Origin of the sequence: Microvirga sesbaniae, from assembly GCF_025460805.1 — a bacterium.
Lineage (GTDB): Bacteria > Pseudomonadota > Alphaproteobacteria > Rhizobiales > Beijerinckiaceae > Microvirga > Microvirga sesbaniae.
In genome coordinates, this window is record NZ_JAMXFJ010000006.1 from 113624 (window position 1) to 169221 (window position 55598).

A 55598-nucleotide genomic window follows, 5' to 3' on the forward strand; every position below is an offset into this window, starting at 1 on the left:
CACTCGTTCCCGCCAGGGCGCCGAGGGCCGCCGCACCCAGGAGCAGTCCGCGTCCAAACGAAAGGTTCACCATTCCTGAAGTCCTCCAGCAAGCATCACGGGCGAGCCGTCTCGCCCAGTTCCGTTGACGCTGGAGGAACCATGATCGCGCTATCGCGTCAATCGAAAATCAAGTGATTTCAATACCTTATAAGCTTTCTAAACTGCCTTCAATTTATAAGCTTTCTAAGCTGACGCGGCTTTCTGCACCGGCTCGATATCCGGCAGCGCGGCGCGGAGGCGGGCAATTTCCTCCTCCATCTTCTCCATGTTCGCGAACAGGCGCTCGCTGGTGAGACGGAGGAAGTAGAAGCCGAATTCCGGGTTCTGGAAATAGAGCTGGCGGACCTCGTCATAGGAGATGCTCAGCACCTCTCCGGCTTCCAGGCACTCGAGGGTCTGCGTGCGGGTGTTGCTCGGAGACATGAAGCCCATCTCGCCGACCACCTGACCCTGAAGGAGTTCGATGTCGATCTCCTTCAGGCGGTAGCGGCCCGAGATCGTGAAGAACATGCAGTTGGCGACGTCGCCCTTGGCGAAGAGGACTTCGCCGGTCTGTGTCCTGCGGCGGGTCATGAAGGGCTTGAGCCATTCCATGGACAGGTCGCTCTTCGAGGCGTGCTTCACGCGCTTGATCAGGCCGAGCATCTGGTAAAGCCGGGTGCCGTTGAGCGGCAGCAGGATGAGATTGACGACGAGGCTGGGATAGTTGCCCGTGAACGAGGAGAAGATCAGGGAGCAGATATTCGCTCCAATCCCGATGCAGCGCAGCGGGATGATGGTCTTCATCGCGCTGCCCGTGACGGCCAGGACTGCCCCGAACCACCCGATGGCCTCGTACCACGTCATCATGTCTTCCCCGCATTTTGATCTATCGTTACGGCATATAGCACCAACCTAGGAATCCGCGCCAGCTGCGCATTGGCGCAGGGCACCAGACTCTTCGGGAGAGGGTTCCGGGCCGTTAACGATCTCCGCAGCCCGGGCGCCCGTGCCGCGGTTCAGGGCGGCCCGACGTTACGGCCTGGCTTGCCCGGGAACGCTCAGGGTCCGTCGTTGGGCCGTCGCGCCGGATTGCGGTGCGGCGGAGGAGCGCCGTGGCGCTTCCGGCGAGAGGGAAGGCGGCGGAGGAACGGGATCGCGCGGCAAGACGCCGACGGGAGCCGTGGAGGCGACGCAGCCGCTCAGGGCGAGTCCAGCAAGCAAAGCAGCGGGAAACGTTACGGAAAGACGCATGATGTTACTCCACGGGAATCGATCCAGAAGCTAGACCATTAGATGTGGAAGTCGAGTCTGCTGTCGACAGCCAGGCGTTCGACCTGAACATCGCTCGCACCATGAGCCCGTCCGATCCACCACCACGTCATCACCGGGCTCGTCCCGGTGATCTCGATTGTCTGAAGCGCGGCGCTTCACCTTATCGGGATGGCCGGCACAAGGCCGGCCATGACGTGCGGAGGGTGTCATCGACCGCTCACACCAATCCTCCACGTCATCACCGGGCTTGTCCCGGTGATCCCGATACGGTGAAGCAGCGCGCTTTTCCGATCGGGATGGCCGGCGAGAGGAGGGTGATGACCGCCCGGCCATGACGTGCGGAGGGTGGCAGGAAGGGCGCAGGCCGGCCATCACGTAAGAGCGTTTCGATCCTGTCCGGGAGTGGCGCGGCCCTTCGGGTCACGAGCGTGGCCCGCTGGGTCCGCCTCTTCCGATGCGCCGGTCAAGAGACGGAGCCTCGGATGAATCCCAGAAGTGGTGTCCACTTTTCACGTCCGATGCTCTAGTTATTGGAAGAGAAGCACGAGAGGTTTTCCGAGGGGACTTCATGGAGGGTCGTTTCAGCGTGAGGGTTGCAGGAGCCTTGATCGTCGCCTTGATCGTCGCCTTGTTCGGTGCAGGGCCTGCCAGGGCCAAGTGTCAGGACGGCCCGGGCCCCGGGGTCGATTGGTCCGGATGCTCCAAGGCGCGGCTCATGCTCACAAACGAGGACCTCACCGGCATCAACTTCCGGCGCTCGCTCCTGACGTTGAGCGATTTCGCATCCTCAAAGATGGCCGGCGCGAACCTGAGCGAGACGGAGGTCAGCCGTGCCCGCTTCGAGGGCACCGATCTGTCCAAGGCGGATTTCACGAAGGCGCTCGGCTGGCGGGCCAATTTCGGGCAGGCCAACCTGACCGGCGCCATCTTCAGCGCGGCGGACATGAACCGGTCGAACTTCGCGCAGGTCAAAGGGACCGGGGCGAATTTCAGCAAGGCTGAACTGAACCGGTCCGACTTCAGCGGTGCCGACCTCGCGGGCGCCAACCTGTCGAAGGCCGAGCTCGCGCGAGTGCTGTTTCAGAGCGCGCGCGTGACCGGGGTCGATTTCAGCTATTCCAATCTTTCCCGTGCCCGGCTCGACGGCCTGGATCTGCAGGGCGTGAACCTCACGGGCTCCTATCTGTACCTGACCCAGCTCGGCGGCGCGAACCTCAGCGGCGTGACCGGCCTGATCCAGGCGCAGATCGACATCGCCTGCGGAACCGCGCAGACCAAGCTCCCCGCCGGTCTCACGGCGCCGAAAACCTGGCCCTGCAAGGACGAGGAGGAGTGAGCGCGACGCTCCGTGCAACCAAGCCGCAGCGTGGCCGTTGAAAAGATGCACAGACGTTACCCGAGAGGTCTCCCATTTCCGTTTCTTCGAAGGAGTGAGTCCGGTTGACCACGCTCAAGGAATTCGAGGACGCCCTGCGCGAGCAGGGAATGCACATGGCTCTCGCCATCCTGGAGAAGCTTCGGGAGCGGGATCGGACCAAACGTTCGGTGGCTCCTGCCCGTCGGATCGCCGGCCGCAAGATGACTCCGGAACTCGCCCGGCGGATTCTGGAGCTCCATGGAACGACCGAGATGACGCAGCAGGAAATCGCCTTTCAGCTCGGCGTCAATCAGGGACGGGTCAACGAGGTCATCAAGAGGGGCAAGTGGCTCCATGACGATCCGGCTTCGCCCGAGGCCGTCGCACGGGACAAGGCCAAGGCCCGCATGGCCGTCGACGCCGCCGGCAAGCGCCCGGAGCGCCGGGTGATCAAACCCGTCTCGGCCTCCGACAAGAAGGCATCGAAGACGAAGCCGGGCCATCAGGCGCAATTGCTGCTGGGTGATCTTTAGGACGCTCGAGCGTCGGATGGGAAAAGTGGGTCCGATGCCTTGGCGCAGAAAAAACCCCGCCCAGGGGGCAGGGTTGAGTGATCTCCTCGCCTTCGGTTGTCAAGCCGAAAACGCGATTATTAGGGCACGTCTCAAAAGTAATGTCAAACGACTTTAAAGGTCTTGTTAAGATACTTGTTTTCTGAGCTATTGGACAAAATTCTTTATATCGAAAGTAGTACTCCTTCTGCGACCATTGAATATTGATCGAACCTGTAGGTGTTGCGCCTTTGCCATAGCTTTCCCAAGCGGAACAGGCGTAAGTTTTCACCGTGAGTCCTCACACCAAGGGGTTACGGTTATGAGAAAGTGCGTACTTAGCCTCCTAGCAGGGGTTGCAGGCGTGACGCTTGCTGCAGCCGCTGCCTCTGCCGCCGACCTGCCCAGTCAAGCACCGCCCCCGGCTCCGATCCTGGCGGCGCCGATTTTCACCTGGACGGGTTTCTACGCCGGTGTGAACGCCGGCTGGGGCTGGCGCGACAGCAATCGGGAAACCGTCATTCTCGGCGGGGCCGTCCCCGGTACGCTGTTCTTCCCCAACAACGACGACGGTGGATTCACCGGCGGTGGCCAGATCGGCTACAACTACCAGATCGGCTCCTTCGTGATCGGTGTCGAGACCGACATCCAGTGGGCGGATACCGATCAGAGTGAAACAGTCGCGTTCATTCCGGCGGGGCTGCCGGGCACCTTCGTGCCGGGCACCTTCGACAACAACCTGTCGGATTGGTTCGGCACCGTTCGTGCCCGCGCGGGTGTCGCGTTCGACCGCGTGCTGATCTACGCCACCGGCGGTCTCGCCTATTCCGACGACAACACCGGCTGGGTGGCCGGCGGCGGCGTCGAGTGGGCGCTCCCCGTGAACTGGTTCGGCTCCTCGGCGGTCACCTTCGGCGTCGAAGGCCTCTGGATCGGCTTCGATGACGACGACGACAACCTCGGCCGCTTTGCCGGCACCTTCACGCCGGCGGGCGGAACCCCGGTCGATCTGTTCGTGCCGAACAACAACAACGACGACAACGACTTCTTCGTGGCTCGCGCCAAGCTGAACTTCAAGTTCGGCACCTACTGAGCCTCCGCGGTCAAAGACGAAAGGCCCGGGAACCTCCCGGGCCTTTTTTGCGCCCTGCTCGCGACGTCGGATCGGGCTCGTCGGCCTGGAGTTGCTTCCACGCGAGTGAAACAACCCCAGCTCGATCCGGCTGCCAAGGACGCCGAGGGAACAAGTGCTCACGCCCGCACCTCACCCTCACTCCCACCCTCCACGTCATGGCCGGGCTTGTCCCGGCCATCCCGACCCGAAAAGCGCTGCGCCTCACCGGATCGGGATCACCGGCACGAAGCCGGTGATGACGTGGTGTGCATGTGGTCCGGCACTGCCACCCTCCACACGTCATGGCCGGCCTTGTGCCGGCCATCCCGATTGTGTTGAGCGCGGCGCCGTACGGAAGCGGGATCACCGGCACGAGACCGGTGATGACGTGGAGGGTGTATGAGCCGGCGGTGACCTGGGGCGAACGCCCTGTCCGCACGATGCTCACAAAGAAAGAAATAGGCCGCGACCCTGTCCTTGACGGATCTGCGGTCGCGGCCCCGGCCCGTGTTTGCCCCCACGGGAAGCTCAGCCCTAAAGCCCTCGATCGTGACCTCAATGAGGCCGGGCCCGAGCTGTCGATTCTCGAAAAAATTTTGGAACCAACGGCGGCGAAGGGCGTTTATTGGCATCGCCGGTCATTTTTGCCCCTACGGCCGGACACCTTGAGAGCACCCCAGCGGGTGCTCTTTCTTTTTGTGTTTCCTCGCTTTTTCCGATCGAATCAGATGCAAGCTAGAGCTTATGGACCGGGACTCGGGCGTTCAAGACATCTTGGCTCTCGGCGTTTTGCATCCTCGCAAAATGCGATTGCTTATCTGAAAGGTGCCGCTCATTCGTAGCGACGCTCGTCCGCGATGATCTTGCCGTCGTTCGGGAGATCGCCGGGCGCCGCCAAGGTGACGGAGCCCTTGAGCTTTGCGATGGCCTGAAGCGTAGCGCCGACCGCGGCCGAGAGAGCCTCGCTCGGCGCGGCGGTTTCGGCCATGAGCGTCATCATGTCCGTCTCGCCGTCCCGGGTGACGACGAGGCGCAGACGCCCCAGCTCGGGATGGCGCCGGCCGATCTCGGCGACCTGCTCGGGCCGAACGAACATCCCTTTGATTTTCGTGGCCTGGTCGGCCCGTCCCATCCAGCCTCTGATGCGCATGTTGGTGCGCCCGCAGGGGCTGAGACCGGCCATGGCAGCGGTCAGGTCGCCGAGAGCCAGGCGGATGACCGGCCGGTGGGCGTCCAGGGTCGTGACGACGATTTCACCCACGTCACCTGGAGGCACCGGGTCTCCCGTGCCTGGCCGCACGATCTCCACGATGATGTCTTCGTTGACCACGAGACCCTCGCGGGCCGGGGTTTCGTACGCGATGAAGCCGAGATCCGCCGTGGCATAGGCCTGATAGGCCTCGATCCCCTTCGCCGAGAACTCGTCCTGGAGGGATTTCGGAAAGGCCGCTCCCGAAACGAGGGCGCGCCTGATCGATGAAACGTCCCGGTTCGAGGCCGCCGCGCCGTCGAGCAGCACCTTCAGGAAGTCCGGGGTTCCGCAATAGGCGACGGGACGATAGGCCTCGATCAGCTCGAATTGCTGCTCGGTGTTGCCGGGGCCTGCCGGGATCACCGCGCAGCCGAGCGCCCGCGCGCCCGAGTCCATGATGAAGCCGCCGGGCGTCAGATGATAGCTGAAGGTGTTGAGCACCACGTCTCCGCGCCGGAAGCCGGCGGCGAAGAGCCCGCGGGCCGCTCGCCAAGGGTCCTCGGCCGCGGGCTCGGGCTCGAAGATCGGGCCGGGCGACGTGAACAGCCGCCCGAAGGAGCCGGACGGATCGGCCAAGAAGCCCCCGAAGGGCGGGGCGGCTTTCTGCCGTGCCGGCAGGCCGGACTTGCGCAGCACGGGAAGCCGGGCCAGCGCCTCGCGGCTTCGGACGCCGTGCAGGTCGATCCCGGCGAGATGCTCCGCATAGGCGGGGGCCGCGGCGGCTCGTTTCAGGATCGCCGGCAATCGCGCGAAGAGCGCCTCTTCGCGCTCGGCGGGATCGCGGGTCTCGGAGGTGTCGAAGGAATCGGACAAGGCGATGTTCCCGGGTTTGCAATCCATCACGCCAGCCAGCGCTTGCGGCGCTTGTAGCTTTTCACGGCCCGGAAGGACTTTCGGTCACCTTCCGAGACCCCGAGATAGAACTCCTTCACGTCCTCGTTCTCGCGCAGCATCGGCGCGGGCCCGTCCATCACGACCCGGCCCGTTTCGAGGATGTAGCCGTAAGTGGCGTATTTGAGCGCCATGTTGGTGTTCTGCTCGGCGAGCAGGAAGGAGACGCCTTCCGTGGCATTGAGCTTGCGCACGATCTCGAAGATCTCTTCCACGATCTGCGGCGCCAGCCCCATGGACGGTTCGTCGAGCAGGATCATGGACGGCCGCGACATCATCGCGCGTCCGATGGCGCACATCTGCTGCTCTCCGCCGGAGGTATAGCCCGCCATCGACGTCCGCCGCTGCTTCAGCCGTGGGAAATACGCGTAGATCGCTTCGAGATCGTGCTTGATGGCGGCGTTGCCGTCCCGGCGCGTGAAGGCTCCGGTGAGCAGGTTCTCCTCGATCGTGAGATGGCCGAAGCAGTGCCGTCCTTCGAGAACCTGGATGCAGCCCCGCCGCACAAGCTCGTTGGGGGACAGCCGATCGACCCGCTCGCCGTTGAACTCGATCGACCCTTTCGTCACCTCGCCGCGCTCGGCGTGGAGCAGGTTGGAGATCGCCTTCAGGGTCGTGGTCTTGCCGGCGCCGTTCGCTCCGAGCAGGGCCACGATGCCGCCTTTGGGCACATGAAGCGACACGCCCTTGAGCACGAGGATCACGTGGTCGTAGACGACCTCGATATTGTTGACGGTCAGGACCGTCTCGGCGCGTTGCGGCTCGTTCCGCTCGGGATTCTGGACGGCGCTTGTCATGGGCACTTCTCTCGAAAATCCTCTCCCGGGGAAAATCCTCTCCTCTGGCCGGAGAGGCGGCGTGGAGGGCGGAAGCGCCTTCCCACGTCATGGCCGGGCCGGTCCCGGCCGATCCGGTTGTCTGAAGCCTGCCGCTTCCCGGATCGGGATCACCGGCCCGAGGCCGGTGATGACGTGTGAGGCCGTTTCCGCCCCTGCGACCGGATCGGCCGGGTCAGCTCGCCTTGTCGCAAGCCTCGGTGCGCTTGGGCCAGCCGGCGTTCTTCTCGGCATAGTCCTTGGCGGCCGCGTCGAGCTGGCCCTTCACGCGATCCGTCATCGGCTCGATGGGGTTCGAGATCTTCACCCATTTCGTGCCGTCCCATTCCTGCATGAAGGCGGCGCGATGACCGTTGTGGTCGTTGCAGGACAGGACGAGTTGATCGGTGAAGCCCTCGAGGCCCAGTTCCTTCAGCCGGGCCGCATCGAGCTTGATGTTCTCCATGCCGCGGCGCACGTCCTCGCCGGTCACCACCTTCTTGCCGGTGAGTTTCTGGGCCTGGGCGATGCCCTCGGCGATCAGGAGCGAGTTGTAGATCCCGCGATTGTAGAGAACCTCGCCGACCTTGTCCTTGGAGGCCTTCGACAGACCCTTGTCGATCACGTGCTTCTGGATGTCCTGAATGGCAGGGAAGTTCGCTCCGACAGCGTGCCAGTTCAGTTCCTTGAAGCCCTTGGCGCCCGCGCCGCCGCTGCGCGCATCGTCCTCGCTCGGCCACCACACGGCGTAGAACTTGTCCATGGGATAGCCGGAGCGCACGGCCTCCTTCACGGCGGCCCCGTTCATGGAGCCCCAGCCCCACATGATCATATAGTCCGGCCGGTCCCGGCGGGCGCTGAGCCATTGCGAGGACTGGTTCTGCATGTCCTGGGCGGCGACCGGATAGAGCGCCACCTCGAACCCGATATCCTTCGCGAGCTCCTGCAGGAGCGGGATGGGCTCCTTGCCGAAGGCGGCATCGAGATGGATGAAGCCGATCTTCTTGCCCTTCAGCTTGTCGAGGCCGCCTTCCTTCTCGCCGATGAACTTGATGATCATCGACAGCCCGTCCCAGTAGGTGGCCGGAGGGTTGAACACCCAGGGGAAGATGTCGCCGCGGGCCGAGGCCGACAGCCCGTACGCCATGGACAGGATCGGAATCTTGTCCACCGAGGCGCGCGGGATCAGCGGCAGGGTGATGCCGGTCGACCACGGATTGACCACGACCGGGTTCTTGCCCTTCACGGCTTCATAGCATTCGACCCCCTTCTTGGTGTCGTAGCCGGTCTCGCATTCCTCCAGGACGAGCTTCACGCCGCCGATGCCGCCGTCGCGCTGGTTCAGCATCTCCAGGTAATCGTGCATGCCGTCGGCGATGAAGGTGCCGGAGCCCGCGAACGGGCCCGTGCGGTAGGTGAACAGGGGGACATAGATCGAATCCTGCGCGAAGGCAGGCAGGGCGGCGCCGGCGAGCATCGTCGCGGCGGCTAATCCTAGGCTCATTGCTCGAAACGACATGGTGGCGTTTCCTCCCGTTATATCGGCCGAAGAGCCGAATTCTTGCTTCGCGTCGTCGTCTCCCTTCGGGCCGTCCGTCAGTAGGGGAACGGCCAGACCAGGAGCTTCTGCTTGCCGATCTGCCAGAGCCGCGCGAGTCCGTGCGGTTCGACGATCAGGAAAAAGATGATGAGCGCGCCCACGATCATGAAGCGCAGATGCTCGATCACGTCGGCCCCCACCGAGAGGCCGAAGGGCGACAGCGCGGCCGGCAGCACGATGCCGAGCACGATCGGCAGGATGAAGATCAACGCCGCGCCGAAGAAGGACCCGATGAGGCTGCCCAATCCGCCGATGATCACCATGAACAGGATGAAGAACGACTGGTTGATGTTGAACACGTCGTATTCCGCGCCTCCATACCAGAGGAAGACGAGAAGCGCGCCCGCGACCCCGCAATAGTAGGAGGAGACCGCGAAGGCGAGGAGCTTGGTCTGGAGGGGCCTGATCCCCATGAGCTCGGCCGCCAGATCCATGTCGCGGATGGCGATCCACATGCGCCCGATCCGGCCGTGAACGAGGTTCGACGCGAGCCAGGTGAGCAGGATCACGATGGTGAGCACCAGAAGATAACGCGTCTGGGGCGTCGCGTTCGGCCCCATGATCGGAATGCCGAACAGGGTGCGCAGCGGCGCATCGAGCGCTCCGGACACGTTGTAGTTCACGAGCCACGGGATGCGGATGAAGCACCATTGCAGGAAGAACTGGGCGGCGAGCGTCGCGACCGCGAGGTAGAAACCCTTGATGCGCAGGGAGGGCAGGCCGAACAATGCGCCGACCGCGGCCGAGAAAAAGCCCGAGACGAAGATCCAGACGATCACGTTCACGCCGGGAAAAGCCGTCATCAGCTTGTAGCAGGCATAGGCGCCGACGCCCATGAAGGCGCCGGTGCCGAGCGACAGGAGGCCCGTATAGCCCGTGAGGATGTTGAGCCCGATCGCCGCGAGGGAGAAGACCAGGAAGGGAATCATCACGGCCTGGAGCAGGAAGCTGTTCCCGAGGAACGCCAGGGCATAGGCGGCCAGGACGATGAGGCCAAGCCCGATGCGGTCTTCCCGCAGGGGGAAGATCGCGCTGTCCGCCACGTAGTTGGTCTTGAACTGGCCGGCCTCGCGGTAGAGCACGGAAGCGCCTCCCTAAATCCGTTCGATGATCTTTTCGCCGAACAGGCCCTGCGGCCTGTAGAGCAGGAACAGGAGGGCGATGACATAGGCGAGCCAGGTCTCAACGCCGCCGCCGACGAGCGGCCCCCAGTAGAACTCGCCGAGCTTCTCGCCGACCCCGATGATGAGCCCGCCGATGATGGCCCCCGGGATCGACGTGAACCCGCCCAGGATGAGCACCGGAAGAGCCTTCAGGGCGATGATCTGGAGCGAGAACGACACGCCCGAGCGCGCCCCCCACATGATTCCCGCGACAAGAGCCACCAAGCCGGCCGCGAACCAGACGATCACCCAGATCTGGTTGAGCGAGATGCCCACGGAGAGCGCCGCCTTGTGGCTGTCGGCCACGGCCCGCAGGGCACGTCCGATGCGGGTCTTCGAGAAGAAAACGGCAAGCAGACCGATCATGATCGACGCGATGACGGCGGCCGCGATGTCGAGATGCTGGAGACGGATGGAGCCGCCGAGGGCATCGATCTCCGTCGTGCCCTGCGGCAGGAAGAGCTGCTCGGTGATCATCTCCCGCGGGTTGCCGCCGAAGATGAGTTCTCCGAACCCGATCAGGAAGTAGGTGAGCCCGAAGGTCGCCATGAACAGGATGATGTCGGGCTGGTTGACGAGGGGGCGGAGCACGACGCGCTCCACCACCATGGCGAGCACCAGCATGGCGACCGCCGCGAGGATCAGCGCCAGGAAGGCCGGCACCCCCTTCTCGTAGAGGCCGACCAGGATCAGCGCCGCGAACACGACCATGATCCCCTGAGCGAAGTTGAACACACCGGATGCCTTGAAGATGAGCACGAAGCCGAGCGCGATCAGCGCGTAGAGGACTCCCGACACCAGCCCTTCCCAGAGGGTCTGGATCAGGAGATCCGGAGCCTCGCCCATGAAGACGAAGGGTTCGATGAAGACCTTGTACAGCATGTCCATCGCCGGGGCCCTTCAGTGCGCCACGCCGAGATACGCGTCGATCACGCGCCGGTCGCTCTTGACCTCGGCCGGCGTGCCGTCGGCGATCTTGCGCCCGTATTCCAGCACCACGACCCGGTCGGAGAGATCCATCACCACGCCCATGTCGTGCTCGATCAACGCGATCGTGGTGCCGTATTGCTGGTTCACCTCCAGGATGAAGCGGGACATGTCCTCCTTCTCCTCGAGGTTCATGCCCGCCATGGGCTCGTCGAGCAGCAGCAGCTCCGGCTCCATGGCGAGGGCCCGCCCGAGCTCGACCCGCTTCTGAAGACCATAGGGCAGCCGCCCCACCGGAACCTTCCGGATGTGCTGGATCTCGAGGAAGTCGATGATCTCCTCGACGAAGCGGCGATGCTCGACCTCCTCCTTCATGGCCGGGCCATGGCGCAAGAGCTGCCAGAAGAAGCTCGCATGCATCTTGATGGAGCGGCCCGCCATGATGTTGTCCAGGGTCGACATGCTCTTGAAGAGAGCGACGTTCTGGAACGTGCGCGCGATGCCGCCGCGCGCCGCCACGTAGGGGCGCATCTTCGGGCGCTTCACGCCCTTGAAGGTGATGCGGCCCTCGGTGGGGTAATAGAAGCCGTTGATGCAGTTGAGCATCGAGGTCTTGCCCGCGCCGTTCGGCCCGATGATGGCGCGGATCTCGCTCTTGCGGATGTCGAAGGACACGTCCGTGAGGGCCTTGACGCCGCCGAACCCCAGGGACACGTTCTCGACCGCAAGCAGCACGTCGCCCTTCGCCTGCACGGGATGGTCCGGCGCTCTCATTCTGCGGCCTCCAGCACGGATCCCGGTTCCGCCGACGGATAGACGGGCATGTCCCTGATCCTGACCCGTGCGGAGATCACGCCCTTGCGGCCGTCTTCGAACGTGACCTCGGTCGAGATGTCGGCCTCCGGGGAGCCGTCGTAGAGCGCGTCGATCAGCGGAGCGTAACGCTCGGCGATGAACCCGCGACGCACCTTCTGGGTCCGGGTCAGCTCGCCGTCATCCGCGTCGAGCTCCTTGTGGAGGATGAGGAAGCGCTTGATCTGCGCGCCTCCCATGCGCGGTTCCGCGGCCAGCGAGCGATTGACCTCGTCCACGTGCTTCTCGATCATGTCGTAGACGAGCGGATGCCCGGCGAGCTCCTGATAGGAGGCATAGGTCACGCCGTTCCGCTCGGCCCAGTTGCTCACGGCCACGAGGTCGATGTTGATGAAGGCCGCCACATGGTCGCGCCCGTCGCCGAAGCAGACCGCCTCCTTGATGTTGGGATAGAACTTGAGCTTGTTCTCGACGTATTTCGGCGGGAAGAGCGCCCCGTCGCGCATCCGGCCCACATCCTTCGCCCGGTCGATGATCTTGAGGTGGCCGTTCGGGTCGAAGAAGCCGGCATCGCCGGAATGAACGAAGCCGTCCGGGGTCTTGGTCTCGGCGGTCTTCTGGTCGTCCTTGTAATAGCCCACGAACACGCCGGGCGAGCGGTAGAGGACCTCCCCGTTGTCGGCAATCCGGATCTCGACCTGCGGGGCGGGCCGCCCGACCGTGTCGGCGCGGATCTCGCCGTTCGGCTGCATGGTGATGTAGACGGATGCCTCGGTCTGTCCGTAGAGCTGCTTCAGGTTCACCCCGATGGAGCGGTAGAAGCGGAAGATCTCGGGCCCGATGGCCTCGCCGGCCGTATAGCCGACCTTGACCCGCGTCATGCCGTAGCGGTTGCGGAGGGGCGCGTAGACGAGCACGTTGCCGATGCTCCAGAGCAGGCGGTCCCAGGCGCCGACGCCGGGTTCCCGGTTCAGGATCTTCTCGCCGACCTTGTTGGCGTGGCTGATGAAGAAGTGGAACATGCGCCGCTTGAGGGCGCCGGCATCCTCGATGCGCACCATGGTGAGCGTCAGCATGCTCTCGAAGACGCGCGGCGGCGCGAACACGTAGGTGGCGCCGATTTCCCGCCTGTCCTCGGCGACGGTCTCGGGGCTTTCCGGGCAGTTGACGCAGAGCCCGGACAGGATCGCCTGCGCGTAGGAGAAGATGTGGTCGCCCACCCAGGCGATCGGCAGATAGGCGATGATCTCGTCGGTCTCGTCCAGCTTGTCGAAATCGCACCCGATCTCGGCGGCGGCGATCACCGCGTCCGATGTGAGCATCACCCCCTTGGGCCGCCCGGTGGTCCCGGAGGTATAGAGAATGATGGCGAGGTCGGACCCGCGTCCTTCCTGAAGGGCGCGGTCGATCGCGGCGGCTTCCTGGTCATCCGCGAGCCGCGCGCGACCTTCCTCCACCACGGACAGGATGGAGTGGAGGCGGCCGTGGTCGTAATCCCGCAGACCCTTCTGCTCGTCGTAGAGGACATGCTGGAGCTGCGGAATCTGGTCGGACACGGAGAGGATCTTGTCGACCTGCTCCTGGTCCTGCACGGCCGCATGGGTCACTTCCGCATGGCTGAGCACGTAAGCCATCTCGTCGGCCACGGAATCCGCATAGACCGGGATCGGGATCGCACCGAGCCATTGAGCGGCACAGATGCTCCAATAGAGATAGGGGCGGTTATACCCGATGATGGCGATCTTGCCGCCGCGCTTCAGGCCGAGGGATTGCAGGCCGCAGGCATAGGCCCGGACGATCTCGTGGACCTCACCCCAGGTCCAGGATTGCCAGATCCCGAGATCCTTGTGCCGAAACGCCGTGCGGGTCGGGCGCAGGCGGGCGTTGCGCGCCAGCAGTTTCGGGAATGTGTCCGCGCGCGCATCCGCAGCCGTCGTCAACGACGTCAACCTCCCTGGCAGCCGCGCGCTCTGACAACGCGTGGTATGGCTTCGCTTCCTCTGGCGCATGAGGACAGGCCTCGATGCGTCCGCCGATCGGTGCCGGCTTGCCCGTTCGGGCTTGGTTGGAGGGTATTCTGTCGTGCCGGTCAGGGGACGGCAAGGTGCCTGCCACCGCTACCATGGGCTAATACAACCTGACCGCCTCGGTGGCGTCAGGGCCGGTTCGGCACCTGCCCTGCCGCTACGGCACGGCCGTGAGAGCGGCGGGCTCGATGTCTTCGGCCTTCACGACGTGCTCGATGCCGACCGTATTCTTGACGCGGTAGAGAGGGGCATCGTCGTCCGGCACAAGGCAGACGATGCAGTAGATGCGGCGATCCGCATAGCCGGAGGACGGGCTCGTGATCCGGACGAGCTGTCCGATATGGAATGCCTCTTTCATCAGCGCCTCCACCACCCTGGGATGCGATGAACCAGCTTGCCGGAAGGCCGCGCCGCGAGGGACGATTCTTGTCCGACCGTCAAGCTCAGGTGTTCTCCCCGACCCCTTGCAGGTTGACCGGGATCAAGACGGATGCCTGAGGCGAAACGATGGCGTTCCCGGATTTTCGGTCCGGTTCTGCCGCGTCATCCCGTCTCGAGCCTCCTGTTTGGAGGAGGAGAGCCCGAACCGGGATCGGGCGCATTAACATGGGATAAGAAGGACCGTGGCCGGAACTCCGCGTCCTCGCATCTTTGCGAGCCGCTCCCGGCCGACGGTCACTGCGCCGGAGGCGCCGGGTTGGCGCGCGGATTGGCGGGAGCGGAATTGTTGCCGGGCTGGTTGGCGTTGTCCGTGCTCCCGGTCTGGTCCGGTCCGTCTTCGCCGCAGGCGGCCAGGGTGAGCAGGACGGCCAGGGGCAGGATCATTCGAAGGCGCATCGGGATCTCCTCGACAGGGTGCTCTTCAACGCCCCGACCGGCGGGAGGTTCACGGCCCAGCCGGCCGGCAACCGCACCGGGACGGCGTCATGCCGGCCCAATGGCGTGAAAGAAGCTTCCCGTGACCAGCCCCCGGCGATGCCCGGCGGTCCCGAGATCATGGCCTTCCGCGTCCGTGATCGTCGCGAAAGCCGTGTCTCGTGACGCGTCGCTCCTGACGACCGAGGCATAGTGGAACTCATGGCCGACGAGACGCCGGCCGGCCGCGCCCATCGCCCCGTCCTCGACGAGGCAGGCCACCCGATAGCCGAGATGCATCCGGCGTTTGGCGTAGCTCGTCTCCACCGGCAGGAGATCCGCCATGGGATGCGTGCCGCCGTCGCCGTCTTCGAGGGATCGGCCCAGCACCATATAGCCGCCGCACTCGCCGTGGACGGGCCTCGTCTGCGAGAAGCGGCGCAACCCGTCGAGGAAGCGCCCGGCTTGCGCGATGCGGCCTGCGTGAAGCTCGGGATAACCGCCCGGCAGCCAGCAGACGTCGCACCCGTCCGGCGGGGGCTCGTCCGCCAGGGGAGAGAAGGGGACGATTTCCGCTCCCGCCCGGCGCCAGCCCGAGAGCACATGCGGGTAGACGAAGGAGAAGGCCCGGTCCGACGCCAGGGCGATGCGCTGGCCCGGAGGCGGCAGGCTCCTCCCAGGGTTCAGGGACCGAAGGCGGGTCGGGCGGGCCAGGGCCACGAGCCGGTCCAGGTCGAGCCCGCCCTCCACCGCATCGGCGAGACGTTCGAGGCGCTGGTCGAGCTCGTCCGTCTCTCCGGCCTGCACAAGCCCGAGGTGACGCTCCGGAAGAGCCAGGTCGCCGTTGCGCATGAGAGCGCCGAGAACCGGAACACCGATGCGCGCCATGCCGTCCTCGACGAGCCGCCGGTGGCGGTCGCTCGCGACCTTGTTCAGCACCACGCCGGCCACCTCGATCCTCGGGTCGAACCGGGCGCAGCCGAGCGCGACGGCGGCTGCCGATTGCGCGTGGCCCGACACGTCGAGGACGAGGACGACCGGCCAGCCGAAAAGGGCCGCGATGTCGGCGCTGGCGCCGGTGCGGCCGGTCTCCCGGCGGATGCCGTCGAAGAGGCCCATGGAGCCTTCCGCGACGATGAGGTCGGCCCCCTGGCCGGCCTCGGACGCGAGGCTTTCCAGCAAAGGGGTGCCCATGGCGAAGCTGTCGAGGTTGAAGCTCGGCGCCCCGGTGGCGGCGGCGTGGAACGCAGGATCGATGTAATCCGGCCCGCACTTCATGCCGCGCACCCTCGCGCCCCGGCGGGCCAGGGCGCGCTGGAGCCCGAGCACGACGGTCGTCTTGCCCGACCCGGAGCGTGGCGCGGCGATCAGAAGTCCTGGGGCGATGGGAAGTCCTGGGGCGATGGGAAGTCCTGGGCCGACGCTCACTGGGCCGCCTCGCTGGCGAATTCGAGCAGGTGGTTGGCGATCGCCGAGCGGAAAGCCGCGATCGCCCCGATCGCCACGATGGCCGGCGAGCGGATGAGGCCGTTCTCCGCCAGTCTCGGGAGGCTTTCGAGGGTTCCTTCCACCAGGCTCTCTTTCGCGGTCGTCGCGCCGTGCACGGCGAGCGCGGGGGTGTCGCCGGGAAGCCCGCCCTCCAGAAGCCCCTCTACGATCGACGGGAGGTTCGAGACGGCCATGTAGAGAACGATGGGCGCGCCGGTGCGGGCGAGCGCCGTCCACTCGATGCGGGCGTCGGGCGCGGCATGGCCGGTGGCGAGGATCACCGCATGGTTCGTCTTGCGCATGGTGGCCGGGACACCATGGATCGCCAGGGCCGCGAGGCCGCTGGACAGGCCCGGGATGATGCGGAAGGAGATGCCGGCCTCCGAGAGGGCCAGCGCTTCCTCGCCGCCGCGGCCGAAGATGAAGGGATCGCCGCCCTTGAGCCTCAGGACCCGCTTGCCCTCGCGGGCGAGCGTGACGAGCCGCTCGCAGATGTCCCGCTGAACTGCCGAGGGCTTGCCCCCGCGCTTGCCGGCGAACTCGAGCTCCGCTCCCTCCCGGGCAAAGGACAGCACCGCCGGATCGACGAGCGCGTCGTACACGATGACGTCCGCGGCCCCGAGCGCGTTCACGGCATGGATCGTGAGCAGGCCGGGATCGCCCGGGCCGGCCCCGACCAGCCAGACCGTGCCGGGAGCGAAGGGGGGCGAGAGACGGGACAGGGAGGTCATGCGAGCCTCCGGGTCCGGACGGCGTTCACGGGGTGGCTGTTGGAATTCATGGGGACGATGTAAGAGGGCGTATGGACGAGAGTAAACCCGCCGGATCGCTGCGCCGTGGCTGGACCACGGGCGCCTGCGCGACGGCGGCCGCCAAGGCGGCCTATCTGGGCTGGCGGACGGGCGATTGCCCCGATCCGGTCGAGATCGTGCTCCCGGGCGGGGCGCGGGCGGCCTTCTCCCTCGCGACGAGCGAGGTCCGGGAGGACGGCGCGCGGGCCGGCGTCGTGAAGGACGCGGGCGATGATCCGGATGTGACGCACGGGGCCCTGGTGATCGCAACCATCCGTCCCGGCGCGCCGGGCTCGGGCGTCACGTTCCGGGCCGGCGAGGGTGTCGGCACAGTGACCCGGGCCGGCCTGCCCCTGCCGCCGGGCGAGCCCGCCATCAATCCGGTTCCGCGCCAGATGATCCGCGACAACCTGGAGGAAGCCGCGCGCGCTGTCGGCGGGCCGCTGGACGTCGAGGTCGAGATCGCGGTTCCGGGCGGCGAGGAGCTTGCGCAAAAGACCCTCAACCCGCGCCTCGGCATCCTGGGCGGGCTCTCGATTCTCGGGACCACGGGCGTGGTGGTTCCCTATTCCTGCTCGGCCTGGATCCACAGCATCTACCGGGGCATCGACGTCGCCCGCGCCGATGGCCTCGATCATGTGGCGGGCGCGACCGGCTCCACGTCCGAGAAGGCCGTGCAGGTCCTGCACGACCTGCCGGACCATGCCCTGATCGACATGGGCGATTTCGCCGGCGGCATGCTGAAATACCTGCGCCGCAACCCGGTCCCGCGGGTCACGGTCGCGGGCGGCTTCGCCAAGATGACGAAGCTCGGCCAGGGCCTGCTCGACCTCCATTCCCGCGCCGGGGCGGTCGATCTCGCCTGGCTGGCCGAGCGCCTCGCCGAGGCGGGCGCGGAGCCCGACGCCGTCGTGGCCGCGAGGGGAGCCAACACGGCCCTCGAAGTGCTGGAAACCGGGAAGCGCCTCGGCGTCCCGCTCGGCGACGTGGTGGCGCAGCATGCCTGGCGCACGGCCGCCGGGGCTCTGCGCGGGGCCGCCATCGCCCTCGAGATCGTGGTATTCGACCGCGACGGACGGCTCGTCGGCCGCATGCCGTTCCATCCGGTCGCCTGACGCCGCATGCCTCATCGGCCGTCCTCGCGGCCGCCGGGACGGAAGCGGCGGTCGTAACCGGTCGAATAGAGCGCGCTGTCCCGGAAATCCCTCGCGTCCAAGGTCCGGCCGACCAGGATCAGCGCCGTGCGTTCGAGCTTCTCGGCGCGGACCAGGGCGGCGATCGTCTCCAGCGTTCCCTTGATCACCCTCTCGTCGGGCCAGGAGGCGCGCCAGACCACGGCCGCCGGACAATCCGCGCCGTAGGATGGCAGCAGGTCCTCGACCACCTGCTCGATGACGTGGATGGACAGATGAATGGCGAGCGTCGCCTTCGTCTGCGCGAAGGTGGCGAGCCGCTCCGTGTCCGGCATGGCCGAGGCGCGGCCCGAGGTCCGCGTGAGCACCACCGATTGGCCCAGTTCCGGCACGGTCAGCTCGCGCCCCAGCGCGGCCGCCGCGGCCGCGAAGGACGGGACGCCCGGAGTGATCGTGTAGGGAATGCCGAGGGCATCGAGGCGCCGCAGCTGCTCGCCCATGGCGCTCCAGATCGACAGATCGCCGGAATGGAGCCGCGCCACATCCTCCCCGACCTCATGCGCCCGCCCGTATTCGGCCGTAATCGCGTCGAGATCGAGGGGAGCCGTGTCGACGAGCCTGGCGCCGGGCGGGCACCAGGACAGGATCTCGGGCGGAACGATGGACCCCGCATAGAGGCAGACGGGGCAGCGCTCGACGAGCGAGCGCCCGCGCACCGTCATGAGATCGGCGGCGCCGGGGCCCGCTCCGATGAAGTGAACGGTCATGAGCCGGTCTCCAGGCGCGCCAGGGCACAGGTGGCGGAGGGCGACGCGATACGGTCGAGAATGAGCGCGGCGCCGGGCCCGGCCGCCGCGAGAGCCGCTGCTTCCGCGACAGAGCCGACGCCATGGGCGGCGATCGAACGGGCCGAGCGGGTGCGGATGCGCGCCGCCGCGGCGGACAGCCGACTCTTCTCGACCGGGATCGCCGTCACGGCAAGCGTCCGGGCCGCCGCCGCGAAGGCAGGCAGGTCGGCAAGAGCATCGAGGGTCGCGAGCGTGGTCAGGGCCTCGCGGGCGAGCGCGGCCCGTTCCAGCGCCTCCTCGACGAGAGCGACGATTTCCCCGGCTGCGACGCCGCGTCTGAACCCGAGCCCGGCCACGATCATGGCTTCGTCACCACCCATTGCGTGACGGGCATCGCGGCCCGCCAGCCGTGCATGCCGCCCACCGGTTCGAGCCGCGAGACGGCCAGGCGCCGCATCGCGCCGCCGTGCCGGGCATGAAGCGTGCCGAGAAGCGTCTCGGTTTCCAGCGTCACGGCGTTGACGACGAGCCGTCCGCCAGGCTTCAGGGCCGCCCATGCGGCATCGAAGACGCCCGGCTCCGAGGCGCCGCCGCCGATGAAGACGGCATCCGGCGCGGGCAGGTCGTCGAGGGCCGCCGGCGCGCGCCCGATGCGGATGTCGAGCGCCGTCGCGCCGAGCGCGAGGGCGTTGCGGCGGGCGCGCTCGGCGCGCTCGGGGCGTTCCTCCACGCCGATGCAGCGGTTGCGCGGATGGCGCAGGCACCATTCGATTCCGACGGAGCCTGCGCCCAGCCCGATGTCCCAGAGCAGCTCGCCGGCCCGAGGGGCGAGCGCCGCGAGGGTCAGGGCACGGATGTCCGCCTTCGTCAGCTGGCCGTCGCTGTCGAAGAACGCATCGGGAAGGCCCGGCGCGAGCGTCACGATGCGGGCATCCGCCGCCGCCACGACGTCGATCGCAACGGTGTTGAGCGGGTCGACGTCCGGGATGGAGAAATCGGCCGCCACGGAGCGCCGGACGCGCTCGCGCGGGCCATGCAGGGCTTCGCACACGGTCACGGTCGAGGCCCCGAAGCCACGCGCCTTCAGGAGTTCGGCGACCTGGCCCGGCGTCGAGCCGTCCCATGACAGGGCCAGGATGCGGGCGCCCGGCTGCAGACGGGGGATGATCCGCTCGAGCGCGCGCCCGTGCAGGCTCACGCAGTCGCAGTCCGGCAGGGACCAGCCCAGGCGTGCGGCCGCCAGGCTGAAGGCGGAGGGATGCGGCAGGCACAGGATGTCCTCGGCCGGGACGAGGCGCGCGAGTTCGGCGCCGACGCCGTAATGGAACGGGTCTCCCGTCGCGAGAACGCAGGTGGGCCGGCCGCGCCGGGCGAGGACCATGGCATAGCCGTCCGCGAAGGGGCTCGGCCAGGGGATCGTCTGCGCGGCGACCGGGGCCGCGAGAGCGAGATGGCGCGCGCCCCCGATGACGACCTCCGCGCGATCGAGTTCCGCCAGCGCCTTGGGCGAGAGCCCCGCACGCCCGTCCTCGCCGATCCCGAGGATCGTGAGCCAGGGGCGGGGCGGTGCCATGCTCGACTCCGGCTCAGAATTCAGGGACAAGGAGTTCATGCGCATCCTCATTCTGGGCGGCACCACGGAGGCCTCCGCGCTCGCGGCGCGGCTGTCGGGCCGATCCGAGTTCAGTCCGCTCCTGTCCATGGCCGGCCGCACCAGCGATCCCCGGCCCATGCCGGTCCCCACCCGCATCGGCGGCTTCGGAGGATCGACGGGTCTCGGGGCTTTTCTGCGCGACGAGCGGATCGAGGCCGTCGTCGATGCGACCCATCCCTTCGCGGCCGTGATCTCCTGCAACGCGGCCGAGGCCTGCGGGCGGTCTCGCGTGCCGCTGCTGGCCCTGCGCCGCCCGGCCTGGACCCCGCAGGAGGGCGACCGCTGGACCGAGGTTCCGTCCATGGAGGCCGCCGCCGATGCGCTGGGTCGGGCCCCTCGTCGTGTCTTCCTGACGGTTGGCCGTCTCGAGCTCGCGCCCTTCGCGGCTGCGCCCCAGCACACCTACGTGGTGCGCACCATCGAGCCCATCGGCGATGCCCTGACGGCACCGGATGTCATCGCGATTCAGGATCGCGCGCCGTTCGACGAAGCGGCCGAGCGCCGTCTCATGGAGCGCGAGCGCGTCGACGTGGTGGTGACGAAGAATTCCGGCGGCGCCGCCACCTATCCGAAGATCCTCGCGGCGCGATCGCTCCGCCTGCCGGTCATCGTGGTGAAGCGTCCGGGGAAGCCGCCCGGGATCGAGGAAGTCGCGACCGCCGACGCGGCGCTCGACTGGCTGGCGCGGCTTCATGGCCGAACCCCATAGAAGCGCGGCGTATAGACCCACGGTTCCCCGGCGGCGGTCCGTTCGATCAGGCGCGTGGTGGACGCGCCGATGACCACGACGGTCGACATGTCGGCCATGGACGAGTCCACCTCCGCCAGCGGGAGGATCCTGATCCGCTCGTCGGGCCGGCCCACGGCCCGCGCCAGAATGATCGGCGTGTCGGGGCGGCGGATCTCCGACACGATCCCGAACGCCGCCCCGAGCTGCCAGGGGCGCGCGGAGGAGATCGGGTTGTAGAGCGCCACGACGAAATCGGCCGCGAGGGCGGCCCTCAGGCGTGCCTCGACGACCTCCCAGGGCTTGAGGTTGTCCGACAGGGACATGGCGCAGAAATCGCCGCCCAGAGGCGCGCCGACCCGGGCCGCCGCCGCGAGCATCGCCGTGATGCCGGGCTCCACGCGGATGTCGAGGCCGCGCCAGGCCGGTTCGCCGCTCTCCACCGCCTCGAACACGGCCGCCGCCATGGCGAACACGCCGGGATCGCCCCCGGACACCACGACCACGCGGGCGCCGTCCGCCGCGAGGCCGAGGGCGAAGCGCGCCCGGTCGAGTTCGACCCGGTTGTCGGAGGCGTGCCGGCGCAGTCCGGGCCGATCCCGCACGCGGTCCACATAGGGGCCGTAGCCGACGATGTCGGTCGCGGACGCGAGGGCTTCGGAGGCGGCGGGCGTCAGGTAGCGCGGATCGCCCGGGCCGAGGCCCACGATGGTGAGAAGACCCGTCACACGCGCCTCCCTCGGCCCGGCACGATGATCAGAGAGAAGTACGGCGCCTCGACATCCTCGGGCAGGTCGGGCAGGGGAACGATCCTCTCCTGGGCCATGGTGGCGCGCTCCACGTAGATGGCCCGGTCGAACAGACCGGTGGATCTGAGGACCTCCCGGACCTTCGGCAGGTGGCTTCCGAGCTTCATCACCACGGCGGCATCCGTGCCGGAGAGGCGGCGTGCCAGCTCGGGCCCGGGCAGGGTGCCGGGCACGACGGTGAGCACGTCGTCGCCCCAGGTGATCGGCGCGCCCGCGTGGGTCCAGGCGCCCGACATGGCCGTGACGGCCGGGACGACTTCGATGGGCAGGCGGTCCTTCAGGCGCCACCAGAGATGCATGAAGGAGCCGTAGAAGAAGGGATCGCCCTCGCAGAGGACCGCCACCGTGCGGCCCGCCTCGACCTCGGCGAGCAGGGTCGCGGCCGCTTCCTCGTAGAACGGGTTCAGGGCCGCCGCGTAGTCCGGATGGTCGGCCGGGATCTCGGTCGTGACCGGGTAGGCGAGGGCGATCTCGCGCGCCGGGTTCGGGCCCACGACGGCATCCGCGATGGTGCGCGCGTTGCCGCGCCGCCCGCGCTTGCAGAAATGGACGAGCCGGTCGGCGCTCTCCAGCACCCGGCGGGCGCGCACGGTCATGTAGTCGGGGTCGCCGGGGCCGAGGCCGAGGCCGAAGAGGCGGACGGGATCCTGCATGGTCATCGGCTCACTCGACCGGGTTCGCCAGGGCGTTGACCGCCGCCGCCGCCATGGCGCTGCCGCCGCGCCGTCCGTGAACGACGAGATAGGGGACGCGGCGATCCCGGGCCAGCGCCTCCTTGGATTCCGCCGCCCCGATGAAGCCGACCGGGATGCCGATCACGGCGGCCGGCCTGGGCGCGCCGGCGTCGAGCATGTCGAGCAGATGGAAGAGCGCGGTCGGCGCGTTGCCGACCACCACGAGGGCGCCGTCGAGCCGCTCGCGCCACAGCTCCAGGGCGGCGGCCGAGCGCGTGTTGCCGTTCCGGCGGGCGAGGTCGGGGACGCGCGGGTCGTCGAGGGTGCAGATCACGTCGTTGCCCGCCGGAAGCCGGGCGCGGGTGATGCCGTTCGCCACCATCTTGGCGTCGCACAGGATCGGCGCGCCCCGCGCGAGGGCTGTTTCGGCCACGTCGGCGAAATCCGGCGAGAGCTCCACGTCCCTGGGCAGGTCGGTCATGCCGCAGGCATGGATCATGCGCACGACCACGCGCTCCGCCGTGCCGGAAAAGCCGGACAGGTCCGCCTCGGCCCGGATGATCGCGAAGGAGCGGCGATAGATCTCGGCCCCGTCCCGGATATAGGCGCGGCTCGTCATCGGGAGCGCTCCGGAAAGGCGGCGCCGAGGTCGTGGGAGGTCTTCGCAGGCATCAGGCGGATCATGAGCTCGTCGAGGGAGAGGTGAAGTAGGGGGGCGTCGCGGGTCGCGCCCTGGAGCACGACGTCATAGCGGCCATCGGGGCGCCCGGCCAGCGTCAGATCGGCGCTGCCCGGATGGGCGCAGCCTTTCGGGCAGCCCGAGACGTGAACGGTGACGCCCCCGGCCAGCAGGTCGGGGCAGGCGGCGGCGAGCCGGAGGGCGTCCGCCGGGGCGGGCGTCGCGGCGCCGGCGCAGTCCGGCCGTCCCGGGCAGGCGATCAGCGACAGGCAGGGATCGCCGGGATCGGTGACGAAGCCCGCCTGCCGGGCCTCGTCGAGAAGCGCCGGGACGTCCCGGTCGGACAATCCGGGCAGGAGGATGCCCCGGGTGAAGGACAGGCGGATCTCGCCCGTCCCGTAGCGCTCGCTCCACCCGGCCGCCCGGATCAGCTGCCCGGCGCGGCAGCGGCCGAACGGCAGCGCGAGAAGCACGGCCCTGCCGTCGGCCGCGGAGAGGATCCCCGCGCGGGGGGGCGCCCCGCGCCGGAGCGTCGCGGGTCCCGGAGCCAGACCCGCGGATGCCGCCAGACCGTCCAGGAGGTCCGGGCCGAGGTCCCGCAGGCGGCGCGCCTCGGTCCCGCCCGTGCGCCGCAGGGCGGCAAAGCCCGCGAGGATCGCCCGGACGGCGTCCGGAGCGTCGGCCGGTGATGCCGTGCCGATGCCGCGCAGGTCCCCGGCCGAGGGCACGCCGAACGCGACGCCGCCGGTCCCGGCCGCCGTCAGGTGAAGATCCGCCCCGAGCCCGTCGAGGGGCATGGCGCCGCCGCCGTCGACGGCGACGAAGACCTTGGCCGGCAACCCGTCCCCGGCCAACCCGTTCCCGACCGCGCCCAGGCTCTCGACCGCCCGGGCCAGGGCCATGGGGTCGAAGCGGTCGAGCGGGTCGAGGCCGGCGAGCGGCGAGAGGACGGTCAGACGGTGCGGGCCGTCGCCCTCGGGCTCGGCCAGGCCCAGCCGGTCGAGGAGCGCGAGCAGGCCGGGATAGGTCTCGTCGCTCACGCCGCGGATCTGCAGGTTGCCCCGGGCCGTGATGTCGAGATGGCCGTTGCCATGGGCCCGGGCCGCCTCGGCGACGAGGCGCGCCCCTGCAGCCGTGAGCCTGCCGGCGAAGGGATGCAGGCGCACGAGCAGGCCGTCGCCGGTCGCCATGGGGCGGCGCACGCCCGGGCACCAGCCGCGGCGCCTCGTGTGGACGGGCAGGGCGTTCATTCGGCCGCCTCCTTGCGCTCATCGTCGAAGAAGGCTGCCACCGAATTGAGGCGGCTCTGCCACAGGCCGCGGCGGCGGGCCTCGGCGAGACGCGCCCGGATGGCCCGGGCGGCGTCGGGATTGGAGGCTTCGATCCGCTCCCAGACGGTCCCGTCCGCCGTCACGGCCGTGAAGACGCAATCGAAGGCGGACGGCGCAACCGCGTCCGTCGTCGCCGCAAAGGCGAAGAGCGCGTCGACCGCCTGGGCGATCTCGGCGCCGCCGCGCCAGCCGTGCCGGAGCTGGCCTTCGATCCACCGCGGATTCGCGAGGCGGCCGCGCACGAGGCGGTCGATGTCCTCCGCCAGGGTGCGGGCCTTCGGCGCCTGCGGGCGGCTCGTGTCGAGGCTGTAGACGGCCGGGGCGGCGCCGAGCGACCGGGCGGCCGCCGCGAAGCCCCCGACGGCATCGGCGGCGGAATCCCCGTCCAGGATGTCGCGCTCGGCCACGTCGCTCACATGGACGAAGGCCTCCGCCTGCCCGACCCGCCGGGGAAAGCTGCCATCCTCCCGCGCCCCGCCGTCGGCCGTGAGCGCATGGGAGGTGCCGTCGAGATAGGTGCGGCCGAGATCGCCCCTCGCGTCCCAGTCCCCGTCGAGGGCCCGGGCCGACACGCCCGCCCCGTAGGTGCCGGGGGCGGAGCCGAAGACGCGGGACAAGGCCTCACCGCGCCGGCGCGCGGCCGCGAGCGCATTCCACTCGTCGTCCTCGTCGAGGGCCGCCACCGCGCGGGCGGCGGCGTCCAGCAGGGCAATCTGGTCCGGGAAGGTGTCGCGGAAGGCGCCGGAGACCCGCAGGGTCACGTCGGCGCGCGGCCGGTCGAGGAGCGGCTGCGGGACGATCTCGAACCCGGTCACCCGCGTCGAGGCATGGTCCCAGGTCGGGCGCACGCCCATGAGCGCCAGCGCATGGGCGATGTCCTCACCGCCCGAGCGCAAGGTGGGGGATGCCCACAGATCCATGACGATCCGGCGCGGCCAGTCGCCTTCCTCCTGCAGGTGGCGGCGCACCACTTCCGTCGCTGCCCGCTGCCCAAGCTCGGTAGCGGCCCGGGTGGGGATGGCCCGCGGGTCGAGCGTCGCGAGGTTGCGCCCGGTGGGCAGCACGTCGGTCTGGCCCCGCGAGGGCGAACCGGACGGGCCCGGCGCGACGAAGCGGCCGTCGAGGGCCTTCAGCAGGCCCTCGCGCTCGCCGGCCGCGCAGGCCTCGAAACCGGCGGGAGCGTGGCCGAACACGTGCAGCCCGTCGCGGATCGTCACCTCGTCCAGGTCGCAGAGATGGGCGTCGAGCCGCGTCAGGGCCTCGTCCATCGGCATGCCGTCCCGGACCCCGCAGGCATCGGCAAGCCCGCTCGTCCTGGCGCGCTCCAGGATCTCGCCCGCCACGAGGGCGGCCCGGCCCGGATGGAGCACCTGGGCGGAGGAGAACTCCTCGACCAGCTCGCGCAGGGCCGCCGCCTCGCCGTGCAGGCCCGATTCCGCGACCTGCGGCGTGAGATGGCCCACCGTGACCGCCCCGATCCGGCGCTTGGCCGGCGCGGCCTCGCCCGGATCGTCGACGATGAACGGGTAGATCACCGGCACGGCCCCGACGGCGCGTCGCGGCCAGCAGGCGCAGGACAGCGCCACCGCCTTGCCGGGCAGCCACTCGGTGGTGCCGTGGGTGCCGAGATGGACGAGGGCATGGATGCGCTCCATCGTCCGCAACCCGAGATAGAACGCGAGATAGCCGTGGCCCGGCGGGCATTCGGGATCGTGATAGGCGCCCTTGCGGTCGCGGCCGTGGCCCCGGTCCGGCTGCAGGGCCACGAGGACGTTCCCGGCGCGGATCGCGCGGAACCGGAAGGCGCCGTCCGCGAAAGCGGGATCGCGCTCGGGGCCGCCCCAGCGGCCGTCGATGGTGGCGCGCTCGTCCGGCGCAAGCGTGTCGAGCCACGCCCGATAGGCGGCGAGCGGAACCGCGAAGGACGGCTCGCCTTCGGTCAGACGCGGCATCAGGCCGTCGGCCGTGACATCCCGCCCGGCCGCGTAGCCGGCTCCCTCGAGAAGGTCGAGGATCGCGCAGGCGCTCGCCGGGGTGTCGAGCCCGACCGCGAATCCGGCGCGGCCGCCGCGCGCCGGGTAATCGGACAGGACCAGGGCGAGACGGCGCTCGCGGCGCGGCGTGCGGGCAAGGCGCGCCCAGGCGGCCGCCAGGTCGGCCACGGCGTCGATGCCGGCCGGATCGGGGGCCTGCGCGCGGCGCGAGAAGGCGAGCGCCGGATCGGCGGGCTCCTCGGTCTTGAACGAGATGGGCGCCGCCGCGATGCGCCCGTCGAATTCGGGCAGGGCGATCTGCATGGCGAGGTCGGCCGCCGAGAGGCCGCGGGGCGACGCCTCCCAGGCGTCCCTGGCGCTGCCGACCGGGATCGCCTGCAGGATCGGGCAATCGGCCTCGTCGAGGACGAAGTCCTGCCCGTCGCGGGAGGAGAAGGCCGTGGTCGTCACGATCACGTCGGGGCGGCGCGCCCGGATCGCCCGGCGCACCACCGCGACGGCGTCCGGGTCCTTCAGGCTCGACACGGCCAGCACGAGCGGGTCGATGCCCCGCCCGGCGAGCGCGTCCGACAGGGCCTCGACGGCCCGCGTGTCGCCGGAGAGAACGGAGGAGCGGTAGACCACGAGATAGGCCAGCGGGCGCCCGGCCTCGATGCGGGCGAGGACGGCTTCGGGGGATGCGACGGTGTAGGCTTCGACGCCGGAGCCCGCCTTCCCGGTGGCCGCCGCATCGTAGGCTTCCACCGCTGTCATGGCCGGGCTTGTCCCGGCCATCCCGATCGGAGGAACGCCGAGGTTCACAGGATCGGGATCACCGGGACAGGCCTGGAGATGACGTGAGGAGGGTGTCGGCTCCGGATGAGCCTGTCTCCCGAGATCGGATTCGGAGCCGGGCTCCCTGCCACCACACGATCCCGCCGGCGCCCAGGCGAAAGCGCGCGGGGCCGCGCGGGGCGGCTCCGCCGCCGCATCGGACAGGCCGATCTCGGCCTCGATGCGGGCGAGCAGGCGGCGCATGTTGTCGATGCCGCTGGCCCGGAAATAGGCGTCGAGCTCGTCGCAGAGCGCCTCGGGAACGGTCGCGTAGGCCGAAAGCCGCGGATCGGCCCGGTCGTCGCCCGGCAGCACCGCGAGCTTCACCCCGTGGGACCGGCAGGCCCGGGAGAGGCGCTCGATGCCGTAGCGCCAGTAGTCGAGGCCGCCGAGGCAGCGCACGAGCACGAAGCGCGCCTTCGCGGCGGTCTTCTCGATATAGAGGTCGACCGAGAGCGGATGGCGCAGGCGGCGCAGGGAGGCGAGGCGGAGCGAGGCTCCGCCCGCCGCCGGCCTTCGGGCTTCCGCCAGGGCGCCGAGGTCGCTGTCCGCGAAGGACAGCACCACCACATCCCCCGGCGGCTGCTGGAGGTCGACGGCCTCCTGGCCTTCGTCGAGGGAGAACGCCGTGACCGGAAGGAGGTGCATGTCACCCGCGCAGCGCAGCCTCGACGGCCTTCAGGTCGAAACCCTTGAGGCCGATCACCACCATGCGCCCGTCGCGGGTCTCGCCGGCCTTCCAGGGCCGGTCGAAGTGATGCGCGACGCGCGTGCCGACGCCCTGGACCACGAGGCGCATGGGCTTGCCGTCGACGGGCGCGAAGCCCTTGATCCGCAGCACGCCGTCAGCCTCCGCGGCGCGCTCGACGCGGGCGACGAGCGCCTCCGGGGTGGCGAATGCGCCGACCGGCACCGCGATGCTGTCGAAATCGTCGTGGTCGTGGTCGTCGGCGGTCTCGTGGTGCGAGGGGCGGGACTCAAGGTCCGCCTCCGCGGCCGCCCCGAGGCCGAGCAGGACCGTCGGGTCGACCCTGCCGTGCGCGGTCTCGATCACCTTCACGGCGCGGGGCAGGTGCTCCTCGATCTCGGCCAGGACCTTCCCCCGGTCCCCGGCGGCCATCTGGTCGGTCTTGTTGAGGATGATCAGGTCGGCGCAGAGAAGCTGGTCCTCGAACACCTCTTCCAGGGGGTTCTCGTGATCGACGGAGGAATCCGCCCGGCGCTGCGCCTCCAGGGCTTCCGGATCCTCCGCAAAGGCTCCCGAGGCCACGGCCGGCCCGTCGACCACGGCGATCACCCCGTCGACCGTCACCCGGGAGCGGATGTCCGGCCAGTTGAAGGCGCGCACCAGCGGCTTGGGCAGGGCGAGGCCCGAGGTCTCGATCAGGATATGCTCGGGCGGGTTCGGCCGGTCGAGCAGGGTGTTCAGGGCCGGGACGAAATCGTCCGCCACCGTGCAGCACAGGCAGCCGTTGGGCAGTTCGACGATGTCCTCTTTCGTGCAGCCCTCGATGCCGCAGCCTTCGATGAAGGAGCCGTCGAAGCCGAGGTCGCCGAACTCGTTGACGAGAACCGCGATGCGGCGTCCGCCCGCATTCTCGAGGAGGTGGCGCACCAGGGTGGTTTTGCCGGCACCGAGGAATCCGGTGACGATGGTGCAGGGGATCTTGCTGAGATCGCTCATCGGTTGAGCCTTTCGGCGGCCTCGGTCAGGCCGCGCTGCTGGTCTTGATCGGGGGGATGCGGGCGACGACGCCCTTGCGGAAGGCCTCGGGCCGCTCGCGCCACGGCACGAGGCCGTCGGACGTGGCCGCGTAGCGCCGCACGCCGTCGAGGATCGTCTCGACGGAGGTCTCGGCGTTCAGGTCGCCGTAGATGTAGGTCCAGCGTCCGGGAGCCGAGACGGCGATCGTGCAGGGGCGCTTGCACACGGACAGGCACTCGACCGCCTCCACGCGCACCTTGGGCGCATCGGGCCGGGCGAGCGCCTCCGCGAGGGCCCGGTGCAGCACGGCGCCGGGCCGGAGCGCCTTGTCGTCCGGGCCACCCGCCTCGCGGCAGGTGACGCAGACGTGCAGGCAGATCTCCTCATGAGACGAGGTCATGGCGTCAGGCGGCGGTCGTCAGGGCGAGGGCGAAGGTCGCCGCCCCGGCGAGGGCGACCGCCAGGCCGGCGAGGCGCAGCCGCAGCGAAGGAGCCTGGAACGGAGCCTGGAGCGGACCCTGGAGCGAACCCTTGGCGAAGCGCCGGGCCGCGAAGGCGATCCCGGTCGTGAGCGCCGTCTGGACCACGACGAGGCCGGCCAGATAGGCGACGAGCGGGGTCGATTCCGCCCCGACGATCGATTCGCCCAGGGCGTAGCCGTGCACGGCGCCCCCGATGGCGAAGAGGGCGGCGATCGCCGCATAGGGGAGCGTGGCGCGCACGGTGGCGGCGATGCCGATGACCACGACGCTCAGCGCCACGAGCAGCTCGGCATGGGGCAGGTCGGCGCTCGCCAGGTGCAGGCCGATCCCGGCCGCCATGGCGACGATCCAGAAGGCCGGCAGGGTGAGGCCGCGGGCGAAGCGCGACGAGACCAGGCCGACGCCCACGAGGGCGGCGAGGTGGTCGAGACCGATGACCGGATGGGCGAGGCCCGAGAGCAGGCCCTGGGCGAAGGTGGACGGCAGCTGGCCGCCCATGGCGTGATGGGCGAGGGCGGGCGTCGCGGCCACGAGGCCGGCGAGCGTCAGGGCGGCGAATCGGGTGTTGGCGAACCGGGTCTTGGGCATAAGGCGTGCGGTCATCGTTCTCTCCGTCGGGAGACTCAATTCAGGTCGAGTCTGTTGCGCTTCCACGGACGGAACCGAACGACGGAAACGTCATTCGACTACGGTCACCGTCGGCACACCCCGTCCGACAGACCCGATAGAAGCAAAGGCTGACGGCAGGTCTCCTGGCTCGCGGGTCGATGCTTTGCGCCGCCTTCCCGGGACGATGAGGCCCAGTGGCATGTGGAGCGAAGGCTCGCCGCTTACAGTTGCGGGGGCAGCCGCGGTGTCTCACCGCATTCCCTTTTCACCCCGTTGCCGGGGCACCGTCCCGCCCAGGCTTACCGGGGCCAGGGCCATCTTTCAAGCCTCGGCGTTGCGGATGGCCCGGCCTTGAATTCCCGGCCGGGTCTGTTCATGGTGCGGCCCGCTCGGGCGAAGGCGGGATCGGATGACCCAGGACATCGGGATGAGCAAGGACATCGGGATGACCAAGGACGACGAGGCGCGCCACCGCGCCAAGATGATCAAGCGCAAGGAGGTCCAGGACCGGGAGGTCGCCTCGAAGACGGTCGAGAAGGGGCTCCTGATCGTCCATACCGGTCCCGGCAAGGGCAAGTCGACGGCGGCCTTCGGGCTCATGCTGCGGGCGCTCGGGCGCGGTTTCCGGGTGGGGGTGGTGCAGTTCATCAAGGGCGCCTGGGAGACCGGGGAGCGCCTGGCCCTCGACCGGTTCTCCGACCAGGTCGAATGGCACACCATGGGCGAGGGCTTCACCTGGGAGACCCAGGACCGCTCCCGCGACGTGGCCGCGGCGGCGCGCGCCTGGGACAAGGCGAAGGACCTGATGGCCCGTCCGGACCTCAGCCTCCTGGTGCTCGACGAGCTCAACATCGCGCTGCGCTACGAGTACCTGGATCCGGCCGAGGTGGTCGAGACCCTGAAGCGGCGCCGGCCCGGTCTTCACGTGGTCGTCACCGGGCGCAACGCGAAGCCGGAGCTCATCGAGGCGGCCGACCTCGTCACCGAGATGACCCTGGTGAAGCACCACTTCGCGGCCGGCGTGAAGGCGCAGGAAGGCGTCGAGTTCTAGATGCGCGCTCTCATGGTGCAGGGCACCGGCTCCAACGTGGGCAAGTCCCTCCTGGTGGCGGGCCTGTGCCGGGTCTTCGCGCGCCGGGGCCTGACGGTCCGGCCGTTCAAGCCGCAGAACATGTCGAACAACGCCGCCGTCACGGCCGACGGCGGCGAGATCGGCCGCGCCCAGGCCCTGCAGGCGCGCGCCGCCGGCGTGGCGCCGAGCGTCCACATGAACCCGGTCCTGCTCAAGCCCCAGAGCGAGACCGGCTCGCAGGTGGTGGTGCAGGGCCGCGTGGTCGGCACCGCCCGGGCGCGGGAGTACCAGTCCTGGAAGCCCCGCCTCATGGCGGCCGTCCTCGACAGCTTCGGGCGGCTCTCGGCCGAGGCCGATCTCGTCCTGGTCGAGGGCGCGGGCTCGGCCTCCGAGGTGAACCTGAGGGCCGGCGACATCGCCAATATGGGCTTCGCCCGCGCGGCCGGCGTGCCCGTGGTGCTCGTGGGCGACATCGACCGGGGCGGCGTGATCGCGAGCCTCGTGGGCACCCGGGCGGTGCTCGACGAGGCGGATGCCGCGATGATCCGCGGCTTCGTGGTCAACCGCTTCCGGGGCGACCCGTCCCTGTTCGAAAGCGGCATGGACTTCGTGGCCGGGCGCACCGGCTGGCCGGCGCTCGGCCTCGTGCCGCATTTTCCCGACGCCGCGCGCCTGCCCGCCGAGGACGGCCTCGGCCTGCGGCGCGAGGGGCGGAAGGGCGCGGTGGCGATCGCCGTCCCGGTGACGCCCTGGATCTCCAATTTCGACGACCTCGATCCCCTGCGCGAGGAGCCCGGGGTCGAGGTGGTGCTGGTCGAGCCCGGACGCCCGCTGCCCGCGGAGGCCGCGCTCGTCCTGCTGCCCGGCTCGAAGACCACCATCGACGACCTGCTGTTCATCCGCCGGCAGGGCTGGGACGTCGATCTCAAGGCGCATGTGCGGCGGGGCGGGCGGGTGCTGGGCCTGTGCGGCGGCTACCAGATGCTCGGCCGGCGCATCGAGGATCCCTTCGGCATCGAGGGTGAGGCGGGCCGCGCGGTCGAGGGGCTGGGCCTTCTGGACGTGGCGACCACGCTCACCGCGACCAAGCGGCTCGAGGCGGTGACCGGAGCCACGCTCGCCGACGACGCGCCGCTCGCGGGCTACGAGATGCATCTGGGCGAGACGGCGGGCCCGGATGCGGCGTCGCGCCCCTTCGCCCGGCTGGCGGGCGGGCGGCCGGACGGCGCCGTCTCGGCGGACGGCCTCGTGACCGGCACCTATGTCCACGGCCTGTTCGCGGATGACCGCCAGCGGGCGCGGTGGCTCGCCCTGCTCGGGGCCGAGCCGAGCGATCTCGCCTATGAGCCCCTCGTGGACGACATCCTCGACCGCTTCGCCGACCACCTGGAGACCCATCTCGACTGCGACCGGCTCCTCGCCCTCAGCGCGCGATGAACCGGGCCGCGAGGGCCATTACCACGGCGAGACCGAACAGGAGCGCGCAGGCGGTGCGGTAGAGGGCGAGGGCCCGGTCGACGTCCTCCGCCCGGGCCTCGGCGCGCCCGTCGCCCATCCAGCGGTCCTCGACCCGCACGTCGCCATACACCCGGGGGCCCGCGAGGCGCAGGCCCAGGGCCCCGGCCATGGCGGCCTCCGGCCAGCCGGCATTGGGCGAGCGGTGATGGGCGGCGTCGCGCCGGACGGCCTGCCAGGCCTTCCGGGCCGACGCGCCGGGATGGAGGGCGGCCGCCGCGATCACGAGCAGGGCCGTCAGGCGCGAGGCGGGCAGGTTCACGAGATCGTCGAACCGGGCGGCCGCCCAGCCGAAGGCCTCGTGCCGGGGCGTCCGGTGGCCGATCATGCTGTCGGCGGTATTGGTCGCCTTGTAGAGGGCGGCGCCGGGCAGCCCGCCGAGGCCGAGCCAGAAGGCCGGCGCCACGATGCCGTCGGAGAAGTTCTCGGCCAGGCTCTCGATGGCCGCGCGGGCGACCCCCGCCTCGTCCAGGCTCTGCGGGTTGCGCCCGACGATCATCGCGACCGCCCGGCGGCCCCCGTCGAGGCCGCTCTCGCGCAGACCCGTCGAGACCGCCGCCACATGCTCGTGCAGGCTGCGCTGGGCGATCAGCGTGCCGGAGAGAAGGGCCAGGATCGCAAGGCCGATGGGGCCGAGCGGCAGAAGAGCCGCTTGGAGCATCCACGCGGCGGCTCCCGTGACGGCCAGGAGCAGCAGCAGGGCGAGAACGCCCGCGGCGCGGCGGCGGCCGAACGACCGGCCCTCCCGGTTCAGCCCCCGGTCGAGCCCCTTGATCAGATGCCCGATCCAGGTGACGGGATGGCCGATCCGCGTGTAAAGGCGGGAGGGATAGCCGAACGCCGCCTCGGCCGCGAGGGCGAGGCTCAAGGTGACGAGGCTGTCGGAGAGGATCATGGGGCGATCGGTGGGTGAAGCGGATGAGTGACGCGGGGATCTGGCATGGGGGCGATCTGGACGTGGCCCGGCGGCTCTTTCCGGACGCGCCCGACCCGTGGATCGACCTGTCGACGGGGATCAACCCCATAGCCTATCCGGTGCCGCCCTTGCCAGCCCGTCTGTTCGAGCGGCTGCCCACGCCCGCCGATCACGGGGATCTCGAGGCCGCCGCCGCCGAAGCCTATGGCGCGCCCGATGCCGCCATGGTGGTGGCCGCGCCGGGAACGCAGGTTCTCATCGGCCTGCTGCCGGCTCTGCGCGCCCGGTCGCGCGTCGCCATTCTCGGGCCGACCTATGCCGAGCATGCCCGGGCCTGGCGCGGGGCCGGGCATGACGTCATGGAAGTCGCCTCGCCCGACCGGGCCGGAGAGGCGGATGTCCTCGTCGTGGTGAACCCCAACAATCCCGACGGCCGCCTGCTGTCCCGGGCGCTCCTGCTCGACCAGGCCGAGCGCCTGCGGGCGCGCGGCGGCTGGCTCGTGGTCGACGAGGCCTTCGCGGATTTCGCCGCCGGCGAGACGCTCGTCCCGGTGCTCCCGGACAACGCGGTCGTCCTGCGCTCCTTCGGCAAGACCTATGGGCTCGCCGGCGTGAGGCTCGGCTTCGCGGTCGCGGCCGGCGATGCGGCCGGGACGCTGCGGCGGGTGCTGGGACCCTGGTCGGTTTCGGGCCCGGCCATGGAGGTCGGACGGCGGGCGCTGCGGGATCGTCCATGGCGGCTGGCTGCCCGGGAGGCACGGGGCCGGGATGCCCGCCGCCTCGATGCGCTCCTCGAACCCCGCTCCGAGCAGCCGCTGGCCGGGACGGTCCTCTACCGGCTCATGAGCGGCGGACGCGCCCCGGACCTGTTCGCGCATCTCGGACGGCACGGCATCTGGGTCCGACGGTTCCCGTTCGACCCGCGCCTTCTCCGCTTCGGCCTGCCGGGCTGCGACGAGGCTTGGCGGCGTCTCGAAGCCGCGTTCGCCAGCTTTGTCTGAGAAGCCCACTAAAGCATCGGACCCAAAAGTGGACTTGCACTTTTGGGATCCATCCGATGCTTTCTTCTTGCATGAGAGCATCGGTCAGAACGGACCCAGCGGGCCGCGCCAGCGAAAACCGGATCCACTTTTCCGTCCGATGCTCTAGAATCCGAGACAAAGAAAAAGCCGCGTCCGATCTTTCGATCGAACCGCGGCTCGAGCCCGTGCTTAGCCCCCCAGGCACGGTAGTGTTGGAAAAATATCTTTGGTGACTGTTGTTGTGAATTGCCCCGCATCAATGGGTTCATTCTATAGCCTCGGGCGGGCTCGAAAAGAAATAGTGGAATATACGTAATTCCAATGGTCAAGCTTACTTGCGCGACCGGTATTGCCAAGTTTTCGAAAGCAGCTTCGGAACCCCTGTCGAGATTTCGGCAGGAATGTTATTGTTCGCTCAGGCTTGGCTTTGGCTCCCGCCGGTCCGGTCGGTGTCCGTATTCCGGGCGGTGGCCCAAGCGAGTGTCGCAAGTCGGTGGCGCAAGTCGGTGCGGTCGTGGCCGCACAAGTCCGATCACGTTCGGCAGGAGCTGCGGTTCGATGTCGTCCGGTCATATCGAGAGGAAGATGCTCAGGGCCTGGAACACGCCTGGACTGGCTTCGATCGGGGCGTTTCTCGGGATCGCCATGGCGACAATCCATCAGGTCCACCACGTGATCCTCGACAACCTTCCGGAGCAGAGCGCGGTGGTCCACATCTTCGGGGAGCTCTTCGCCGCGACGGCCTTCGGCGCCGTGGTGCTGGCCGGGATTTCCGAGGTCCGGAACCGCCTCGTGAGACTGGTGGGCTGACGGGCCAGGGTCACGGGTCGATGTCGAGGCGCAGCCGGATCTTCTCGGCCGGCATCTCAAGGATTTCGGCCAGCTGTTGGCGGGCGTCCGCAAGAACGCTCTCCGTCAGGGCGATCAGACCCTTCGGAACGCCCGCGAGGGCGGAGGGAGGCTCCGGCGGCTGGACGTCGTCCGGCGCGTCGTCCGAACTGTCCGACAGCCCCTGAAGGTCCGCCTGGAACATGACCCCGTGGGTCTTGCCATTCGACCACATGAGCTGAACCGGCATGGTCTGCTCGAGGGCGGGAATGAGCAGTTCGAACTGCTGCGGGAGTTCGATCGCGGCCGGAAGCCAGATCCGGGCTCCCGTCGAAGAGATGTCCCGCAGCGTGCATTGAAGGTGAGGCGCTTCCCGGCCGAGGACGATCCTTCCCTCCAGGATCGAGGGGAGACGCTCGCTCTGGCGACGATCTCGCATGTATGAACCTTTCGACGCACTTCTGCCGAAAATAGCACCGATCGATCGATGCAGACCAGAAATCCCGCAGATAGGCTTAAGATCGTTCAACCGGGGCGAACGGTTCTCGGGCTCGCGGTCGGTGGCCGCGAGAGCGCCCGATGCGCCCTTCCTTGAGCGGCGCGTCGTTCGGTTCGCACCACCCTTCCCACGTCATGCCTTCCCACGTCATGGCCGGCCTTGTGCCGGCCATCCCGATCGGAGAGGCGCCGCGTTCCCAACAATCGGGATCACCGGGACGAGCCCGGTGATGACGTGGTGTGTGTATGGCCCGGTGCGAACACCCTCCCCACGTCATGGCCGGCCTTGTGCCGGCCATCCCGATTGCTTGAAGCGCCGCGCCTCTCGCATCGAGATCACCGGGACGAGCCCGGTGATGACGTGGAGGGGAGAGACGGCCATCCCGATGGTCCGAGGCTCTAGCGCTTCAGGCGCTTCACGTTGGCCCGGACCTTCCGGCGGTATCCCTTCACGACCTTGTGGGGCGAGCCCCCCGCCGCGAGCGTCGCCGCCGCCTCCGCGAAGGCGGTGACCTTCTCGGTGACCATCAGGAGGTTTTCCGCGTGCGAGCCTTGGCCCATGGCGGCGCGGGACACGCGGGTCCAGATCACCATCTGGGCCTCGAAGGCCAGCATCGTGGTATCCGTCGCAAGTTTCATCCAGGGTAAGAGCATCGGAGGTCCTGAAGGGTGGCAGAGTATTGGCAACTGTGCGGCTCGCATTCGGTTCGCCGGCCGTGACAAAGAAAGACTATGCCATCGAAGTGCTGTCGGATGGTTTCATAAATGATTAGGCCTGTCCGGAATAGTGAGCGGGGATTCAGGGGGAATTTCAACGCTTCAGATTGTCAATTAACATAGGTGAATACCAGAATGGGGTTCAGCCCCATGGCTTTCAGCGTTCTCGAGGGGATGCGTAATGCCCCGCTATTACATTGATGTCAGGAGCCATTTCGGCATCGATGAGGATCCGAGTGGCGTCGAGTTGCCGGACATCGCGGCCGCCAGGAGCGAGGCCGCGAGAGTGGCCGAGAGGCTTCTGAAGAGCTGGGCCGGCATGTCGCCGCATTACAGCAGCGAGATCATGATCGAGATCGTCGGGGAGGATCTCCGCCCCGTTCTCATCATCCCCTGGATGGACGCGACGTCGACGTCCGACGAGTGATTCTCGACCCTCACCGGGAATCCGGCTTGAGCTGACGCAGCGCCTCGTCGTGCGTTTCGAAGATCCTGAACACCCGGTCCATCGCGGTCAGCCGGAACAGCTTCTGAACCTGGCTGCTGGGCGCCACGATCCCGATGTCGCCGTCGGCTTTCCGGGCCGCCTTCAGGGCGGCGACCAGGGCGCCGAGACCGGTGCTGTCCATGAACGAGACATGGGCCAGATGCAGGGCGAGCCTGACATTGCCGCCGGCGATCGCCGATGAGATCTGCTGTTTGAAGCTCGGCGCCGCGGCGGCGTCCAGGCGGCCTTCGATGTTGACCAGGGCTGTTCCCGCGTCCTGCGCAGCCAGCTCGATGTTCATGCGCTCCCCCTTCAGGATTACTCCAAGCGGCGTAGATCAACGCACGATCTCAGATTTCGATCCTGGAGCATAGGACGTGAAAAGTGGACGCATGTTCGAGGCCCGACCCGATGCTCCACTCTTGGCTGGCGCGTCGTACGGGTCGCGAGCGTGGCTCGCTTTCGTCCGCACGATGCGCTCGGCAGTCTTCCGGCCGGGATCACCGGGACAAGCCCGGTGATGACGTGAGAGGGTGGCATGAGCGGGTGATGATACCTTCCACACGCCATGGCCGGCCTTGTGCCGGCCATCCCGATTGCTTCGGGCTCAGCGCGTCAGACAAGCGGGATCGCCGGGACGAGCCCGGTGATGAGGGGGAGGGGAGAGACGGCCAGCCCGATGGTCCGATGCTCCCATCTTGAAGCGGCGCATCGTTCGGGGCGGACCCGCTCTCGTCCGCACGATGCGCTGATGGGAACGGAGGCGTTGGAGGTGGCCCGGGCTTACGGGCTGCTGGCCCAGCTGGCCAGGGCGCTTTCCGGGTTCTGACCGAGCGGCGTCGCCACGGTCACGGGTGCGGGAGGCGTGGCCCGGGTCATGCAGACCTGCATGTGAGCCTTGCGGGCATCCTTGATCTCGGCCCGGTAATCGGGCAGCGACAGGTTCCGTGTCCGGAAGATCAGCCGCGTTTCCTTGTAGCAGGCGTTCCACCGGGCTTTCCCCTCGGGAGACGACGCCCAGCGCCGGTCCTGCGCGGAGACGCTGCCCGAAGCCAGGACGGTGCAGGCCAGCATGGCGCAAGTGAAATAGCGCATCGGCGAGGCTCACGGTGTGAGGATCGGCTCATGGGCGGAGTATAGCCGACTGCCATCCCAGGTGTCTCACGACACGGGCAGGGCAAAAGTGGTCACACTTTTGCTCCATCGTCGTCGGGACGATTGCAGCGCGGGCCGTTGAGCGGCGACGAACGTCGGAAGAGCGATCTCACGCCATGGCGAAACCATGGGCGCCGAAACCGAAGGACGGTCGCATTCAACGATGCGCTAAGGGAGTTGAGAGCACAGGAGGAGGGCCGTGACGGCCGCCGTCAGGGCCGCAGCGATCAGGCCCTTGTCGATGAGATGGGCCGGCAGGGCAGTGCGCGGGAGCGTTCGCTTTACCACATCAAGGCTCGATGGCTGGGACGTCACAGGCTGTCTTACCTGTGGCGGGCGCCCGGCATGTCAACACCATGGTCATCGATCCTGTTTCCACACGGGCAGGAGCTGGGAGAATTTGCCCCGGATGATCTCGTAGCACTCGCAGGCCGTCTCTTCGAGGCCGCGTCGATCCAGGATGGTGATGCTGCCTCTGCTCTGGTTGATGAGCCCGGCCTCGTGGAGGCTCCGCGTGACGGCGCTCACGGTCGAGCGCTGGACCCCCAGCATCTCCGCGAGAAACTCGTGCGTCAGGGGCAGTTCGTCCGAGCCCCACCGGTCGCGCGTGCTGAGAATCCAGCGGCAGCATCGCGCCTCGACGCCGTGCGTGGCGTTGCAGGCGACGCTCTGGAGCGTCTGCGCCAGCAGGGCCTCGGTGAACCGCAGGATGAGCTGCTGAACGTTGGGCCGGGTCTTGAAGGCATCGTGCATCAGGTCCAGGTCGATCCGGGATGCCGTTCCGGGGATCTGGACGATATAGCGTCCGAACGAGTTGCGGGACACGAAGGCGCTGACGAAACCGAAAAGGGATTCGCACCCGAACGTGGCCATCTCGGCCGACTTGCCGTCGATCATGACGGTCACGAGAGACACCACCGCGCTGTGAGGGAAGTAGGTATGCTGGATCGCCTGGCCCGGCTCGTAGATCACGTCGCCGCGCTGACAATCCACGAATTCGAAATGCGGCTCCAGATACGCGAAATCCTCGTCGTCCAGAGCGGCCAGGAGCCGATTGGATCGGTGAGGGCTGTCCATACGAACCTGCGTCACGGGGGACGGTCCTGTTCTGAACAGGCTTCATTCTACCACACTGGACGGTCCAGCGCATCGGACGGACCCAGCGGGTCGGCGGCCGCGATGCGGGAACCGCGCGGGCATCGCCGCCCGCAGGGCGGCGCGCGATCTCATTCGATCACCACGTCGGCGCTGCTGAGAAGCGTCGGCGGCACGGCGATGCCGAGAGCGCCGGCGGCCTTCAGATTCACGAACAGCTCGACTTTCGTGACGAGCTGAACGGGAAGATCGGCCGGTTTCTCACCGTTGAGAATCCGCCCGGCATAGATGCCGGTGCGGCGGTGCGACTGGGTGAAGTCTCCGCCGTAGCTCATCAGCCCGCCCGCGTTCGGGAAGTCGCGGGACTGTGTGATCGCCGGCACGCGATAGCGGGTCGCCAGCGCGGCGAGGCGCTGGCTGCGGAACGCGAAGTAGGGATCGGACGTGAACACCAGACCGCCGGCATCGAGCCCGGCGACCGCCGAGAACAGGCCTTCGAACTCGATTTCGTCGCTGGTGCTCAGAACGTGAAGCCGTACGCCGAGGGCGTCGGCCGCCGCATGGAGGTTCTTCAGCTGGGAATCGGCCGTCGGGCTCGTGGGGTTGACGGCAACGGCGAACACGGTCTCGTCCGGCAGCAGCTCGCGCATGAATTCGAGCCGCTTGCGCGAGACTTCCACGCTCAGGCTCGACACGCCCGTGAGATTGCCCCCGGGCCGGGACAGGCTGTCCACGACGCCCAGCGCGACCGGGTCGCCGCCCATCTCGAACACGATGGTGATCGTGCCGGTGGCCGATTTCGCCGCCAGGGCGGCCGGAGCGCCCCCGGCCGCGACGATGACCGCGGGCTTGCGCGCCGCCAGGTCGGCCGCGAGAGCCGGCAGGAGCTTGTACTGCCCCTGCGCCCAGCGATACTCGATGGCGACGTTGCGGCTCTCGGAATATCCGGTCTCGCCGAGGCCTTCGCGGAACGCCTTGAGGCGGCTGGCGAAGGGTTCGGGCGATTCCGGGCCGAGATATCCGATCAGGGGAATCGCGAGAGGCTGGGCGCGGACGGGACGCGCCAGCGTGGCCGCGCCGAGCCCGGAGATGAAGTCGCGGCGCCTCATCGGGCCGGTATCCGTGCGCGCGAGGCCGCGAACGATCATGGGGTCTCTGCTTCGAACGGCCATCGCGCGTCACCTCGATGCGTCCAGGGGCCCCGCAACCCGGCCGCATGATAGCCGCATTGCTCGCGTCCCGAAACCGGCCGGAATGTCAGCCTATCGCGTCACGGGGCATGGGCCGCGTGGCGGCGTCCGGGCTGCCTGCAACGGGCTCGGGGCAGGCGGGCGGCTGTGCGAAGGGCACCCCGTAGACGGGCATCTTCTCGTCGTAGCCCTTGATCGAGCGCAGCCCCAGCGACGCGATCGCGCGCTTGTCCGTCACGGCCTCGGCGACGGCCACATCCGCGAGGATCTCCCCGTCGGCCGCCGAGGCGCACAGGCGCGCGGCGAGGTTCACGACGCTGCCGATGGCCGTGTAGTCGAACCGGCTTTCGTACCCGATCCGCCCGACGGTCGCGGGCCCCATGGCCAACCCGATTCCGAAGCCGATCCGATGGCCGCGCCCGCTCCAGCCGACGATGAGGTCCTGGACGCTGCGCTGCATGTCCGCCGCCATGTCGACGGCCCGGAGGGCGGGGTCGTCGATCGGCACGGGTGCATTCAGAAGCAGCATCAGGCCGTCCCCCGAAAAGCTCGTCAGCGTTGCGGCGTTTCTCGTGATGATCTGCCCGAGGGCATCGTAATATTCCGACAGCACGTTCATCACCTCGTCGGGCGTCGCCTTCGCCGAGAACGCCGTGAACCCGCGCAGATCGCAGAACACCACCACCACCTCGGTGCGCCGTCCCTCGAGCACGCTGTCGTCTCCCTTGCGGTCGACGAGCTCGGCGACCTGGGGCGCCAGGAACCGCTTCAGCTTGGCGATCCGCTCCTGCCGCTCCTGGGAGACGGCGAGCTCCGCCGCCATGATGTTGAAGCTGTCCGCCAGCCGCTGGAGCTCGTCGCCCGTCCCGATATGGATGCGATGCTCGAAATGGCCGGCGCCGATCCGCTCGGTGCCCTCCTCGAGCCGCCGGATCGGGTCGGTCATCCGGCTCGCCAGCACATAGGCCAGGAGGCCCGCGAAGGCGGCGCCGGCGAGCAGAAGGCCGCCGGTGCGCCACAGGGCGGCATAGATGGGCCCGAACGCCTCGGACAGGGGCTGCTCGACGACGATCGTCCAGTCGGGCCCGGGCACGGGAGCGGCCGCGGCGGCGATCGCCTTCCCCTGGCCGTCCGTGCCCGTGACGACGTCCGTTCCGGCCTGCCCGATCAGATCCCGGAGCGCCCGGAACGGCGCCAGGGTGGCCTCGTCGGCTCCGCGCAGCACGAGGCTGATGTCCGGGTGGGCGATGAGCCGGCCCGGCCCGTCGAGCAGGAACGCGGTGCCCGTCCTGCCGACCTTGATGGCCGAGATCACGTCCCAGATCAGCTTCAGGTTCACCTCGGCGACGACCACCCCGACGGACGCGCGGTTGCCCGACATGGCGACCGTCAGGTACGGCTCGGAATCGCGGTAGTAGCGGACCGGTCCGTACCACAGGCGGGTGGACCGGGCTCCGGCGACGGCCTCGTTCTCCGTGCGGTTCGCGCGGCTCTCGGTCCGGTTCAGTCCGATGCGCGAGACATAGAGCCGCTCGCGCCCGGCGCCGTCCACCAGGGTGAGGCTGACGATGGCCGGCACCTGCCGCATCAGGCGCAGGGCATCGATCCGCCGCTGCTCGTCGGGTTCCTCCGTCCAGGAGAGCTGGACGAGGCCCCCGAGCTGGTTGGTGATGCCCTCGAGAAACCCCTGGATCTTGACGGCCGCCGATCGCGCCTCGACCGCGAGCAGCTGGTCGAGGGTCGCCCGTTGATCGCGATAGCTGAACCAGGCCTCGCTGACGCCATTGGTCGCCAGGGGAATGACCACGGCGAGATACAGCACGAGGAAGTATTTTTGGAACAGCCCGCTGAACCGGAGGCGGCGCCCTGTCATGGCCGGCTGCGCATCGGCCGGTCCCGCCGGAAACGGGCAGGCCGGGCGAGGGCGGGGCGCGTGCGGTGCGTCGACACGGAAGGCAAGGCGATCATCGAGAGCCCTCGACCCGTCATGGTCGCATGCCCTGGATTATGAAGCCGGGCCGGGCATCCCGCCAGTGGTTTGTTCTCCCGCGGCCGTCGCGACGGCGGATCACCACTGTTGCAGGCGCGCTACACAAAAAAGAGAAAGGCAGCCGAGCTGCCCTTTTGTGCTTGCTGCTTTTTCGTGCACAAAGTACTTTATTGCAATGCAGCACGGTGATTGGCGTTACCGTCCTGCGCGCCCTTCTTGGGCGTTTCCTCCCTAAACTTCGGGCCGCATTCGTGCGGCCCTTTTTCTTGTTGGGGGAGGTTATTCACGCTCCCCGTTTCGGGCAAGCCAAATTCTGCGGCTCTTACGTACGTCAAAAGTATAGCCTCGCTCGCGACGCCCGGAGGCGGCGGCCGATCCGCTCTTCGGCAAGAGGAGCGCCGGACGGTGCGCCGCTCAAAGGCTTGAGCATCGGATGCGATCCCGAAAGTGCATTCCACTTTCGGGTCCGATGTTCTAGGGATGGCAGGGAACTGGGGTTGGGGGATGATGATGGACGGGAGCGATCAACTCGGCTCCGCCGTGACGCTCGGCATTGTGCTGGCTGTCGGCGTGGCGCTGGTCCTGCTGCTCGTAGGGCTCGTTCGGGCCGTCTGGCGCTGGATGATCGGAGGCACGCGATCGGCCAAGGGGGCTCGGAAGCAGGAGCCCAGACTCGACCCGGTCGAGCCGATCGGCCCGGCGGGAGTCACCGCGTCGGATCTCTTCGTGGTCCGGTCGAACCTCAATGCCATCGCCCGGCAGGTCGAGGATCTGGAGCGCAGGCTTCGCCTCGAGGGGGCCGGGAGCGCGAAGGACATGGCCGCCACCCGCGATTGACCGGGCCGGCCCGGACACCCTCCACACGTCATGGCAGGCCATCCCGATCCGGTGCAGCGCGGGGCCTCTCAGAAGCGGGTTCACCGGGACAAGCCCGGTGATGACATGGGTGGGTGACCATCGCTGTGGCGTGACCTTTCCCACGACCCTCCTACGTCATGGCCGGCCCTGTGCCGGCCATCCCGATTGCCCCATGCTCAACCCATTGAGCGGCGCACGTGCGCAAAACCGGTTCCCACTTTTGCGTCCGATGCTCTAGCCTCGGGCATGATCCCGTCCGGCCTGTCGGACGAGGACGGCGGCCGTGCCGACGTCAAACCACGAACAGATCGTGATGGGTCAGAGCCGTTCCCGGCTTCACCCGGGCGAACTCGATCGGCGCCCCGGATCCGGATGCATCGGCGTCGTAGGACAGGGCGCCCGAGCTCCTGTCGTAGAGAACGTGGTCGTTCCTGTCCTTCGCCTGGGAGCCGAGGGCGAAGAACGCTTCCTTCAGTTGCGCGGGTTGCGAGAGCGTGCCGTTGCCGAGCTTGCTGAAAACCTTGTTGTCGAGCCAGATCCTGTCCTGGCCCGGCTTGAAGTCCGTGATCGTGTCCACATTGACCGCGCGACCCGCCGCGGATGTCCCCGGTTTCGAGTCGAACACGAAGACGTCCTTTCCGGCGCCGCCGGACAGAACGTCGTTGCCCGGTCCGCCGGAGAGCGTGTCGTTGCCCGCTTTCCCGTGCAGAGTGTCGTTCCCGGAACCGCCCTTGATCGTCGCGACGGCGGCCTTCTGCAGGCTCGCTTTCGCCATGGCCTTGTGCGAGACCGACAGGGCGTAGAACGAGGTCTGTCCGTACCCGGTCCCTTGCGTCTCGTTCACGCCCAGATAGGCGCCGGCCTTGAAGTAGAAGGTGTCGGACTGCCACACGCTGTTGATCTTGCTGACCGACTTGTAGGTCTGGCCGTCGGCCTTGACGGTGACGACGAGCTGATCGCCCTTCGCGCTGATCGAGTAGGAGAAGCGTTCGTTCAGCGACACCTGCGGCTGCTTGCCCGCGGCATTGTGGAAGTAGAACTTGGTTTCGCTGTTCTTCGGGCCCGCCTGATCATTGACGAAATAGACCCGGCCGTTCTCCCAGTTGAGACGGACCAGTTCTTCGTCCTGGCCGTGGATCTGCCCGACGACGATCCGTCCGGGCGTTCCGTCGAACTTGGTCGGCGCATGATCGACCGTCAGCGTGGCGGTCATGACGCCGCCTTTCGAAAGCCTCCATGCGGCACGCTCGGAACCGATCATCTCGCGCAGCTCGGACCGGGCGAACTTGGAGCCTTTCGTCGTGGCGCCCTCGACCGGGGCCACGAACGTCATCGCCCCGTCGGGGCCGGTGTAGAAATATTTCGAATGTTCGTAAGAGGAGAGATTCTTCACCTCCCGCGAGGTGCCCTTGAAGCCGCCGCTGCCGTCGACGGGAAGGCCGATCTTCCAGTCGGAGAGATCGAAGTTTTGGCCGGGAGCCGTCTTGGGGTCGAGTGCCATGGAAACAATACCGATGCCGAAAGCCCGCAGCTTATGGCATCAGGATGTCTCCAGCCTGTCTTTCCGTCCGGGATGGTTACCGGGACGGCGGAACGACCCCGATCATCGGCCGGACCCGGCAACGGCGCCGGGCCGCACGATGTCTCGAACCGGCTATGGGTTGCGCGCCCAGCTGGACAGAGCCGTCTCCGGGTTCCGGTCGGTCGGCACGGCCAGCTGCACGGGAGCCGGGGGAGTCGCACGGGTCATGCACTCCCTCATGTGGGACTGGCGGGCGGCCTTGATCGACTGCCGGTAATCGGCGAGCGAGAAATTGTAGGTTTTGTAGTTGAGCCTCGTTTCCCGGTAGCAGGCGTCCCACCGCGCCTTGCCTTCGGGGGTGGAAGCCCAGTTTCCCGGCTCGGAGGAGGCATCCAGAGACACGAGGGCGGTGACGGTGAACACTGCAAGCGACAACAAACGCATTCCGAACTCACGCAGTTGAACGATGATGACTTGGTGAGCAAACGGCTCGCGGAGGCGCGCGTTCAGGCCATGCAAGAGAAAAAAAGGATAGGCACTACCCCGTCGGAGGCACTGCCCCGATGTCGCCCCGCATGGCTGCTCCATGGATCGCCCCAGGGACCACCCCAGAGACCACCCCAGATACCGCCCCTTGCACGGGGCGCTCGACAGCGGATCCGATGCTCACTTCCTTGAGCGGCGCATCGTTCGGGCCACTCGCGTGGCCCGCTTTCGTCCGTCCGATGCGCTAGGCCACCGCCCGGTCGCGTCCCGTCCGCTTGGCCCGATACAGCGCCGCGTCGGCCCGCGCCACGAGGGTGTCGGCGCCGTCCGGATGGTCCGGCCCTGCCGACGCGACCCCGATGCTGGCGGTCACGACGCCGTTGATCCCGCCCGGGTGCGGGAGTGCGGCCGAGGCGAGCCTTTCCCGGATCAGCCGCGCGACCTCCAGGGCCCCGGACTCGTCGGTGTCGGGCAGGATCAGGGCGAATTCCTCGCCGCCGTACCGCGCCGCCAGGTCGTCGGGCCGGCGGGCAGCCTCCGCCAGAAGGCCGGCGAAGCGCCGGAGCGTCTCGTCCCCGGCCTGGTGGCCTCGGCAGTCGTTCAGCCGCTTGAAATGATCGAGATCGAGCATCAGCAGCGACACGGGGCGTCCGGTCCGCTGACGCCGGCGCCAGGCGCGATCGAGGGCGGCATCGAAGGCGCGGCGGTTGGCCAGTCCCGTGAGGCCGTCTGTCTCCGCCAGGCGCTCCAGTTCCTGGTTGCGCCGCCACAGCTCGAGCTCGTCCATGGCGATGGAGCCGAGATCTCCCAGGGGCGCCAGGTCGAAGGCTTCCGCCGCCTCCGGCTCCCGCTTGAGAATGCAGAGCGACGCGACGGCGGCGCCGTTCTCGGTCGTGAGGGGAACCCCGGCATAGAACCGGAAGGGGAGCTGCGGAACGACCGGATGGCCGGCAAGGCGCGGATCCGTCGCGAGGTCGCCGATCACCAAGGGCTCGCCGGAGGCGATCACGAGCTGGCAGATCGACCGGTCCCGCTCGATCCAGGGCGCGACGCCATCTCCGCGCACGGATTTCATCCACTGGTATCGGTCGTCCATGAATCCGAGGAATGCCACATCGGCCCCGTAGAACTGGGCCGCCAGCCGCGTGATCCGGTCGAACCGTTCCTCGCGCGGCGTATCGAGAATTCCGCAGGAATAGAGAAAGTCGAGCCGCTCTGCTTCATTGGAGGGCTCGGGAGGCACGGCAAACACGTTGGAATTCCAGTCCGGCAACAAGGGGAAACCGAGAGAGGCTTCCATATCGCAGTTGCCGCGAAGGCGCCATCGCCCACGCGCCGCCATTGTCGCGAGGTCCTATGAGACGACGATCCTGTCGACGTCGTGGCGCGCCGCTGGCCGGCGGCGGGAAAATTAGCCGCGCCTGGTCCCGTTGAGGAGAGTCAGGCGCGGCCCCGGCCCGTATTTGCCCCTACGGGAGCCCGTTAACTAAAAATTAACCTTGACCGGAATGCGGCTTCGCTTCGGAGTTTGTGGGACGATTCTGTGAAGCGCGCTTCCGTGGCCGTCATGGCGGCTCAGCGGCGGCGAATGGGCGGGGGCTTTTCAACGGGGCTTCACAAAAGGAGAGCGCCCGTCGTTCCAGGGCGCTCCAAGTTCCGACCCGTAGGGGCAAATCTAGGCCGGTTGCCTCGTTGTAGCCGCCTCTTGCTCCCGTGTCTGTCGGGTCCACGACAGTTCTGAACAAAAGCTGTCCGTTTGCGGAATTTTTCGTGTATGGAGCATTGGATCCGATCCCAAACCTGGGTCCACTTGTCCCGTCCGATGCTCTAGCCGCCTGAGTCTGCGGATCCTGACCCTCTCCACGTCATCACCGGCCTTGTGCCGGTGATCCCGATTGTTTGAGGCGCGGCGCTTTTCCGCATCGGGATGGCCGGCGAGGGGCGGGTGATGACCGGTCGTCCGTGACAGGTGGAGGGTGTCGGCGCCGGTTTAACGGCGAACCGGATCCACTTTTCACGTCCGAGGCTCTACGGCCGCGACTTCGACTTCGCCACCACGATGACCGGTTCGGGCTTGAGGGCGTGCGTCACGAAGCCGAACGTGATCCCGATCAATGTTCCGAGGACGATGATGAGCCTGAACTCGCGCCAGTTGGTTCCGGCATTCTCGCTGTGTTTCGTGGACATGGACGCATCCCGCAGGCCGACTCCGCGTCAGTAGCATGCCGCAACGGTATTGCCGATCGCCCGAAAGGGGTAGACGGGGAGGTCGCCCGGCTACGGCGTCGCGGAAGGGCGCGCCCTCTGGTGCGCCGCGGGGGCGGCCGTGGATTGCGGCTGAGCCGAAAGGAACTTGGCGAACTCACCGAACGCGAGCCCGATCACCAGCCCAAGGACGATGACGATGGGCAGATCGTACCATGGGCGTCCAGTGATCAACGGAATCTCCATCGGCTGACGGAGCGCCCGGGCGGTCGGCACGGTCGCAGCGCCGGCCAGGGACTCTGGAACTCTGCCGGAGGCAAGTCAATGGAGCGAGCTCAATGGAACGCCCCCGCAGGAGGCGGCGCGATGCGCGGGGCCGCGGGCGCCGACAGACGGATGCGGGTTCGATCCTTCTATTGGTTCGCCGTCACGGTCGGTGAGGTCCGGCCACCGAGGGAGGCCCACGCCGGGCCCTCGTCGCCCTCGCGCTTGATGTAGGTATAGCCGGTCTTGTGCCACGGCAGGATCGCGTTGCGCTTGTTGTCGAGGATGAAGTCCCCGCGGTCGGTGCGCGCCATCATGACCGCGTGGCCGGCGCCGTCCTCGTCGATGACGACCGTCATCCGCAGGGCCCGGTGCGGGAAGCCGGCCTCGACGAGGCGCTTGCGCTTGACGAGCTGGTAATCCTCGCAATCGCCGTAGCCGTCCTCGGCGAAGTCCCAGACGTCCTCGATGCCCCAATGGTCGGAATCGGACCTGGCCTTGATCGTCGCGTTGACCTGCTGGTTGACCCGGTTGAGAATCTGCCAGGTCTTCGCGGTCAGCTCGATGGTGGCGGGCTCGGACGGGTCAACCGCGCATTCGGACGGGTTTTGCTCGCAGAAGCGCACCCAGCCTATGATCGGCTTGGCGGCTCCCACCTTGGCGACCGGCTGCGTGACGGTCGGCAGGATGCTTCCGGTCTGCGTCTGCGCCTCGGCGGAAGCGGCCGCGACGGTCAGAGCGACGCAGACGGCGGCGAACCGGATCGCATGCCTGGACAATGGCCGAACGCTCAGAAGCTCGAAGAGAGGTCGCCGCATTGCCCCCACCGACATGCCGTTAAGGATTTGTTCATCAAACCTGACACGGCGCGCCGGCGGCGCTCAAGGCGAAAGTTAAGCAAAGGTTAACGGGCCGCATCGGGGCCGCATCGGGGCCGCTGCGCGGCCGGCCGGCCGGAACGTTATCGCGCATCCGCCGTTGTCGAGACTCGACGGCAAACCAGGAGCGGGCGGCGCCATGCCTCGCGAAGTCACCGACCCCGATGGCATCACGTGGACCTGCATCCAGGCCTTTTCAGGTCTCGGCAAGGATCCGGAGAAGGAGGAGGCCGCGCGTGTCGACGGGAAAGCCGACGCGTTCCAGGTGGTCTGCACCCCTTCCGGCGGCGCGCAGTCCGTCAGGCTCGAACTGCCCGGGAACTGGGAGCGGACGGCCTCCGACGAGGACCTGCTGGACCGGATCCGGACCCGGCTCGATCAAGACCGCTGACGGGGCGATGGCTTCGTCCTTGTCCCGCTGCCAAGAACACAGTCGCAACGAGTGCTCACGCCCGCGCCTCACCCTCACTCCCACCCGCTCACGTGATGGCCGGGCTCGTCCCGGCCATCCCGATTGTCTTGAGCGCGGCGCCTCTCAGAAGCGGGATCACCGGCACGAGGCCGGTGATGACGCGGAGAGGGTGACCATCGCCGTGGCGTGACCTTTCCCACGTCATGGCCGGGCTTGTCCCGGCCATCCCGATTGTTGAGAGCGCGGCGCTTTTCCGATCGGGATCACCGGCACGAGGCCGGTGATGACGTGGAGGATGTATGACCCGGTGATGACGGGGAGGGTCCATGGGCCGGCGATAGACCGGGGGGCTAACGCCCCATCCGCACGATGCTCCACAACAAAAGCTCGAAGCATCGGGCTTGAGTTCGATCACACGTCCGATGCGCTAGGAGAAGCGCTCCAGGGACAACGCGTCATGGAAGCCCGACCGGCGGCCGGGCGCGGACGGGCGGTTCCAGGCAGCGACGTCGCCCGCCCCGGACTTCGACCGCTCGGCCGTGTCGCGGCCGAGATTCTGGGCGGCGATCACAGCCTCGACGCGGTTCCTGACATTGAGCTTCTGCATCAGCACGGTCATGTAATGCTTGACGGTCCTCTCGGTGATGCCCAGGCCGCCGGCGATCTCCCGGTTGGTCTTGCCGTCGAGCAGAAGCCGGACGATCTGGTGTTCGCGGGCATTCAGCGCGGGAGCCGGCACGGCGCTCTTGGCTCCGCCGGAGGCGCTCTTGACCCCGGAGGCGCTTCGGAGCGCGGCGTTGACCGAAGCCGCGAGCGTCGGGGACACATAGGTGTCGCCGTTGGCCACGGCCGTCGCCGCGCGGGAAAGCTCCTCCAGCGACGAGGATTTCGAGACGTAGCCTCTCGCCCCGGCGGCGAAGGCGTCGATGGCCCGTTCCACGCCAAGGTCCGCAGTGAACACGAGAATCCCGATGCCCGGATGCTTCGATCGGATCTCGGCGATCGTGCCGGCGGTGCTTCCCTGCTTCGACAGATCCAGGATCATCAGGGCGGGCCGAAGGCTCTCCGCGATGCCGATCGCGTCGCGGGACGTGGAGCCTGTTGCCACGACGTCGAAAAGGCCCTGTGATCCGAGCACATGCGTAAGACCCTCGATGACGATCGGGTGATCGTCGACCAAGGCGAGCGAAACGAACGACATTGAAACCCCCCGCGCGCAGCTCGGACGACCGGATGGGCCGCGTGGTCCTGGATGCGCGCCCTCGAAACGTAGCGACCGGCGAGGGGGGAGTCCCGGGACCGAACGGGCTAGGGGCGGTTCAGGAAGACGTACTCCCATAGGGGTAGGTCCCGCCGGAGCGCTCCCGTGAAGACACCGCCCCTCGGGATCGGTTGCGATAGGAAGCGACGGACATCGAAGGCGACGATCTCTTGAATGCCTGGAGCCGGACGCGGCATTCATCTTGTTGTGATTTATCTGCCGATGATTTCAAAGGGTGGCGGTCAGATCTGGACCAAAGTATCGACCATTGCCGGCGCGAGGTCGATTGCAAGTCATACCGTGCCTGCTAAGCTCCTACGTCTTGGGGTTGGGGCGGTCGTGTCCGAGTTGGCGTCGACAATGTGGATCAGGCGGGGGAGCGATGCCCCGTCGACGGTGAGCCTGACGCGCCAGTTCGTGGTGACGGGCGGGGCCGTCATGTTCGTGGCCATGATCGCGGCCGGCCTGTTCGTGTCGGAGCATGCCACGAGAACGACGATCGAGAATACTGCGTCGGCCACCGCGCTCCTGATGGACAGCTTCATCTCGCCGCTCGCCCAGCCGCTGGCGGCCGAGGCGGTCCTGCCGGATTCCCGGAGAGGCGAACTGGATCGCCTTCTCGGGGGCGATCTCTTCAGGCAGCGGTTCCCGCATCTTGAGATCTGGAAGGAGGGCGGCGTCGTCGCCTATTCGACGACCCCGGAGCTGATCGGGCGGCAATTCGCTCCGCCCGACGGGCTGACGACCGCATTGAAGGGTGACATCTCCGCCCAATACGCAAACCTGGATGCGCGCGAGCATACGGTTCGGGGATGGAACACCAAGTATCTCGAAATCTACGTTCCGATCCGCGAGCACCATTCCGGCCGCGTCATCGCGGTGGCGGAGATCCATGAAAACCCCCTCGGTCTCGACCGTGAGCTGCGGTGGCTGCGGCTCAAGAGCTGGGTTGCCGTCGCGTGCGCGACCGCCCTCATCATGCTCGGTCTGTTCGGGATCGTGTACCGGGGCAACAGGCTCATCCTGTCGCAGCAGCGCCAGCTGCGCGCGCGCCTGATCGACATCGAGCAATCCTCCCGGCACAACCAGGTTCTCAAGGAACGGGCCGAGCGCGCCTCGGGCCGGGTCGCGGAGCTGACGGAGAACTATCTGCGCCGGATCGGCGCCGAACTGCATGACGGGCCCGCTCAGCTGATCGGGCTGGCGGCGCTCGCGGTCGAGCATGTCCGGAGGGCCAGGACGCCGGACAGCCGGGAGGAAGAGCTCCAGGCGCTGGAATCGGTGCTCTCGGACGCTCTTCGCGAGATCCGGACCACGTCGAAGGGCCTGATGCTGCCGGACATCGAGCGCCTGCCGCTTCAGGAGGTCGTGAAGCGGGTGGTCTCCCATCATGAGCTGCGCACCGGCACCGGCGTGGCGGTCGATTGCGATGACGTTTCGCGTCCTCTCGCGCATGCCCTCAAGATCTGCGCCTATCGCTTCCTGCAGGAGGGCCTCAACAATGCCTTCCGGCATGCGGGCGGCCACGGTCAGGCCGTCTCGTGCCGGCTGAACGGAGACGCGTTGACCCTGGCCGTCGAGGACGAGGGACGCGGCCCGGGGAACGGCCCGGCGGCTCCCGAGCCCGGCCTGGGGCTCGTCGGCCTGCGCGACCGGGTCGAGAGCCTCGGCGGCGTCTTCCGCCTCACACGCCGCGCGGGCGGCGGAACCAGAATTGAAATGAGCGTCACGATCACGGGCGATCGTCACGATCCGGGCGAGGGGCACAATGATTGACAGGTTGCGGGTCGCGGTGGTGGACGACCATGCGATGTTGCGGGCAGGGGTGATCCGGGCGCTCATGCTCGACGACACGATCGAAGTCGTCGGAGAGGGCGCGTCCGCGGCGGACGCGATCGAGCTGGCGCGGGTGCACAAGCCCGATCTGATCCTGCTCGACATCTCGATGCCCGGCGACGGAATCGAAGCCGCCCGCGCCATCAGCGATCTTCCGGCCTCACCCCAGGTCGTCATGCTGACGGCGTCGGAGAACGACGACGCCGTCACCCGGGCGCTCGAGGCCGGCGCCGTCGGCTATCTTCTCAAGGGGATCAACGCGCCGGACCTGATCAATGCGGTGAAAACCGTGAAGGCGGACGGGTCCTTCATCGCTCCGAACCTGGCCCTCCGGCTGCTGTCGAACAGGATCCAGGCCGAAGCAAGGCCGTTTGCGACCCTCTCCGAGAGCGAGGAGCGCACGCTGCGGCTCATGTCCGCCGGACTGACCAACCGCGAGATCAGCGAGAGGCTCGCCGTGACGGAAAAGACCGTCAAGTTCCACGTCGGCAACATCCTGAGGAAGCTCAACGTCCGCAATCGGGTCGAGGCGGCGCTTCTCGCCAAACGGGAATGGGGCGAAGCCTGAAGAGCCGGCGGACCGTGCGAAAAACCGGGTCCGGTTTTTCGCCATCAACGGTGCGCCAGCCAAGAGTGGAGCATCTTTTCACGCAAAACCGGTTCCCACTTTTCACGTCCGATGCTCGAGAGCTGTTTCCACTCGCTTGGAATCATCTCTCTTCTTTGGCTTGCCGCATTTTGAGCGGCGAACCGGATCCACTTCGCCAAAAATGCTCCAGGCGGCCGGAACGAGGCGCGCCATCGATTCAGGCCTTCCGTTCGAAGGCCGGCCCCTGACCCGCCATCTCGGTCGAGATCAGGTCGAGCCGGCGTCTGAGATCGTACTGCCGGTGCTCGAACTCGTCCCGCAGATCGCCCAGCTCCCGTCGGAGCCGGTCGATCTCGGTTCGCAGGGGCCGAGAGGCGCCGGTCCGTGCGTGACCCGGCGATGGGGAACCCTCGGCGGTCAGCGCCCGGATCTTCCGAAGCGTCTTCGGCCCGAACCCGGGAAGCGTCAGCAGGAAGACGTCCGGCAGCTGCGCCAGCTCGGATGTCGACGGGCAGCGGCCATCGAACGCCTCCAGGATGCTCTCCTGGACGCGCCGGCTGAAATGTTTGATCGGAAAGAAGCCGTTCTCATGCATGGTGTCGACGCGTCCCGTAAGTGAGCGCGCAACTCTAATCAGAGTTTTTTCCTCTCGGGTGGGGTCCCATCCCAACGCGCCCCCATCCTACCCATGAGGATGACGCGCAGACGATCCCTTCGAGGGTGGGTCGGACCTTAGGCCAGTCCGGACCCTGGTCCTTGGACCGCGGCGACTGGACCCAAGTCGGTCATGGTCTCGGACCAATGACTAAAGATTCGTTACCCCTTCATCCGATGCGGGCTTCCCGACCCTGTTCGACACTGTCGGTCAAGTTGCGGGCCTGTGGCCAGGAGCCCCGGTCGCCGCAATGCGCAGAGGAACAGCAATGTGGGCCGGGCCCACGCAAGGGGAAGCGTCATGGTCAATCTCGTCAAGCACGACCTCGAATTCATCCTGAAGCAGATCAAGATCGCAGAGGCGCATGCCAATGGCGGTGACCTGAGCAAGCTCGTGGCCGAGGCCGGCGGCCTCGATCCGAACGCGTCCACCACGCCGACCCAGGCGTTCCTGCTTCCCTACGGGTTGCGCACCGTCGACGGCAGCTACAACAACCTCGTCGATGGACGCGAGACCTGGGGCGCCGCCGACCAGCCGTTCCCGGTGATGACGCCGCCCACTTATGTGAACGAAGACGACGACAGGATGATGTTCGGCACGCCCGCCAACCCGGTGTGGCTGACGAACAACAATTATGCGCCCGGCTCGTCAACGGGATCGCCGATGCTGCCGCCGGGCACGGTCGTCGATGCCGACCCGCGCCTGATCTCGAACCTCATCGCCGACCAGACGCTGAACAATCCCGCGGCCATCGGGGCGGCGCTGACCTATGCCGGCATCACGGGCGCGGCCCAGCTCACCGCCATCCAGCAGATCCAGGCGGCCCGCGCGGCGATCGCCCAGGCGCAGGCGGAAGCCGGAAGCGCGCCGGCGGCCATTCCCGGGCTTCAGGCCGCCGTCGACACGGCGGAGGCCGCCCTGGCCCAGGCCCAGGCCAATCTCGGCCAGGCCCAGGCGCAGGCTGCGACGGATCAGGCCGCGCACGCGGCCGCCGCGGCGAAGCTCGCCGCCGCCCAGCAGGCCTACAACAACGCCAAGGCCGTTTATGACGCCATGGGCGCCAGCACCCTGACCGCGAGCCTCGACCTCATCGCCGCCCAGGAGACCCTGACCGGCGGCCAGGCCGCGCTTGCGGCCGCGCTCGCCAAAGTCGAGAGCTCGGCCGCGGCGGTCCAAGCGGCCGCGAAGGCGGTGACGGATGCGACGAACGCGCTGGCGGACGCCGATGCGGCGCTCGCCTCCGCGCAGGCGCAGGCTGCGTCGGACCAGGCCCGGCTCGATGAGGCGCAGTTCGACCTCGCGGCGGCCGAGCGGAACCTCGCCGATGCGCAGTCCGTGCTCGACGGTCTCGTCGCGAGCGGAGCCGACGATCTCAGTCAGGAGGTCGCGCAAGCGCAGGCGGCCGTCGATGCCCTCCAGCTGATCGTCGACGCGATGCAGTCCGACGTCGACGATGCGAAGTCGCAGGTCGACCTTTCCAACGCAGCGCTGAGCGCCGCGCAGAATGCGGTATCGCTCGCGGCCGCGAAACTGGCCGGTGCGGAATCCGCGCTCGGTTCGCTCCAGCAGCAGGCCGCGGCGGATCAGAGCGCCCATGCGGCGGCCGTGACGAGCCTCGCCGCCGCCCAGCAGGCCCATGACCAAGCGAAGGCGACGTACGATGCCATCTCGGACGAAGGCGTCACCGATGAGGAGATGCAATCCTGGATGGACGCGAATGCCGCCTACAAGGCTGCCCAGGTCGTTCTGGCCAACAGCAAGACGGCCGAGGCCAATGCGCGTGCGGCGGCGGCGGCCTCTGCGGATGCT

Annotated in this window: 55 protein-coding genes and 1 riboswitch (2 of these 56 running past the window's edge); of the genes, 15 read left to right on the forward strand and 40 right to left on the reverse strand. The window is 68.1% G+C overall.

The annotated features are described in order from the left end of the window. Window positions 1-73: the 5' end (the start) of a Fe(3+) ABC transporter substrate-binding protein gene (locus OCW50_RS11345; protein ID WP_262297579.1), read on the reverse strand. The gene continues 965 nt to the left of window position 1, outside the view; the window shows 73 of its 1038 coding nt (coding positions 1-73); its start codon is at window positions 71-73; its stop codon lies off the left edge, out of view. Between the two features lie 152 nt (window positions 74-225). Next, entirely contained in the window at window positions 226-888 is a 663-nt protein-coding gene (locus OCW50_RS11350; RefSeq protein ID WP_262268324.1) for a Crp/Fnr family transcriptional regulator, read from the reverse strand. Between the two features lie 1123 nt (window positions 889-2011). Between OCW50_RS11350 and OCW50_RS11355 the strand changes: the two genes are divergently transcribed. The 3 genes from OCW50_RS11355 to OCW50_RS11365 all read left to right on the forward strand — a co-directional run bounded on the left by OCW50_RS11355 (window position 2012) and on the right by OCW50_RS11365 (window position 4297). Then, window positions 2012-2632 carry a pentapeptide repeat-containing protein gene (locus tag OCW50_RS11355; protein WP_262268323.1) on the forward strand — a complete coding sequence of 207 codons (621 nt, stop codon included), beginning with the start codon at window positions 2012-2014 and terminating at the stop codon, window positions 2630-2632. A gap of 104 nt (window positions 2633-2736) precedes the next feature. Next, complete coding sequence (locus tag OCW50_RS11360) at window positions 2737-3186, forward strand: sigma factor-like helix-turn-helix DNA-binding protein (protein WP_262297580.1); 450 nt, start codon at window positions 2737-2739, stop codon at window positions 3184-3186. 382 nt (window positions 3187-3568) lie between these two features. After that, the gene (locus OCW50_RS11365; protein WP_262268321.1) at window positions 3569-4297 is read left to right on the forward strand and encodes an outer membrane protein; all 729 of its coding nucleotides are present in this window, start codon (window positions 3569-3571) and stop codon (window positions 4295-4297) included. 853 nt (window positions 4298-5150) lie between these two features. Here the strand turns inward: OCW50_RS11365 and OCW50_RS11370 are convergent. From OCW50_RS11370 to cobA, 11 genes are all read right to left on the reverse strand, one after another. Further along, window positions 5151-6410 carry a phenylacetate--CoA ligase family protein gene (locus OCW50_RS11370; protein ID WP_373371373.1) on the reverse strand — a complete coding sequence of 420 codons (1260 nt, stop codon included), beginning with the start codon at window positions 6408-6410 and terminating at the stop codon, window positions 5151-5153. Continuing rightward, window positions 6410-7258, reverse strand: coding sequence for an ABC transporter ATP-binding protein (locus tag OCW50_RS11375; protein ID WP_262268319.1), 849 nt, complete (start codon window positions 7256-7258; stop codon window positions 6410-6412). The genes OCW50_RS11370 and OCW50_RS11375 overlap by 1 nt, the downstream gene beginning before the upstream one ends. 214 nt (window positions 7259-7472) lie before the next feature. Then, entirely contained in the window at window positions 7473-8795 is a 1323-nt protein-coding gene (locus OCW50_RS11380; RefSeq protein WP_262297582.1) for an ABC transporter substrate-binding protein, read from the reverse strand. Window positions 8796-8872: 77 nt separating this feature from the next. After that, the gene (locus OCW50_RS11385; RefSeq protein ID WP_262297583.1) at window positions 8873-9958 is read right to left on the reverse strand and encodes a branched-chain amino acid ABC transporter permease; all 1086 of its coding nucleotides are present in this window, start codon (window positions 9956-9958) and stop codon (window positions 8873-8875) included. Between the two features lie 12 nt (window positions 9959-9970). After that, on the reverse strand, window positions 9971-10921 hold the full coding sequence (locus OCW50_RS11390; protein WP_373371374.1) for a branched-chain amino acid ABC transporter permease: 951 nt from the start codon (window positions 10919-10921) through the stop codon (window positions 9971-9973). A gap of 18 nt (window positions 10922-10939) precedes the next feature. Beyond that, on the reverse strand, window positions 10940-11740 hold the full coding sequence (locus OCW50_RS11395) for an ABC transporter ATP-binding protein (protein ID WP_262297584.1): 801 nt from the start codon (window positions 11738-11740) through the stop codon (window positions 10940-10942). Beyond that, window positions 11737-13788, reverse strand: a complete 2052-nt coding sequence (locus OCW50_RS11400) for an AMP-dependent synthetase/ligase (protein WP_262297585.1) — start codon at window positions 13786-13788, stop codon at window positions 11737-11739. Before OCW50_RS11400 ends, OCW50_RS11395 begins: the two co-directional genes overlap by 4 nt. Window positions 13789-13963: 175 nt before the next feature. Further along, window positions 13964-14164, reverse strand: a complete 201-nt coding sequence (locus tag OCW50_RS11405) for a hypothetical protein (RefSeq protein ID WP_262268313.1) — start codon at window positions 14162-14164, stop codon at window positions 13964-13966. Between the two features lie 317 nt (window positions 14165-14481). Further along, the gene (locus OCW50_RS11410) at window positions 14482-14643 is read right to left on the reverse strand and encodes a hypothetical protein (protein ID WP_262268312.1); all 162 of its coding nucleotides are present in this window, start codon (window positions 14641-14643) and stop codon (window positions 14482-14484) included. A gap of 87 nt (window positions 14644-14730) precedes the next feature. Beyond that, window positions 14731-16089 (reverse strand): cobyrinic acid a,c-diamide synthase CobB, encoded by a 1359-nt coding sequence (locus tag OCW50_RS11415; RefSeq protein WP_262297586.1) that lies wholly within the window; start codon window positions 16087-16089, stop codon window positions 14731-14733. After that, window positions 16086-16880, reverse strand: a complete 795-nt coding sequence (cobA, locus tag OCW50_RS11420; RefSeq protein WP_262297587.1) for a uroporphyrinogen-III C-methyltransferase — start codon at window positions 16878-16880, stop codon at window positions 16086-16088. The genes OCW50_RS11415 and cobA overlap by 4 nt, the downstream gene beginning before the upstream one ends. A 71-nt stretch (window positions 16881-16951) precedes the next feature. Between cobA and OCW50_RS11425 the strand changes: the two genes are divergently transcribed. Further along, window positions 16952-18055, forward strand: coding sequence for a cobalt-precorrin-5B (C(1))-methyltransferase (locus OCW50_RS11425; protein WP_262297588.1), 1104 nt, complete (start codon window positions 16952-16954; stop codon window positions 18053-18055). An 11-nt stretch (window positions 18056-18066) separates the two neighbouring features. Here the strand turns inward: OCW50_RS11425 and cobM are convergent, their stop codons facing one another. The 3 genes from cobM to cbiE are packed head-to-tail and all read right to left on the reverse strand — an operon-like array spanning window position 18067 to window position 20434. Next, window positions 18067-18840 carry a precorrin-4 C(11)-methyltransferase gene (cobM, locus tag OCW50_RS11430; protein ID WP_262297589.1) on the reverse strand — a complete coding sequence of 258 codons (774 nt, stop codon included), beginning with the start codon at window positions 18838-18840 and terminating at the stop codon, window positions 18067-18069. Further along, window positions 18837-19241 carry a cobalamin biosynthesis protein gene (locus OCW50_RS11435; protein WP_262297590.1) on the reverse strand — a complete coding sequence of 135 codons (405 nt, stop codon included), beginning with the start codon at window positions 19239-19241 and terminating at the stop codon, window positions 18837-18839. The genes cobM and OCW50_RS11435 overlap by 4 nt, the downstream gene beginning before the upstream one ends. Then, the gene (gene cbiE / locus OCW50_RS11440; RefSeq protein ID WP_262297591.1) at window positions 19220-20434 is read right to left on the reverse strand and encodes a precorrin-6y C5,15-methyltransferase (decarboxylating) subunit CbiE; all 1215 of its coding nucleotides are present in this window, start codon (window positions 20432-20434) and stop codon (window positions 19220-19222) included. Before cbiE ends, OCW50_RS11435 begins: the two co-directional genes overlap by 22 nt. Here cbiE and OCW50_RS11445 point away from each other — a divergent pair. After that, window positions 20433-21224 (forward strand): cobalt-precorrin-6A reductase, encoded by a 792-nt coding sequence (locus OCW50_RS11445; RefSeq protein WP_262297592.1) that lies wholly within the window; start codon window positions 20433-20435, stop codon window positions 21222-21224. The genes cbiE and OCW50_RS11445 overlap by 2 nt on opposite strands. Here the strand turns inward: OCW50_RS11445 and cobJ are convergent. The 8 genes from cobJ to OCW50_RS11485 are packed head-to-tail and all read right to left on the reverse strand — an operon-like array spanning window position 21206 to window position 30332. After that, the gene (gene cobJ / locus OCW50_RS11450) at window positions 21206-21970 is read right to left on the reverse strand and encodes a precorrin-3B C(17)-methyltransferase (RefSeq protein WP_262297593.1); all 765 of its coding nucleotides are present in this window, start codon (window positions 21968-21970) and stop codon (window positions 21206-21208) included. The two genes, OCW50_RS11445 and cobJ, sit on opposite strands and share 19 nt — an antisense overlap. Then, window positions 21967-22710, reverse strand: a complete 744-nt coding sequence (locus OCW50_RS11455) for a precorrin-2 C(20)-methyltransferase (protein ID WP_262268304.1) — start codon at window positions 22708-22710, stop codon at window positions 21967-21969. Before OCW50_RS11455 ends, cobJ begins: the two co-directional genes overlap by 4 nt. A gap of 4 nt (window positions 22711-22714) precedes the next feature. Then, a complete protein-coding gene (locus OCW50_RS11460; protein ID WP_262268303.1) occupies window positions 22715-23344 on the reverse strand; it encodes a precorrin-8X methylmutase in 630 nt (209 codons plus the stop codon). Then, window positions 23341-24654 (reverse strand): precorrin-3B synthase, encoded by a 1314-nt coding sequence (cobG, locus tag OCW50_RS11465; protein WP_262297594.1) that lies wholly within the window; start codon window positions 24652-24654, stop codon window positions 23341-23343. The genes OCW50_RS11460 and cobG overlap by 4 nt, the downstream gene beginning before the upstream one ends. Continuing rightward, complete coding sequence (gene cobN, locus OCW50_RS11470; protein WP_262297595.1) at window positions 24651-28190, reverse strand: cobaltochelatase subunit CobN; 3540 nt, start codon at window positions 28188-28190, stop codon at window positions 24651-24653. Before cobN ends, cobG begins: the two co-directional genes overlap by 4 nt. 1 nt (window position 28191) lies before the next feature. Continuing rightward, window positions 28192-29226, reverse strand: a complete 1035-nt coding sequence (gene cobW / locus OCW50_RS11475) for a cobalamin biosynthesis protein CobW (RefSeq protein WP_262268300.1) — start codon at window positions 29224-29226, stop codon at window positions 28192-28194. Between the two features lie 25 nt (window positions 29227-29251). Beyond that, window positions 29252-29647: a DUF1636 family protein gene (locus OCW50_RS11480; protein ID WP_262297596.1), complete on the reverse strand. Its 396-nt coding sequence runs from the start codon at window positions 29645-29647 to the stop codon at window positions 29252-29254. A 4-nt stretch (window positions 29648-29651) separates the two neighbouring features. Next, entirely contained in the window at window positions 29652-30332 is a 681-nt protein-coding gene (locus OCW50_RS11485; protein WP_262297597.1) for a HupE/UreJ family protein, read from the reverse strand. A 122-nt stretch (window positions 30333-30454) separates the two neighbouring features. Then, a riboswitch (cobalamin riboswitch) is annotated at window positions 30455-30642 on the reverse strand. A gap of 141 nt (window positions 30643-30783) precedes the next feature. On the opposite strand from OCW50_RS11485, the gene cobO reads away from it, so the two are divergent. Further along, a complete protein-coding gene (cobO, locus tag OCW50_RS11490) occupies window positions 30784-31389 on the forward strand; it encodes a cob(I)yrinic acid a,c-diamide adenosyltransferase (RefSeq protein ID WP_262297672.1) in 606 nt (201 codons plus the stop codon). 12 nt (window positions 31390-31401) lie between these two features. After that, window positions 31402-32847: a cobyric acid synthase gene (locus OCW50_RS11495; RefSeq protein ID WP_262297673.1), complete on the forward strand. Its 1446-nt coding sequence runs from the start codon at window positions 31402-31404 to the stop codon at window positions 32845-32847. Here OCW50_RS11495 and cbiB read toward each other — a convergent pair. After that, window positions 32834-33820 carry an adenosylcobinamide-phosphate synthase CbiB gene (cbiB, locus tag OCW50_RS11500; protein ID WP_262297598.1) on the reverse strand — a complete coding sequence of 329 codons (987 nt, stop codon included), beginning with the start codon at window positions 33818-33820 and terminating at the stop codon, window positions 32834-32836. The two genes, OCW50_RS11495 and cbiB, sit on opposite strands and share 14 nt — an antisense overlap. Before the next feature lie 23 nt (window positions 33821-33843). Between cbiB and cobD the strand changes: the two genes are divergently transcribed. Together cobD and OCW50_RS11510 are read left to right on the forward strand one after the other, a co-directional pair. Beyond that, window positions 33844-34842, forward strand: a complete 999-nt coding sequence (gene cobD, locus OCW50_RS11505; RefSeq protein ID WP_262297599.1) for a threonine-phosphate decarboxylase CobD — start codon at window positions 33844-33846, stop codon at window positions 34840-34842. 579 nt (window positions 34843-35421) lie between these two features. Next, window positions 35422-35673 carry a hypothetical protein gene (locus tag OCW50_RS11510; RefSeq protein WP_262297600.1) on the forward strand — a complete coding sequence of 84 codons (252 nt, stop codon included), beginning with the start codon at window positions 35422-35424 and terminating at the stop codon, window positions 35671-35673. 10 nt (window positions 35674-35683) lie between these two features. On the opposite strand, the gene OCW50_RS11515 is transcribed toward OCW50_RS11510, so the two are convergent. Both OCW50_RS11515 and OCW50_RS11520 read right to left on the reverse strand, forming a co-directional pair. Further along, window positions 35684-36130 (reverse strand): PilZ domain-containing protein, encoded by a 447-nt coding sequence (locus OCW50_RS11515; protein ID WP_262268293.1) that lies wholly within the window; start codon window positions 36128-36130, stop codon window positions 35684-35686. A 458-nt stretch (window positions 36131-36588) separates the two neighbouring features. Beyond that, complete coding sequence (locus OCW50_RS11520; RefSeq protein WP_173949164.1) at window positions 36589-36843, reverse strand: hypothetical protein; 255 nt, start codon at window positions 36841-36843, stop codon at window positions 36589-36591. Between the two features lie 244 nt (window positions 36844-37087). Here OCW50_RS11520 and OCW50_RS11525 point away from each other — a divergent pair, with 244 nt between their 5' ends. Continuing rightward, window positions 37088-37333: a DUF6894 family protein gene (locus tag OCW50_RS11525; protein WP_262268292.1), complete on the forward strand. Its 246-nt coding sequence runs from the start codon at window positions 37088-37090 to the stop codon at window positions 37331-37333. A 10-nt stretch (window positions 37334-37343) separates the two neighbouring features. Here the strand turns inward: OCW50_RS11525 and OCW50_RS11530 are convergent, their stop codons facing one another. From OCW50_RS11530 to OCW50_RS11550, 5 genes are all read right to left on the reverse strand, one after another. Further along, on the reverse strand, window positions 37344-37694 hold the full coding sequence (locus OCW50_RS11530) for an STAS domain-containing protein (RefSeq protein WP_262268291.1): 351 nt from the start codon (window positions 37692-37694) through the stop codon (window positions 37344-37346). Window positions 37695-38176: 482 nt separating this feature from the next. After that, the gene (locus OCW50_RS11535; RefSeq protein ID WP_262297601.1) at window positions 38177-38488 is read right to left on the reverse strand and encodes a hypothetical protein; all 312 of its coding nucleotides are present in this window, start codon (window positions 38486-38488) and stop codon (window positions 38177-38179) included. A 420-nt stretch (window positions 38489-38908) separates the two neighbouring features. Beyond that, a complete protein-coding gene (locus OCW50_RS11540) occupies window positions 38909-39640 on the reverse strand; it encodes a Crp/Fnr family transcriptional regulator (RefSeq protein ID WP_262297602.1) in 732 nt (243 codons plus the stop codon). 134 nt (window positions 39641-39774) lie between these two features. Next, window positions 39775-40752, reverse strand: coding sequence for an ABC transporter substrate-binding protein (locus tag OCW50_RS11545; RefSeq protein WP_262297674.1), 978 nt, complete (start codon window positions 40750-40752; stop codon window positions 39775-39777). 148 nt (window positions 40753-40900) lie between these two features. Continuing rightward, window positions 40901-42706, reverse strand: a complete 1806-nt coding sequence (locus OCW50_RS11550; protein ID WP_262297603.1) for a cache domain-containing protein — start codon at window positions 42704-42706, stop codon at window positions 40901-40903. A 627-nt stretch (window positions 42707-43333) separates the two neighbouring features. Here OCW50_RS11550 and OCW50_RS11555 point away from each other — a divergent pair. After that, entirely contained in the window at window positions 43334-43660 is a 327-nt protein-coding gene (locus OCW50_RS11555; protein ID WP_262268287.1) for a hypothetical protein, read from the forward strand. A gap of 313 nt (window positions 43661-43973) precedes the next feature. Here OCW50_RS11555 and OCW50_RS33195 read toward each other — a convergent pair whose 3' ends face one another. The 6 genes from OCW50_RS33195 to OCW50_RS11590 form a co-directional block, all read right to left on the reverse strand. Continuing rightward, window positions 43974-45182 carry a polysaccharide lyase family 7 protein gene (locus OCW50_RS33195; RefSeq protein ID WP_315974420.1) on the reverse strand — a complete coding sequence of 403 codons (1209 nt, stop codon included), beginning with the start codon at window positions 45180-45182 and terminating at the stop codon, window positions 43974-43976. A 153-nt stretch (window positions 45183-45335) separates the two neighbouring features. Then, window positions 45336-45647: a hypothetical protein gene (locus OCW50_RS11570; RefSeq protein ID WP_262268286.1), complete on the reverse strand. Its 312-nt coding sequence runs from the start codon at window positions 45645-45647 to the stop codon at window positions 45336-45338. A gap of 286 nt (window positions 45648-45933) precedes the next feature. Continuing rightward, window positions 45934-46941 carry a sensor domain-containing diguanylate cyclase gene (locus OCW50_RS11575; protein WP_262268285.1) on the reverse strand — a complete coding sequence of 336 codons (1008 nt, stop codon included), beginning with the start codon at window positions 46939-46941 and terminating at the stop codon, window positions 45934-45936. Window positions 46942-47717: 776 nt separating this feature from the next. Continuing rightward, window positions 47718-47876 carry a hypothetical protein gene (locus OCW50_RS11580; RefSeq protein ID WP_262268284.1) on the reverse strand — a complete coding sequence of 53 codons (159 nt, stop codon included), beginning with the start codon at window positions 47874-47876 and terminating at the stop codon, window positions 47718-47720. A gap of 90 nt (window positions 47877-47966) precedes the next feature. Then, a complete protein-coding gene (locus tag OCW50_RS11585) occupies window positions 47967-48128 on the reverse strand; it encodes a hypothetical protein (RefSeq protein WP_262268283.1) in 162 nt (53 codons plus the stop codon). Window positions 48129-48307: 179 nt separating this feature from the next. Beyond that, window positions 48308-48976, reverse strand: coding sequence for a transglutaminase-like cysteine peptidase (locus OCW50_RS11590; protein WP_262297604.1), 669 nt, complete (start codon window positions 48974-48976; stop codon window positions 48308-48310). A 199-nt stretch (window positions 48977-49175) separates the two neighbouring features. Here OCW50_RS11590 and OCW50_RS11595 point away from each other — a divergent pair, with 199 nt between their 5' ends. Then, on the forward strand, window positions 49176-49427 hold the full coding sequence (locus OCW50_RS11595; RefSeq protein WP_262297605.1) for a hypothetical protein: 252 nt from the start codon (window positions 49176-49178) through the stop codon (window positions 49425-49427). Between the two features lie 448 nt (window positions 49428-49875). On the opposite strand, the gene OCW50_RS11600 is transcribed toward OCW50_RS11595, so the two are convergent. Further along, entirely contained in the window at window positions 49876-50649 is a 774-nt protein-coding gene (locus OCW50_RS11600; RefSeq protein ID WP_262297606.1) for a LuxR C-terminal-related transcriptional regulator, read from the reverse strand. A 420-nt stretch (window positions 50650-51069) separates the two neighbouring features. On the opposite strand from OCW50_RS11600, the gene OCW50_RS11605 reads away from it, so the two are divergent. Continuing rightward, window positions 51070-52485, forward strand: a complete 1416-nt coding sequence (locus OCW50_RS11605) for a sensor histidine kinase (RefSeq protein WP_262297607.1) — start codon at window positions 51070-51072, stop codon at window positions 52483-52485. Beyond that, window positions 52478-53113 (forward strand): response regulator, encoded by a 636-nt coding sequence (locus tag OCW50_RS11610; protein ID WP_262297608.1) that lies wholly within the window; start codon window positions 52478-52480, stop codon window positions 53111-53113. The genes OCW50_RS11605 and OCW50_RS11610 overlap by 8 nt, the downstream gene beginning before the upstream one ends. Before the next feature lie 238 nt (window positions 53114-53351). Here OCW50_RS11610 and OCW50_RS11615 read toward each other — a convergent pair whose 3' ends face one another. After that, window positions 53352-53729 (reverse strand): hypothetical protein, encoded by a 378-nt coding sequence (locus tag OCW50_RS11615; protein WP_262297609.1) that lies wholly within the window; start codon window positions 53727-53729, stop codon window positions 53352-53354. A 360-nt stretch (window positions 53730-54089) separates the two neighbouring features. Between OCW50_RS11615 and OCW50_RS11620 the strand changes: the two genes are divergently transcribed. Continuing rightward, window positions 54090-55598, forward strand: partial view of a peroxidase family protein gene (locus OCW50_RS11620; RefSeq protein WP_262297610.1) — the beginning only. 7251 nt of this gene lie beyond the right edge of the window; 1509 of the gene's 8760 nt are visible here — the first part of the coding sequence; its start codon is at window positions 54090-54092; the stop codon falls past the right edge of the window.

Excerpts from the sequence above, each read along its gene's own strand:
- OCW50_RS11350 (WP_262268324.1), bottom strand. The coding sequence starts at position 888 with ATGACGTGGTACGAGGCCATCGGGTGGTTCGGGGCAGTCCTGGCCGTC.
- OCW50_RS11355 (WP_262268323.1), top strand. The coding sequence starts at position 2,012 with ATGCTCACAAACGAGGACCTCACCGGCATCAACTTCCGGCGCTCGCTC.
- OCW50_RS11370 (WP_373371373.1), bottom strand. The coding sequence starts at position 6,410 with ATGGATTGCAAACCCGGGAACATCGCCTTGTCCGATTCCTTCGACACC.
- OCW50_RS11375 (WP_262268319.1), bottom strand. The coding sequence starts at position 7,258 with ATGACAAGCGCCGTCCAGAATCCCGAGCGGAACGAGCCGCAACGCGCC.
- OCW50_RS11380 (WP_262297582.1), bottom strand. The coding sequence starts at position 8,795 with ATGTCGTTTCGAGCAATGAGCCTAGGATTAGCCGCCGCGACGATGCTC.
- OCW50_RS11390 (WP_373371374.1), bottom strand. The coding sequence starts at position 10,921 with ATGCTGTACAAGGTCTTCATCGAACCCTTCGTCTTCATGGGCGAGGCT.
- OCW50_RS11395 (WP_262297584.1), bottom strand. The coding sequence starts at position 11,740 with ATGAGAGCGCCGGACCATCCCGTGCAGGCGAAGGGCGACGTGCTGCTT.
- OCW50_RS11400 (WP_262297585.1), bottom strand. The coding sequence starts at position 13,788 with ATGCGCCAGAGGAAGCGAAGCCATACCACGCGTTGTCAGAGCGCGCGG.
- OCW50_RS11405 (WP_262268313.1), bottom strand. The coding sequence starts at position 14,164 with ATGAAAGAGGCATTCCATATCGGACAGCTCGTCCGGATCACGAGCCCG.
- OCW50_RS11410 (WP_262268312.1), bottom strand. The coding sequence starts at position 14,643 with ATGCGCCTTCGAATGATCCTGCCCCTGGCCGTCCTGCTCACCCTGGCC.
- cobA (WP_262297587.1), bottom strand. The coding sequence starts at position 16,880 with ATGACCTCCCTGTCCCGTCTCTCGCCCCCCTTCGCTCCCGGCACGGTC.
- OCW50_RS11425 (WP_262297588.1), top strand. The coding sequence starts at position 16,952 with ATGGACGAGAGTAAACCCGCCGGATCGCTGCGCCGTGGCTGGACCACG.
- cobM (WP_262297589.1), bottom strand. The coding sequence starts at position 18,840 with ATGACCGTTCACTTCATCGGAGCGGGCCCCGGCGCCGCCGATCTCATG.
- OCW50_RS11435 (WP_262297590.1), bottom strand. The coding sequence starts at position 19,241 with ATGGGTGGTGACGAAGCCATGATCGTGGCCGGGCTCGGGTTCAGACGC.
- OCW50_RS11445 (WP_262297592.1), top strand. The coding sequence starts at position 20,433 with ATGCTCGACTCCGGCTCAGAATTCAGGGACAAGGAGTTCATGCGCATC.
- cbiE (WP_262297591.1), bottom strand. The coding sequence starts at position 20,434 with ATGGCACCGCCCCGCCCCTGGCTCACGATCCTCGGGATCGGCGAGGAC.
- OCW50_RS11455 (WP_262268304.1), bottom strand. The coding sequence starts at position 22,710 with ATGACCATGCAGGATCCCGTCCGCCTCTTCGGCCTCGGCCTCGGCCCC.
- OCW50_RS11460 (WP_262268303.1), bottom strand. The coding sequence starts at position 23,344 with ATGACGAGCCGCGCCTATATCCGGGACGGGGCCGAGATCTATCGCCGC.
- cobG (WP_262297594.1), bottom strand. The coding sequence starts at position 24,654 with ATGAACGCCCTGCCCGTCCACACGAGGCGCCGCGGCTGGTGCCCGGGC.
- cobN (WP_262297595.1), bottom strand. The coding sequence starts at position 28,190 with ATGCACCTCCTTCCGGTCACGGCGTTCTCCCTCGACGAAGGCCAGGAG.
- cobW (WP_262268300.1), bottom strand. The coding sequence starts at position 29,226 with ATGAGCGATCTCAGCAAGATCCCCTGCACCATCGTCACCGGATTCCTC.
- OCW50_RS11480 (WP_262297596.1), bottom strand. The coding sequence starts at position 29,647 with ATGACCTCGTCTCATGAGGAGATCTGCCTGCACGTCTGCGTCACCTGC.
- OCW50_RS11485 (WP_262297597.1), bottom strand. The coding sequence starts at position 30,332 with ATGACCGCACGCCTTATGCCCAAGACCCGGTTCGCCAACACCCGATTC.
- cobO (WP_262297672.1), top strand. The coding sequence starts at position 30,784 with ATGACCAAGGACGACGAGGCGCGCCACCGCGCCAAGATGATCAAGCGC.
- OCW50_RS11495 (WP_262297673.1), top strand. The coding sequence starts at position 31,402 with ATGGTGCAGGGCACCGGCTCCAACGTGGGCAAGTCCCTCCTGGTGGCG.
- cbiB (WP_262297598.1), bottom strand. The coding sequence starts at position 33,820 with ATGATCCTCTCCGACAGCCTCGTCACCTTGAGCCTCGCCCTCGCGGCC.
- cobD (WP_262297599.1), top strand. The coding sequence starts at position 33,844 with ATGAGTGACGCGGGGATCTGGCATGGGGGCGATCTGGACGTGGCCCGG.
- OCW50_RS11510 (WP_262297600.1), top strand. The coding sequence starts at position 35,422 with ATGTCGTCCGGTCATATCGAGAGGAAGATGCTCAGGGCCTGGAACACG.
- OCW50_RS11515 (WP_262268293.1), bottom strand. The coding sequence starts at position 36,130 with ATGCGAGATCGTCGCCAGAGCGAGCGTCTCCCCTCGATCCTGGAGGGA.
- OCW50_RS11520 (WP_173949164.1), bottom strand. The coding sequence starts at position 36,843 with ATGCTCTTACCCTGGATGAAACTTGCGACGGATACCACGATGCTGGCC.
- OCW50_RS11525 (WP_262268292.1), top strand. The coding sequence starts at position 37,088 with ATGCCCCGCTATTACATTGATGTCAGGAGCCATTTCGGCATCGATGAG.
- OCW50_RS11530 (WP_262268291.1), bottom strand. The coding sequence starts at position 37,694 with ATGAACATCGAGCTGGCTGCGCAGGACGCGGGAACAGCCCTGGTCAAC.
- OCW50_RS11535 (WP_262297601.1), bottom strand. The coding sequence starts at position 38,488 with ATGCGCTATTTCACTTGCGCCATGCTGGCCTGCACCGTCCTGGCTTCG.
- OCW50_RS11545 (WP_262297674.1), bottom strand. The coding sequence starts at position 40,752 with ATGAGGCGCCGCGACTTCATCTCCGGGCTCGGCGCGGCCACGCTGGCG.
- OCW50_RS11550 (WP_262297603.1), bottom strand. The coding sequence starts at position 42,706 with ATGACAGGGCGCCGCCTCCGGTTCAGCGGGCTGTTCCAAAAATACTTC.
- OCW50_RS11555 (WP_262268287.1), top strand. The coding sequence starts at position 43,334 with ATGGACGGGAGCGATCAACTCGGCTCCGCCGTGACGCTCGGCATTGTG.
- OCW50_RS33195 (WP_315974420.1), bottom strand. The coding sequence starts at position 45,182 with ATGGCACTCGACCCCAAGACGGCTCCCGGCCAAAACTTCGATCTCTCC.
- OCW50_RS11570 (WP_262268286.1), bottom strand. The coding sequence starts at position 45,647 with ATGCGTTTGTTGTCGCTTGCAGTGTTCACCGTCACCGCCCTCGTGTCT.
- OCW50_RS11580 (WP_262268284.1), bottom strand. The coding sequence starts at position 47,876 with ATGTCCACGAAACACAGCGAGAATGCCGGAACCAACTGGCGCGAGTTC.
- OCW50_RS11590 (WP_262297604.1), bottom strand. The coding sequence starts at position 48,976 with ATGCGGCGACCTCTCTTCGAGCTTCTGAGCGTTCGGCCATTGTCCAGG.
- OCW50_RS11595 (WP_262297605.1), top strand. The coding sequence starts at position 49,176 with ATGCCTCGCGAAGTCACCGACCCCGATGGCATCACGTGGACCTGCATC.
- OCW50_RS11600 (WP_262297606.1), bottom strand. The coding sequence starts at position 50,649 with ATGTCGTTCGTTTCGCTCGCCTTGGTCGACGATCACCCGATCGTCATC.
- OCW50_RS11605 (WP_262297607.1), top strand. The coding sequence starts at position 51,070 with ATGTGGATCAGGCGGGGGAGCGATGCCCCGTCGACGGTGAGCCTGACG.
- OCW50_RS11610 (WP_262297608.1), top strand. The coding sequence starts at position 52,478 with ATGATTGACAGGTTGCGGGTCGCGGTGGTGGACGACCATGCGATGTTG.
- OCW50_RS11615 (WP_262297609.1), bottom strand. The coding sequence starts at position 53,729 with ATGCATGAGAACGGCTTCTTTCCGATCAAACATTTCAGCCGGCGCGTC.